Here is a 53,782-nt window from a genome sequence, read left to right as displayed (position 1 = left end):
AACGTGGAAGTGCTCCAGCAACCGGAGCACATCATCGGTTGGCTGGCTGCAGCGTTCCAGCACCGCACCAACCGCTGGCGCATCCGGTGGCAGCGCCGCCCGGATTCGCAGATTCTGAATCATCTGGAGCCTCTATTTTTGCGTCACTTGAATACGGCAACACCACGGAAGCCCTGCATGGTTGTCACTGCCGCAGCGTGAAGCGCACTTCGTGCGTCGACGCGCGGCCGCGCCGTCACAGTACCTCAAACAGCGGCGTTGTTCCAGACGGGAACAACGCGTAAACCGGTCGCCTGCAATCGATGCGAGGTACAGGCATGGCTCCCGGAGAGGTGATATGCAAAGGGGAAAAAAGAGTGCGGGCGCCGCTTCACGGCACCGCGAGCATCCGGCGTTGAAGCGCGCCGAAGGAAACTGGAGGCGGGGATACGGAATCGAACCGTCGTAAACGGCTTTGCAGGCCGTTGCATCACCACTCTGCCACCCCGCCGTGGACGAAAGGTCCGGGGACAAATTGTGTTGCGGGGCGCAGTGTAGCGGGAAATCGGAAAGTCTGCAGGCGTCGTGCGCGCGGCGCGGCTACTCGACGCCGCCCATGCCGGACTGGATGTAGTTCTGGATGCCTACCTTGCCGATCAGTTCGATCTGCGATTCGATCCAGTCGATATGCGCTTCGGTCGCTTCCAGGATGTCGACCACGACCTCGCGCGAAACGTAATCGCCCACCGATTCGAAGTACTTGATCGCATCCTTGCAGCTGGCCTGTGAAACCTGTTCCAGCTTGAGGTCGCAGGCCAGCATTTCCTCGGTGTTTTCGCCGAGCAGCAGTTTGTCGAGGTCCTGCAGATTCGGCAGGCCGTCGAGCAGCAGGATGCGCTCGATCAGCTTGTCGGCATGCTTCATTTCCTCGATCGATTCCTCGTATTCGTGCTTGCCGAGCGCATTGATGCCCCAGTGCCGGTACATGCGCGCGTGCAGGAAATACTGGTTGATCGCGGTCAGTTCATGCTTGAGCTGGGCGTTGAGGAGCTGGATGACCTTCTTGTCCGTTTTCATGGCTTATTCCCATCCCCCGGGGCTGAAAATCCTGTTTCTCCTTGTTCCATCATTCCGGCTTGGGCGCCGGCCTATTTTCATGGTAGCCATGATTGGCGCGACATCAAGCGGCACGACAAAATGCGCGGGGAATCGCCATTTGCCGCATCGATTATCGAGAATGCGTATGGTTCTGATTTTCGCCGCGATTATCAATCCGCAGAAATTACGTGAGGCACCGTAACTGCGAATCAGCCGGCCCATGCCATCGAAAAGACCGGCCGCAACGTCAGCTCTTTTCGACGAGAAGATGGCGAAGTCATGCAGCAGACAAGGCGCTTCAGGCTTCATATCAGTCGAGCTTCGCCCCCGAGTCCGCCACCAGCATCTTAAGCACGGGCCAGTCGCGCGCGAAGATCGCCTGTGCCTCGGCCGGCGTGCTGCCCAGCGGGCGCAGGCCCAGCGACACCATGCGCGACTGCATGTCCGGTGTCTGCAGGATCGCGCGCACTTCTTCCTCCAGCTTCGCGGTGATCGCCGGCGGCACGCCGACGGGTGCGGCCATGCCGATCCAGCCCACCGTCTTGAACGCACTGTCGTTCATGCCCAGTTCCGCGAAGGTAGGCAGGTCGGGCAATACGCCGCTGCGTTGCGTGCCCGTCACCGCGAGCGCATTGAGCTTGCCGCTCTGGATATAGGGCTTGGCCGTGAGGATGCTCGCGAAGCCGAACTGGACCTGGCCGCCCAACAGGTCCTGCAGCATCGGCGCCTCGCCCTTGTAGGGCACGTGCGTGGACTCGGCATGCGTAAGCTTGCTGAAGTACGCGCCGCTCAGATGCGAATAGGATCCCATGCCCCACGATGCATAGCTCACCTTGCCCGGCCGCGTGCGCGCATAGTCGCCCAGCTCGCGCGGCGTGCGCGCCGGCAAGGACGGATTCGTCACCAGCACGAGCTGCGCATCCGCCAGCACGCTGACCATCGACAGGTCCTTGCGCGGATCGTAGGGCAGCTTGGCAAACAGGAACTGGTTGGTCAGGACGGTCTGGGTGATGGTCACCAGCAGTGTGTAGCCGTCCGGCGTGGCCTTGGCCACGGCGTCCGTGCCGATGATGCCCGAGGCGCCGGCCTTGTTGTCCACCACCACCGGCTGGCCGAGCCGCTTGCCGAGCTTCTCGGCGAGCGCGCGCGCCACCGTATCGGTCCCGCCGCCCGCGACATAGGGCACCACGATGCGGATCGGCTTGGCGGGATAGTTTTGCGCATGCGCCGGGGCGGCGAAAAGGGTGATGCTGCCACTCAGGGTGAACGCCAGCAGCGTACGTCGGTTCATGCCTTGTCTCCGGTATGGATGTACTTGGTTTTCTTGGTCTGGAGACAAGCTACGCGGCTTGAGAAAATACGTCCAATGCAATATTTTTCAGATTTCCATGCATAAATACTAAATTTCATGAGCTTGCGCCAACTCCATCACTTCGTCACGCTGATCGAGCAAGGCAGCTTCGCGCGCGCGGCCGATGCACTGCACCTGTCGCAACCGGCGCTGACACGCAGCATCCAGACGCTCGAAGCCGACCTGGGCGCGCTGGTGGACCGCGGCTACGGCAAGGCCCGGCCGACAGCGGCTGGCACGATGGTGCTCGAACGCGCGCGGCGCATGCTGCGTGAAGGCCGCGAACTCAGGCGCGACCTGCAGATGCTGCAGGACGTCGAGATCGGTGAGATCCGCATCGGCTTCGGGCCATTCGCGGCCTCGTTCCTGCTGGAGCCGGTGCTCGCGGCGCTGGTCGCGCGCCACCCCACGCTGCGCATCGACCTGGAAACCGCCGACACGCGCACCATGCTGAAATCGCTGGAGGCGGAGCGGCTTGATGTCTTCGTCGGCGAGAGCCAGAGCCTGGCGCAACTGCCACACCTGCAGATCGAGCGCTTGCCTGCGCTGCAGACGGCGTTCTTCGTGCGCGGCACGCACCCGCTTGCCCGCCGCCGCGCAGTCAACCTGGCCGCGCTGACCGCATACCCGGTGGCAGGGCCGCGCCTGCCCTACGGCATCAGCGAGTTCTTCAGCCGCAGGCTCGCCGAAGACCAGCGCAATGCGCAAGGCGCGCCCGGCAGCATGCTGACCGTCACGTGCGACGACATGCATGCGCTGCGCACGCTGATGTTATCGACCGACACCGTGGTACTGGTGCCGCGCGCCATGATGGCAGGCCTGCAGGCAGACCGGCAGGCGGTCGCACTGCCGCTGCGTCCCGCCACGGATCTGCGCGCGCCCTATGGCGTGGTGTCGCTTGCCGGCCACTCGTTGTCGCCGGCCGCACGGGCCTTCGTGACGCTCGTGCACGAAGTGCTGGACGGGCACCCGGCGTTGCGCCGCGGCGCGCGCAAGTCACAAGTCGCAGACGCCGCCTGTCAGGCAATCCGCCACCCGCGCGGCGAGGTCCATGTATGATTTTTGGGATCGGATTCCTGCACGCAAGAGATCCGTCAGTCTTCCGCCCGCGTGCCAGTCCGCGCCGTTTGCGACGCGGCATCGGCAGCTGGCTGCGGCGCCGAGCAGTAGGTATTGCCGGCGTGCGCGCAGGACACGCCGGTCTGGCGCGGCCGGTCAGTGTCGGCACGCGCCATGGTGAAGGCGGACAAGGCCAGCATTGCTGCACAGGTCAATTGCATCATGCGGTAAGGCTTCATGGCGGGAACTCCGGGTCTTGTCGCTCAGTCTCAGTGCGCATCGGCCGATGGCGCCTTCGGCGGCGCGACCTTGCGCATCAGCGGCGCCATCGCCGTGGCGATCACGAAGCACGCCATGACGATCAGGAACGCGTCACTGAACGTCTGCGTCTGCGCTTCGCGCCAGGCCAGTGCCCACAATTGCCGGAGCGCCGCGCTCTGCGCGTCGGCGAAATCGTGGCCTGCCGCGAGCATCTGGTTGCCGACACCCTGCAGCAACGCCCCCATCGCCTCATTGCGGATATTCAGGTGTTCCGCCTCGCGCAGGAAATGCAGATTGCCGCGGTCATTAAGCACCGTGGCGCAGGCCGCGATGCCGATGGCCCCACCAAGATTGCGCATCAGGTTGAACAGCCCGGACGCCAGCTTGAGCCGCTCCGGCGGCAGGCTGCCCAGTGTCAGCGTGACCGTCGGTGCCACCGCGAACTGCTGCGCCATGCCGCGCAGCGCCTGCGGCAACAGCAGTTCCGCACCACCCCAGTCGTGCGTGATCGGGGCGAAGAACCACATCGACAGCGCGAACAGCCCGAGACCGAACATCATCAGCCAGCGCAGGTCGACCCGGTTGGCCAGGAACGCATAGAACGGAATCGACGCAACCTGGAACACGCCGGTCGAGAAGATGGCAAGGCCGATGTCCAGCGCGCTGAAGCCCCGCACGCGCCCCAGGAACAGCGGCGTGAGGTAGATGGTGGCAAAGATGCCGATGCCGGTGACGAACGAGAAGAAGCAGCCAAGCGCGAAATTTCGGTCGCGCAGCGCGCGCAGGTCTACCACGGGATTGGCATAGGTCAGCGATCGCCACAGGAAAGCGATCCCTGACAGGCCCGCAATCCACGCCGTGGCCAGGATCACCTCGTCGCCAAACCAGTCCCAGCGCGGCCCTTCCTCGAGCGTGTATTCCAGGCAGCCCAGGAACAGGGCCATCAGCGTCATGCCGAGATAGTCCGCACCGCGCAGCAATTTCCAGTTGGGTTGATCGACCTTGACCAGCATCGGTACCGCCACCGTGACGAAGACGCCAGGCACCAGGTTGATGAAGAACAGCCAGTGCCACGAGAAGTTGTCGGTAATCCAGCCGCCGATGGTCGGGCCGAGCGTGGGCGCCAGCGAGGCCAGCGCGCCGATGGTCGCCGCGGCGATCACGCGTTGCGGCCCGGCGAAGAACGCGAACGCGGTGGTGAACACCAGCGGGATCATCGAGCCGCCCAGGAAGCCCTGCATCGCGCGGAACGCGATCATGCTCTGGATATTCCACGCCACGCCGCACAGCAGGCTGGTCACCGTGAAGCCCGCGGCGGAGACGGCGAACAGCCAGCGCGTCGACATCACGCGCGCCAGCCATCCGGACAGCGGGATGACGATGATCTCCGCGATCAGGTAGCTGGTCTGTACCCAGACCGTCTCGTCGGCGCCCGCCGAGAGGCCGCCACCGATATCGCGCAGCGACGCGGAAACGATCTGGATGTCGAGCAGCGCGATAAACATGCCCACGCACATGGTGGCAAAGGCGAAGACCTTGGCCGATGTGGATAGCGCAGCGGGCGACGGCAGTACGGCAGCTGGCGCGGCGGCCGGCCGGTCCAGGGTGGCGGTGCTCATCATTGCACCTGCTTCGGCGCGCGCGTATCGACCTGCGCGATCACGGACAGGCCCGGGCGCAAGGTGCCGAGCCTGGCATCCTTGTCGTCGAGCTCGATGCGCACCGGCACGCGCTGGACGATCTTCGTGAAGTTGCCGGTGGCGTTCTCCGGCGGCAGGACGCTGAACTGCGCGCCGGTGGCCGGCGCCAGGCTGGTCACATGGCCGTGGAAGACGCGCCCCGGCAGCACGTCGGCCTCGATCGTGACCGGCATGCCGGCGCGCATGTGCGCGAGCTGGCCTTCCTTGAAATTCGCATCCACCCACAGTCCACTGGCCGGCACGATGGAGAGCAGCTGGCTGCCGTTGCCGGCGTAGGCGCCCACGCGCGCGCGACGGTTGCCGACCGTGCCATCCACGGGCGCACGCAACTCGGTATAGCTGAGGTTGAGCCTGGCAATGTCGCGCTCGGCAATCGCCTGCGCCAGCGCCGCCCTGGCCTGCAGCTTCTGCGTGCCGATCACCTCGAGCTGACGCTGCGCCGCCAGCAGCGCGGCCTGCGCCTTCTCGCCGTTGGCCACCGCCTGCTTGTAGTCGGCGTCGGCCTTCTGCGAACTCTGGATCGATACCGCCGCTTTCTCGACCAGGCTGGCATAGCGCACCTGGTCCTGGCGCGCGCGCACGGTATCGGCGTTGACGGCCGAGATCCCGGCCCGGGCCTGTCCGATGACGGCTTCCTGCAACCGTTGCGTGGCGTCCAGGTTTTCCAGCAGCGCCTGCTGCGCGGCTACCGCGCCCTCGGCCTTGGCCAGCGCGGCGCGATAGTCGCGGTCATCGATGCGCACCAGCACGTCGCCCGCATGCACCTGCTGGTTGTCCGTCACCGCGACCTCGGCGATATAGCCGCCGACCTTGGCGCCGATCACGGTGACGTCACCACCTACATAAGCATCGTCGGTACTTTGCACGAAGCGCGCGGACGTCCACCAGTGATAGCCGTAGCCGATGCCAGCCAGTCCCGCGACCAGCAGTGCACCGGCCGCGAGCAGCCGCTTCGGATTGGGCCGCGTCCTGACGGCGGGTACGGGCTGCTCGCCCGCGCGTTCGGTCATGGTGTTGCTTGTCATCGCACTTCCTTTCAGCACTCAGGGTCGGGGGTATTCGAATTGACCGGGGGCATGGGCCGCTCACCGGCCGCGCGGCACAGTCGCTCGCGCATGCGCTCGCTGGCGGCGGGGCCGGGCAACAGCACATGGGTGGTCTCGGTGATCGCGCGCCCGCTGGCGGCGTCGACCAGCATCGGCTCGGCGCGCGCGCCGGTCTCGCGTTCGATGAGCTGGATGCTTTCGCCTTCGGGCGCGAAATGGCGGTTGCCCCAGGCCAGCAAGGTCAGCAGCACGGGACGGAAATCGCGGCCGCGTGGCGTCAGTACGTATTCGAAACGCGGCGGCCGCTCGCAGTAGCTGCGCCGCTCCAGCAGCCCTTCTTCGACCAGGGCGCCAAGCCGGCGGGCAAGCATGTTCGGCGCGATGCCGAGGCTCTTCTCGAACTCGTCGAAGCGCGCCGTACCGTAGAACGCTTCGCGCAGGATCAGGACGCTCCACGCGTCGCCGATACGCGCCACGGTCCGGGCGATCGGGCAAGGCGCGTTGTCCAGTGGCTTCTTCCGCATGTTCGTCAGTCCCTGCAATCGGGGGTTGCTATCAACTTGAAAGTTAGTCTAGAGTTGTCACTAGCATCATGCAAGTTAATTTTGCATTGTGTCGCAAAGGTCACGAACGAGAGGTGTATGAAATGACGCAAGGGCATCCCTTCCCACCGGCACAGCGCTTCGGGCGCGGCCTCGCGGCGTTGGCCGCTGCGGCTATGGCCGCCAGCCTGGCCGCCTGCGCGGTCGGTCCCGACTACCGCACGCCGCCGGCAGACCTGCCGGCCAAGTACGCGCATGCCGTCGACTTTCAGACGCGCGACGCAGCGACGGCAGCCCCCGCGCTGGATAGCTGGTGGAAAGGATTCGACGATCCCGAACTGACCCGGATCATCGAGCGCGCGCTTGCGCAGAACCTGGACCTGGCCGCGTCGGTGGCGCGCGTCGACCAGGCGCGTGCGGCAGCTGATTTCGCTGGCGCCGCGCTGCTGCCGGAAGGATCGCTATCGGCCAGCGTCGCGCGGCAGCGCCAGTCGCTGGAAAGCCCGCTCGGCAAGCTGGCCAGCGCCCACCCCGGCTTCGAGCGCAACAACACGCTCTATAACGTGGGCGCGGGCGCGAGTTGGGAGATCGACGTCGCCGGCGGCCTGCGGCGCGGCTCGGAGGCCGCCGGCGCCGAAGCCCAGGCCGCCGAGGCCGAACACATGGGCGTGCGCGTACTGGTGGCCGCCGAAGCCGCCGACGCCTACTTCCGCGTGCGCGGCGCGCAGCAGCGCATCGCCATTGCGCAGCAGCAGGTCCAGACCAATGCGCGGCTGCTGGAGCTGGTGAAGCTGCGCCTGGCCGACGGCATCGGCGCCGAGCGCGAACGGGCACAGGCCGAAGCGCGGCTCGCGCAAACCCGGGTGACCATCCCGCCCCTGCAGATCGAGCTCGACACGCAACTCAACCGCCTCGACGTGCTGATGGGCGCGGTGCCCGGCACGTATGCCGCGGAACTGGCTGCGTTGGGTCCACGCACTGTGGTGCCGCAGATTCCGCTGGCGCAGGGCCCGGCAGCGCTGCTGGAGCGCCGCCCCGACGTCATCGCGGCCGAACGCCGGCTGGCGGCGTCGAGCGCGCGCATCGGCGTGGCCACGGCGGAGTATTACCCCAAGCTCTCGCTGTCGGCGCTGCTCGGTTTTGAAAGCCTGTCGGCGGGCAAGATGTTCACCGCGGCCACGTTCCAGCCGGCGGCCATGGCGGGCCTGCGCTGGCGCCTGTTCGATTTCGGCCGCGTCGATGCCGAAGTGGCCCAGGCGCGCGGCGCCAATGCCGAGGCGCTCGCGGTCTATCGCAAGGCGATGCTGCGTGCCACCGAGGATGTGGAAAACGCCATCGTCACGCTGACCCAGCTGGCACTGCAGAGCCAGGACCTGGCCGTGGAGGTCGATGCGCAGGCACGGTCACGCGGCGCGGCGGAAGACGCCTACAAAGGCGGCGCAGTCAGCCTGTTCGAAGTGCTTGAAGAAGACCGCCAGCTGCTGGCCGCGCGCGACCAGCAGGCACGCGTGAGCGCCGACAACGCACGCGCCGCGGTGGCCGCGTTCCGCGCGCTGGGCGGTGGCTGGTAACCGCCGGGAGCGTGACGGCCGGCCAGGTCAGCTGCCCTCCGCCTGCTCTGCGGCGGGCTGCGACGAAAGGTATGCCGCAGCATCCGCCAGGCGCCGGCGCACGCCTTCGCCGGCGGCCGGCCCCGGGGCAATGGCATGGCGCGCCAGGTCTACCGGCGCACCACTGGCGGCATCGACCAGCACGGGCTCGACCGGCTGCCCGGTCGCCTTGTCGACAAGCTGCACGCTCACGCCCTCAGGCGCGAAATGCTTGTTGCCCCAGGCAAGCATCGCCAGCATCACGGGCTGGAAATCACGCCCGCAGTCGGTCAGCACGTATTCGTAGCGCGGCGGCCGCTCGGAATACTGGCGCCGCTCAAGCAGCCCCTCCTCCACGAGCCCGTTCAGGCGGCGCGTCAGCATGTTCGGGGCGATGTCGAGGTTCTTCTGGAACGTATCGAAGCGTGTGGCGCCGTAGAACGCCTCGCGCAGGATCAGGATGCTCCACCACTCCCCGACCCGCTCGAGGCTGCGCGCGATCGGGCATTGCATGTCCCGGAAAGTCTTTCTTTGCATAAGGCTGGAATCACTGGCGGGCAGGCAGCTGCCCCGGTCCGATTGATCCTACTGCCGCCACTTTAATCATGCAAGCGACCGGCGGACGACTCGATCTATCCATACATAGTTTATGTTTTAATATAATATAGGCTACGCAACTGTAGCCATCCTATGAACCAGCCCCATCCCGATATCGACCTCAGCATCATGCAAGCCGCCGCGACCCAGGCGTGTGCCTTGCTCAAGGTGCTGGCCAATCCCGATCGCCTGCTGCTGATGTGTCGTCTGTCCCAGGGCGAACTGCCCGTTGGCGACCTGGAGGCGCAACTCGGCATCCGGCAGCCGACGCTGTCGCAACAGCTTGGCGTGCTGCGCGAGAACGGCCTGGTGGCCACGCGCCGCGACGGCAAGAACATCTACTACTCGGTGGCGAGTGCGCAGGCACTTGCCGTCATGGGTGTCCTCTATGAACAGTTCTGTGCCAATCCCGCTCCGGAGCCAACATGTTGATTGACCTTGCCAGCTTCACGCCCGGCCTGTCGCTGGCCGGCGGACTCATCATAGGGGCGGCGGCAGCCGTGCTGGCGCTATGCAACGGACGCATCGCGGGCATCAGCGGCATCCTTGGCGGCCTGCTGAACCTGCCGCGCCGCGACATGGCATGGCGCCTTGCCTTCCTTGCCGGCCTCTTCGCTGCCCCGGTACTGGCCGGTCTGCTTGGCAGGCCGGCCGTCGCGGACATTCAGGCGGGCTGGGGCGAGATCATGATCGCCGGTTTCCTCGTGGGCCTTGGCACCCGCTATGCCAGCGGCTGTACCAGCGGCCATGGCGTGTGCGGCATCTCGCGCGGCTCGGTCCGCTCGCTGGTCGCCACGCTGACCTTCATGGCGGCGGGATTCCTGACCGTCTTCGTGCAACGGCACCTGATCCGAGGCTGAGATGACAGTCGTTACCGCATTGCTGGCAGGCCTGCTCTTCGGCATTGGCCTGATGGTTTCCGGCATGGCCAATCCGGCCAAGGTGCTGGGCTTTCTGGACCTCGCGGGAAGCTGGGATCCGTCGCTGGCCTTTGTGATGGCGGGCGCAATCGTCATCGGCTCGGTCGCCTTCCTGGTGGCCAGGCGCCGCAAGCGCTCGTTGCTCGGGCTGCCCATGCAGTTGCCGGCCAGCACGGCCGTGACACTGCGCCTGGTGCTTGGCAGCGCGGCGTTTGGCGTCGGCTGGGGCCTGGCCGGCTTTTGCCCGGGTCCGGCGCTGGTGGCGCTTGGGGCCGGTTATCCGAAGGCCGTTGGCTTCGTGGCCGCGATGGTGGCCGGCATGGCTGTGTTCGAGATCGCCGAGAGGACAGCATCCAGCCTGCGGCGAGCCTGAGCGCGCCCTGACCTTGCCTGGTGATTGCGCCAGATCAAGAGCCGATGGCCGGCAAGGGACGATAGTGGTTCAACAACCTCCGCCTCACTGGCGAACGCGCGCCGGGCGGCGGAAACATCCCGCAACTCACCCACCGATCTCACATTGTCCTGGAGCCTGCCATGCAAGCAAATGTTGGAACCGTCGACCGGGTTCTCCGGATTGTCATTGGCCTGGCCTTGATTGTCCTTGCCGCAACCGGGAGCATAGGTGCCTGGGGATGGATTGGCATCCTTCCGCTCGTGACGGGCATCGCGCGCATCTGCCCGGCCTACAGCCTTCTGGGCGTGAAGACATGCCGGGCATCCCGGCCCGACGCCAGGTAGGTTCGCGCCGGCTGGCCTTCGGGAAATCCTGAAAGTCCCGGACAAAAAACAACAGGGGCCCCGCGCAAGCGGGGCCCCTGAACATTTAGCGGCAGCTTCCTGCTGCTGAAAGGACGCTGCCCCGGCTTACTCCACCGTCACCGACTTCGCCAGATTCCGGGGCTTGTCCACATCGGTGCCGCGCGCGCATGCGGTGTGGTACGCCAGCAGCTGCAGCGGCACCACGTGCAGGATCGGCGACAGGTCGCCATAGTGCTCGGGCATGCGGATCACCTGGATGCCGTCCGTCGACTGGATGTGCGTGTCGCTGTCGGCGAACACATACAGGCGCCCGCCACGCGCGCGAACTTCCTGGATGTTGGACTTGAGCTTTTCCAGCAGCGCGTCGTTCGGGGCCACGGTCACCACCGGCATCGCCTCGGTCACGAGCGCCAGCGGCCCGTGCTTGAGTTCGCCCGCGGGATAGGCCTCGGCATGGATGTACGAGATCTCCTTGAGCTTGAGCGCGCCTTCGAGCGCAATCGGGTAATGCTTGCCGCGGCCCAGGAACAGCGCGTTCTCGCGGCGCGCGAACTCCTCGGACCACGCGATGATCTGCGGCTCGAGCGCCAGCACGCCATGCAGCGCGGCGGGCAGGTGACGCAGGTTGGCCATGTCCTTGGCCTCGGCCTCTTCGGAAAGGAAGCCGCGCACCTTGGCCAGCGCCAGCGTCAGCATGTACAGCGCCGCGAGCTGCGTGGTGAAGGCCTTGGTCGAGGCCACGCCGATTTCCGTGCCGGCGCGCGTGAGGAAACGCATTTCGGTCTCGCGCACCATGGCGCTGGTCGCCACGTTGCAGATCGAGAGCGTGTGGGTATGGCCCAGCGCGCGCGCATGACGCAGCGCGGCCATGGTGTCGGCGGTCTCGCCGGACTGGGAAATCACAACCACCAGCGCGCGCGGATTCGGTACGGTCTCGCGGTAGCGGTACTCGCTGGCCACTTCGACCTGCGTCGGGATCTTGGCGATGCTTTCGAGCCAGTACTTGGCCGTGCAGCCCGAGTAGTAGCTGGTGCCGCAGGCCAGGATCAGCACGCTGTCGATGTCGGGGAAGACCTCCGCCGCCCGGTCGCCGAACAGCGCCGGCGAAATGCCATCGATCCCTTCAAGCGTGTCGCCGAGTGCGCGCGGCTGCTCGAAGATTTCCTTCTGCATGAAGTGGCGGTACGGACCAAGGTCGACCGTGGCGGCATGCGCCTCGACCACGCGCACCTCGCGCTCGACCAGGTGGTCGTGGCCATCGCGAATGGTCACGCCCTCACGCGTGACTTCGACGACATCGCCCTCTTCCAGGTAGATGATGCGGTTGGCGGTGCCGGCCACGGCCAGCGCGTCGGACGCCAGGAAGGCCTCGCCGTCCCCCAGCGCCACCACCAGCGGCGAGCCGGCGCGCGCGCCGACCACGCGCTCGGGCTGGTCCTTGGCGAACACGGCGATGGCGTAGGCGCCGTGCAGGCGCTTGGTCACGGCCCGCACCGACGCGAACAGGTCGCCGCGTGTGGCGCTGCTCGGGTAGCTGTAGGCCTGGTGGATCAGGTGGGCCACGACCTCGGTGTCGGTCTGCGACTCGAAGCCATAGCCAACCGCGCGCAGTTCCTCGCGCAGCGGCTCGTAGTTCTCGATGATGCCGTTGTGCACCAGCGCGATGGTCTCGCCGGACAGGTGCGGGTGCGCGTTGACGGTGTCGGGCTTGCCGTGCGTGGCCCAGCGCGTATGCGCCACGCCGGTGGTGCCGGCCAGGCCCGATGCCTGCGTCTGGGCATCCAGATCCGCCACGCGCGACACGGTGCGTGCGCGCTCGACAGAGGCCTCGCGCACCACGGCCACGCCGCAGGAGTCATAGCCGCGGTATTCCAGGCGGCGCAGGCCTTCGATCAGGACCGGAACGATATTGCGCGTGGAAACCGCGCCGACGATGCCACACATGCTGTACCCCCGTGGTCGGCGCCGACACCGGCGCCTGTTTTCAATCCCGGCGGCAGCCGTTGCTGCCGCGCTGGTACGGCCGCAACCGCTGCGGCCCCGTCTTGTGTTGCCCGATGGCCGCCTTGCGCGGCGGCCGCACTCACTGCTTACTGCTTCGGCTGCTTGACCGGCCGCTGCCAGGTCGCGACCGTCATCTGCTTGGCGCGCGACAGCGTCAGCTTGTCGGCCGGCGCTTCCTTGGTCAGCGTGGTGCCCGCACCGATGGTCGCGCCGCGGCGCACCGTCACGGGCGCCACCAGCTGCGTATCGGAGCCGATAAAGACATCATCCTCGATCACCGTGCGGAACTTGTTCGCACCGTCATAGTTGCAGGTGATGGTCCCGGCGCCAATATTCACGCGCGAGCCCACCGTGGCATCGCCCACATAGGCCAGATGGTTGGCCTTGCTGTGCGCCGCGACCTGCGAGTTCTTCACTTCGACGAAGTTGCCGATATGCACGTCCTCGCCGAGTTCGGTACCCGGACGCAGCCGCGCATAAGGGCCGATGCGGCCATCCGCGCCGATCTTCGCGCTGTCGATATGGCAGAACGGCTGAACCTGCGCGCCGGCACCGATGGTGGCATTGCGGATCACGCAGTTGGCGCCGATCTGCACGCCGTCGCCCAGGTGCACACGGCCTTCGAACACGCAGCCGACGTCGATCGTGACGTCGCGGCCGCAGCTGAGCTCGCCGCGCACGTCGATGCGCGCCGGGTCCGCCAGCGTCACGCCGGCTTCGAGCAGGCGCTGGGCCTGGTTGCGCTGGTGGATGCGCTCCACCTCGGCAAGCTGGACCTTGCTGTTGACACCAAGCGTCTCCCACAGCGCCGCGGGCTGTGCCGAGACGATTTCGACGCCTTCGGCCGCCGCGCGCTCGACGGTATCGGTCAGGTAGTACTCGCCCTGGGCATTGTCATTGCGCAATGTGGACAGCCAGCGGCGCAGGTGGCCGGTCGGACACACGATGATGCCGGTATTGATCTCGCGGATCGCGCGGACGGCCTCGCTGGCGTCCTTCTGCTCGATGATCCGGACGATGCTGCCCGCCGCGTCGCGCACGATGCGGCCGTATCCGGTGGGATCCGGCATCTCGACCGTCAGAACGCCGAAGCGGGAATCGCCGGCTTCATCGACCAGCGACTTGAGCGTCGCCGCCGTGGTCAGCGGCACGTCGCCGTAGAGAACCAATGTGGGCAGGCTGTCGTCCAATTGAGGAAGTGCCTGCATCACCGCATGTCCGGTCCCGAGCTGCCGGGCCTGCTCGGCAAAGGTAACGTCGTCGGCAGCCACGGCCTCGCGCACGTGGTCCGCGCCGTGACCGACCACGACAACCAGCCGCGACGGCGACAAGGTGCGTGCCGTATCGATGACATGAGCGAGCATCGGACGCCCCGCAACCGGATGCAGGACCTTGGGCAAATCGGAATGCATCCGCTTGCCCATGCCAGCGGCGAGAATGACGATATTCACAAGGAGACCCCTTGGCGCGTGTATCGGGAAATATATTCTTTAAAGCACCAGCCGTATGTTCGACAACCGGCCTTCGCGAGCCCGGCGGCGCTGGCTTTCGCCCGCTGGCTTTCGCCTTTAGCGGAGCCGCCCAAACCGTTGCCAGGACTGGGCTTGCGGGCGGTCGGGCAACCCTGGCAAGATGCGCGGCGATTTTAACATGACGATTTCTGCCCAATACGCCCCTGTTTCCGATTTTCACAATCGTTGGCTATGCCGCTTATTGGCAATATTTGCCACGGCGATCCTTTGCGCCTGCAGCGCGATGAAGACCGGGTACCAGCAGGGCGACCGGCTGGCCTATTGGTGGATCGACCACTATGTCGACGTCAGTGGCGCCCAGGAGCCGCCCATGCGCGATGCCATCGCACGCTTCTTTGCCTGGCACCGGCAGGCTCAATTGCCTGAAATTTCGGCGCTGCTGACCCAGGCCCGCGACCAGGTCCAGCAGCCGGTCAGCGCGCCGGCCATCGCGCAGCTCCGGGAATCCGGCCTGCTTCTGGCCCGTCAGTCATTCGACCAGGCCATCCCGGACGTGGCGGACCTGCTGCTCACGCTGACGCCAGCGCAAATCGACCGGATTGAAAGGAAGTTCGATGAGGCCAACACCAAATACCGCAAGAAGTTCCTGAGCGGCAACGCCGAGGACCGCGAAGCGGCGCGCTTCAACAAGGTGATGGACTACGCGAAGCTGATCTACGGAAGCTTCTCCGATGAGCAGCAAAAGGCCATCCATGCTGCCATGGGCCCGCCGATGCAAGGCGTCCAGGCGCGCTACGCGGAGCGGCTGCGGCGACAGGAGGAATGGCTGGCGCTGGCGCGCCAGGTCCAGCAGACGCGTCCGCCCAAGGCGCAGGTGGTCGAACTGCTGCGCCGCTATGGCGACCAGTGGCAACACCCGCCGGGCCAGACTCGCGCAGCGAGCTACGATGCCAACAACCAGGCCGGCGTGGCGCTGGCCATGACGATCGCCAACCTCACCACCCCCAGGCAGAAGGCGCATGCCGTGGACCGCTTCCAGAAATGGATCGACGACACCCACAGCCTGATGCGCGAGCGCCAGGGCAACACGGCTCAGGCGGCCAATCCATAGCGCGCGCCCGAAGCCCCAAGGCAAAACGCCCGCGTGAGAACGCGGGCGTTCGCTTGCCGCTGGCAGGATTACTCGGCGCTGGCCTGCGGGGCGGCCGCGGGTGCCTGCCCGGGGCGCTCGAAGCGCACGAACTCCATCCGGTTCTCGTCGCTGCTGCCTGCAAACACCAGCGGCTGCTGCGTGAAGGTGGTCTCACCGAACAGCGAAGCCTCGTCCACCTTGGCCAGGCCCGTGGCCAGCCCGGTGAACGGGAACAGGTCGGTGTCGGCCAGGTGCGACGGCACCACGTTGCGCAGGGACGCGAAGATGTTGTCGATACGGCCGGGGTTCTCGCGCTCCCAGCCTTGCAGCATCTCGCTGACCTTCTTGCGCTGCAGGTTTTCCTGCGAGCCGCACAGGTTGCACGGGATGATCGGGAATTCCATCGCGCGCGCATAGGCGGCGATGTCCTTCTCGGCGCAGTACGCCAGCGGGCGGATCACGACGTGCGCGCCATCGTCCGTGGCCAGCTTCGGCGGCATGGCTTTCATCTTGCCGCCGAAGAACATGTTCAGGAAGAAGGTGTTGACGATATCGTCGCGGTGGTGGCCCAGCGCGATCTTGTTGGCGCCGAGCTCCTTGGCCGTGCGGTAGATCACGCCGCGGCGCAGGCGCGAGCACAGCGAACAGGTGGTCTTGCCCTCGGGCACCTTCTCCTTGACGATCGAGTAGGTGTCGGCCTCGACGATCACGTATTCCACGCCCAGCTTCTTCAGGTACTCCGGCAAGACATGCTCGGGAAAACCGGGCTGCTTCTGGTCCAGGTTCATCGCGATCAGCTTGAAGCGGATCGGCGCGCGCTTTTGCAGCGCCATCAGGACCGACAGCATGGTGTACGAGTCCTTGCCGCCACTCATGCAGACCAGCACGGTGTCGCCGTCCTCGATCATGCCGAAGTCGCCGATGGCCTTGCCGGTTTGCGATTGCAGCCTCGTCTCGAGGCGGTAGAAGTTATTGGAGTGGCTCATGAGACATACCTGATCATTGCGGCCGCCCGGATGAAATGGCCGGACGGCTCGGAAGGGCCAAGATTTTACCCGGGACGGATCAGCCCTGCTTGATGTGGAAGACTTCCACGCCGACCGAATCGCAGTCCGGGTAGACATCCGGCTTCTCGGTCGACACGCGCACGGCGCGCACCTTCGGGTGCTTGAGCATGGCACGGGCCACGTCGTCGCACAGCGTTTCCTGCAGGTGCACGTGGCCCTGCGCCATGCGCTCGGCCACGGTGTTGCGCATGAAATCGTAGTCGACCACTTCCTCGAGCTTGTCGGCCTGCGGCGTGCTCGCGGCCAGCGGCACGAACAGGTCGATATTGATCAGCACGCGCTGCTCGCCCTTCTTCTCGAATTCGTGCACGCCGATATTGATCTGGACTTCGTAATTGCGCAAGAACATGCGGCGGCAGTCTTGCAGGCTGGGATGGGTAAGGGCGGCGAGCATGGTCATGGCAGGCGGGAAAGGTAATTCGGGAGGGAGGTCTGCCGCGCCAGTGCGATGGCGCGGCAGCTGGGTCACATCATTCGGTCAGGAACATCACGTCGCGCGCCAGCGGCATCAGGTGCTGGCCACCGTCGACGTACAGCGTGGTGCCGGTCACGGCGTTCGCGCGCGCGAGGTAGGCTACGGCCTGGGCAATGTCCTCGGGGGTCGACGACTTGCCCAGCGGCGTGACACGGTGGGCGCGGCGGAAGCTCTGTTCCGACTGCTCGCCCGACACCAGCGTGATGCCGGGCGCCACGCCCACCACGCGCAGGCGCGGGGCGAAGGCCTGGGCCAGCTGCACCGTGGCGGTCTGCAGCGCGGCCTTGGACAGCGTGTACGACAGGAAATCCGGGTTCAGGTTGTCCAGCTTCTGGTCGAGCAGGTTGATCACCACGCCACGCGGATCGGCGGCGGCCGCATCGGCGCTTAGTGCCTTGTACATCTCACGCGCCAGCAGCAGCGGCGCCGCCACGTTGGTGCGCATATGCGTGTCCAGCGACGCATATGAGAAGCTGGTGGCAACGTCGTACTGGAACAGCGAAGCGTTGTTGACGAGGCAGATCGGCACGCCAATCTCGGCGGTGCAGTCAGCGATCAGCTTCGCGGTGGCGGCTTCGTCGGCCAGGTCGGCCTGCAGCACTGCCGCGCGGCGGCCGATGGTGCGGATCCGGGCAGCCAGCGCTTCGGCCTCGTCGCGCGAGCGGTGGCAGTGCACGGCCACGTCCCAGCCTTGTGCGGCCAGTTCGAGCGCGATGGCACGGCCAAGCCGGCGCGCGCCGCCGGTGACGATGGCCACGCCATGCGCCGCTGCGGCTTGCGTCCGGGCCGGTGCGCCGGCAGGTTGATTCGATTCGGGCATTGCTACAATCGAGGCATGCAGAAAGCCGTTAGTTTACCCCTTCCCCCCGCCGATGCGCTGGCCGCCTCCGACTCGCTGGCCACCCTGATCGGCGAAAGCATCGATGCGGCCGGCGGCTGGATCGGCTTCGACCGCTACATGTCGCTGGCGCTGTACGCGCCCGGGCTGGGCTACTACAGCGGCGGCGCCGCCAAATTCGGGCGCGATGCGCGCGACGGCAGCGATTTCATCACCGCGCCGGAACTGACCCCGTTCTTCGCCCGCACGCTCGCGCGCCAGTTCGCGCCGCTGCTGGCCCAGGGCCTGCCGCGCATGCTCGAATTCGGCGCCGGCACCGGCCGCCTGGCGGCCGACCTGCTGCTGGCGCTGGAACAGGAAGGCCAACTGCCCGAGTCCTACGGCATCGTCGAACTGTCGGGCGAACTGCGCGCGCGCCAGCAGGACACGCTGGCCCGGCACGCGCCGCACCTGGCGCCGCGCGTGCAGTGGCTGGACACGCTGCCCGAGCGCTTCGAGGGCATCATCGTCGGCAACGAAGTGCTGGACGCGATGCCGGTGCGCCTGTTCGCGCGCACGGGCGGCCGGTGGCATGAACGCGGCGCTGCACGCTCCGTCACGGGCGATGACAGCACCGCCGCGCATGCCTTCACATTCGAAGACCGGCTGGTTCCCGCGCACGACATCCCCGATGCGCTGCACGCCATGCCGGGCGACCACGACATCGTCACCGAAACCCATGCCGAGGCCGACGGCTTCGTGCGCGCCGTGGGCGCCATGCTGGCACGCGGGGCGGCGTTCTTCATCGACTATGGCTTCCCGTCCGGCGAGTACTACCACCCGCAGCGCAGCGGCGGCACGCTGATGTGCCACTACCGCCATCACGCGCATCCGGACCCGTTCCTGTATCCGGGGCTGCAGGACATCACGGCGCACGTCAACTTCAGCGCCATCGCGCATGCCGCCGTCGATGCCGGCCTGGCCGTGGCGGGCTTCACCTCGCAGGCGCGCTTCCTGATGAACGCCGGTATCACCGACCTGCTGATGACGCTGGACCCGTCCGACACGCGCGCCTTCCTGCCGGCCGCCAACGCCGTGCAGAAGCTGCTGTCCGAAGCCGAGATGGGCGAGCTGTTCAAGGTGATCGCGCTGACCCGCGGCCTGGACGACAGCGAGCCGCTCGCCGGCTTTGCCCGCGGCGACCGCTGCCACACGCTCTGAGCCATTGCCGCCATGCTGCGCTGGACACTCACCATCTTCCTGTGCGTGGTCGTGCTGTCGGCAGCGCTGCCATGGTTGCAGAAGCTCGGCATCGGCCGGCTGCCCGGCGATGTGCGCTTCCGCCTGTTCGGGCGCGACTACATGCTGCCGTTCGCCTCGACGATCCTGCTGTCGCTGCTGGCGCTAGTGATCGGCAAGCTGATCTAGGCGCGCCGCGACGGCCTGCACGCGCGCCGCGTGCACACGTTCCCTGATCTGGCTGACGTCATCGGCCGCCGCCTTCGCGATGGCTCCGGCGTCGACGCCGGCGGCTGCTTCCAGCGCGGCCAGCAACCACCTGCGCTGCGGGTAGGTGTCGGACTCGAAGCCCTTGCGGCCACGCTTGTCAGCCTCGCACGCAAGCAGCGCATCGGCAAAGCGAGCGGGCTTGCGCAGTGCATCGCAGCGCTCGAGCAGGCGCGTCACCGCGGCAGCGCCGAATTCCAGGCAGCGGTGGATATTGCCGTGCTCGCGCGCCACCACCACCGCCAGGTCACGGCAGTCGTTAGGCACGCGCAGGCGTTTGCAGACCTCTTCGAGCAGCTCGACGCTGCGGCCCTCGTGCCCCAGATGACGCGGCAGCACGTCTTCAGGCGTCGTTCCCTTGCCCAGGTCATGGACCAGCGCGGCGAAGCGCACGGCAAGCGGCGTACCCATGGCGGCGGCGCAGTCGATCACCATCATTACATGCACACCGGTATCGACTTCGGGATGGTAGTCGGCGCGCTGCGGCACGCCCCACAGCCGGTCCAGCTCGGGCAGCAGGCGCGCGAGCGCGCCGCACTCGCGCAGCACCTCGAACATGCGCGACGGCCGCGCCTCCATCAGCCCGCGCGCGAGTTCCTGCCAGACGCGCTCGGACACCAGCGCATCGACCTCGCCGGCGTCCACCATCCTGCGCATCAACGCCACGGTCTCGGGTGCGACCGTGAACTCGTGGAAGCGTGCGGCGAAGCGCGCCACGCGCAGGATGCGCACCGGATCTTCGGCAAACGCATCGGAGACATGGCGGAACTGCCGCGCCGCCAGGTCGCGCTGCCCGCCGTGCGGATCGATGACGGGGCCGACCAGGTTGCCATCGGCATCGACCGCGCGCGCCATCGCGTTGATGGTCAGGTCGCGCCGCACCAGGTCGTCCTCGAGCGAGACATCGGGCTCGCAGTAGAACGCAAAGCCCTTGTAGCCCATGGCGGTCTTGCGCTCGGTGCGAGCCAGCGCGTACTCCTCTTTCGTGCGCGGATGCAGGAACACCGGGAAGTCCTTGCCGACCGGCTTGTAGCCGGCGGCTTCCATCGCGGCCGGGGTGGCCCCCACCACGACATAGTCGCGGTCCTGGCTGGGCTTGCCCAGCAGTTCGTCGCGGATTGCGCCGCCGACGGCGTACACCTGCATTGTCTTGGTCTCGCTATGGTGCGCCGCCGATGCGGCGCTCAGTGGTTGATGATAATCGCGTCGGCGCGCTCGGGCGCCAGCCGATATGGCTCGTCGTCAGCCAGGAAGTCGCGTTCTTCGTGCGCACCGGCGACCCATTCCTGCATGGCCGGCAGCGCCAGCATGAAGTCCGCATACGCCTTGGCCGCATCGGGCAGGTGGATGCCATACGTCGCAAACCGGCTGACCACCGGCGCGAAATACGCGTCGGCGATCGTAAAGGCGCCGAACAGGAACGGCCCGGCATCGCCATGGCGCGCGCGCAGGTCGGTCCAGATCTGCGCGATGCGGTCCACCTCGCGCTGCACCGCCACGTTCCAGCCGCGCCCGGGCAGTACCGCGGTCACGTTCATCGGCAACTGGTTGCGCAGGTTCGTGAAGCCGGCATGCATCTCGGCGCAGATCGAGCGCGCATAGGCGCGCTCGGCGCGGCCGGCGGGCCATAGCGCCTTTTCCGGAAAGTGCTCGGCCAGGTATTCGGCGATCGACAGGCTGTCCCACACCTGAATGTCGCCGTCCACCAGCACCGGCACCTTGCCAGCCAGTGAATACCGCGCGATCTCGGCGGCGAAGCTGCCGACGAACAGCCGTACCTGCACTTCTTCGAAATCAATGCCGGCATGGCGCATCAGCAGCCACGGGCGCAGCGACCAGGACGAGTAATTCTTGTTGCCGATGACAAGCTTCATCGCAGGATCCTTGGGGGGCGGGATGGGAAGAGGTTGCCGGACAGCATGGCGCCGCTTGCCCGGGAACCGGCGCGCCAGCATGCTGCGGCGCGCCGAATCAGTCATTCTGCCAGCGCAGTGATGCGCCTCAAAGCGAAAAGCGCTCGCAACCGCTGTGAATCCTGGTCACAAGCGCCAGCGCGGATCAGCGATGCACGCTTGCCCGCATGACCGTGAGCTGCGCGTCCCGGTTGCGGCCGGACAGTACGTCGGTCATCACGGCTTCCAGTCCGACAGGTTGCAGGCCAAGCTCGCCGGCCATCGGTTCGTGCAGCACATTGTCGAGCTGCATCGAATCGAGGTTGTCGCGCGAGAGCAGCGTGTCGCCGGGCATGTGCTCCATCACCGCGGCCTGCACCCGCGCCAATGCGTCGGGCAGCGCAATCACAGGGCGCGGGTGGCCCGACGCGCGCCCGGCAAAGCGCACCAGCTCTTCCAGCGTGTAGACCTGCGGTCCGCCCAGGTCATAGCCGCGGCCGATGGTCGCCGGCGTGACCATGGCATTGACGAAGGCCTGCACCACATCCTGCACGTAGATGGGCTGGAAGCGCGCGTGCGCGCAGGCCAGCGGCACCACTGGGGCCATTTCCTGCATGTGTGCGAACAGGTTGAGGAAGTGATCGTCCGGGCCGAAGACCACGGAGGGCCGCATGATCGTCCAGTCCAGGCCGCTGCTGCGCACGATGCGCTCGCCGTCCCCCTTGCTCCGTAGGTACATCGATGGACCGTTGCTGTCGGCCCCCAGCGCGCTCATATGCACCAGGCGGCGGACGCCCGTACTCAGGCACGAGGCAACCACCTGCCTCACCATCTCCACATGGGCCGCCGCGAATTCCGGGCCATACGGATCGCCGCGCTCGCCGTGCAGCACGCCGACGAGGTTGACGACGATGCCGTCCGTGCCGAGCGGGCCGATCGCATCGTCGAGCGCCGCATTGTCGGCCAGCCCCAGTTCGGCCACCTCGACACGCGGCAACAGCAGCAGGTGCTGCGCATGCTCCACGTTGCGGGTGCCGATCACGATGCGCTCGGGCGCGATGGGGGAATCCGGATTGGAGCCGGGCTCCAGCGGCGCGCCGGAGGCCGAGGCTGCGCCGGCCAGCCGGGAAGCAAGATGGCTGCCGATAAAGCCGGCGCCACCGACGATCAGGACATTGCTGGTCTGCATGGATGCCTCCGTGCAAGGAAAACGGCACGCGGCGGCAGGCCAGTCATGGCACGCGCCCCGAAGAGACGGGGCGCGCACCCGGTCAGGGCAGGCTGGTGGTAGTCACCGCCAACGGTGCAACCTGGCCCAGGCGCGCCTTCAGCGACTGGGGCCGGCCACTCATCAATGCAGCATAGTACGTAGCGTTGGAAAGCACATTCTTCACATACGTGCGCGTTTCGTTGAACGGAATGGTCTCGGCGAAGATGGCGCCTTCGACCGGGCGCGACAGCGTGCTGCGCCAGGCCTTGGGTCGTCCCGGGCCGGCGTTGTAGGCCGCCGACGCGAGCGTCCAGGAGCTGTCCAGGTCGGTCAGCACCATGCTCAGGTAGTTGGTGCCGAGCAGGATGTTGATGTTGGGGTCACCCATCATCGACGGCGAGAAGTCCGCCATGCCGATCTTGCGCGCGACGTACTTGGCCGTGGCCGGCATCACCTGCATCAGGCCATGCGCTCCGGCCGACGAACGCGCGCCCATGATGAAGCGCGATTCCTGGCGGATCAGGCCGTAGGCCCACGCCATGTCGAGGCCGACGTCGTCGGTGGCGCGCTGCATGATGTCGCGGTAGGGCATCGGGAAGCGCAGCGAGAAGTCATGCTCGGCGCGCGTGCGGTCCGCGGTATTGACAGTGCGGTCCAGCAGCTCGATCCGGCGCGCGTACTCGGCCGCTGCCAGCAGCTCGCGGTCGTTCATGCCGCGCAGTTCCCAGTTCCATTCACGCGTGCCCTCGAAACGCAGGTTCAGGTTGTAGAGCTTCTGCGCGCGCTGGAAGCCCGCGCGGCTGCGCATGGCCATGGCCTCGGCATCGCTCACCGTGGTGCGCGCCGGCAGCGTAATGCGGTTGCCCAGCTCTTCGCTGGCCAGCTGGCCGTAGAAGTTGAACTGGCCGGCGATCTGCTGGTACTGCTGCTGGGCCTCGGCGTCGCGGCCGTCAGCCTTCAGCGAGCGGCCGTACCAGTACGTCCAGGCCGGGTCCTTGGCGCGCAGCTCGGGGCGCATCATCTCGATGGCCTGCCGCACCTGCATCCAGTCGCCCTGGCGCAGCGCCGCGCGCACGCGCCATTCCTGCGATTCGTCGGACAGCCACTGGTTGCCGCCCAGGTCCATCTGGCGGCGGTAGTAGCCGGCGGCTTCCGGCAACAGCTTCTTGGCCGCATACTGGCCGATCACGCCCCAGGCCGCGCCCTGCTCGTCGCGCGACAGGGTGCCGGCGCTGGCGCTCAGGTAGGCCGCGGCCTGCGACGGGTCATTGCGCGCCATCTTGACGATGGTCGCCAGTGTGTCGCCGTCCATGCGCGCATCGGGCACCGTGGCCGCGATCCGGCCGGCCAGCGTGACCAGGTTCTGCTCCAGCGCCTGGCGCGCCTGGAAAGCGACATCGCTGCGCTGGATCTGCTGGCTCTGCACCAGGTAGCCGATCAGGTCGACACAGCCTTCGCCGTAGTAGCGCACATCATTGAGCACGTTGCGCGAGTCGGCCGCCACGTTCTGGCCCTTGAGTGCGCGCGACAGCAGCGCGTAGCACTCGACCTGCGTGTCGTCCTTGAGCACGAACTGCGGGTACTCCGCGTCGAAGCTGCCCCAGTCGCGCCGCTTGCCCAGCACCAGCAGCCAGTCGTTGCGCATGCGATCGGCAATGGCGTCGCCCTTGTAGCGCTGCAGGAAGGCGCGCACCTGGTCGTCGGGCGCGTCGATGCGCGCCAGGCCGCTGCTGTCGAACATCTGCGGCTTGATGCGGAAATACTCGACGTACGACGGGATCGGGTAATCCACCAGCGTCGCCGAGATCGCATAGGCGCGGTCCGCATCGTTCCTGCGCGCCGCTTCGCGCAGCGCGGTGAACGCGTCGTCCGGGTCGGACGGAATGACCGGCGGCTGGGGCGCGCGCGCAGCCGCCGGCTGCGCGCGCTTTTGCGCCAGCGCGGGGGTGGCAAGCAAGGCACACGCCACGGCGACCCATGCGGCCCGGCCGGCACGCCGCAGATATACTCCCTTCAGCATTCTTTGCTTCCTTGTCGTTGACGCCGGGCCGCGCCGCCCATGCCGGGGACATCGCCCCGCATCCGCGCAGCCGCCGTCAGTGTTGGTTTGTTCGCAGACATTATCCCACGCCATGTCAGCCGCTCATCCGCCTTCGCCACCACCTGGCACCGGCGCCGAAGAAGACCGCCGCGCCCTGCGCACGCGCTTGCTCACGCAGCGGGCCTCGGTGCCCGATCGCACCGGCGCCGAGGCCCGCATCGCCGCCAGCCTGCTGCCGCTGCTCGAACGGCTGGCGATCCGCTGCCTGGGTTTTTACTGGCCCATCCAGCAGGAATTCGATGCGCGCGCCGTCGTGACGCGGTGGCTGGCGGCGGACCCCGGCCGCCACGCCGCGCTGCCGGCAGTCAGCCGCCCCGGCGTGCCGCTCGACTTCCATTTGTGGACCCCGCAGACCCCGATGACCAAGGGGCACTACGGCATTCCGGTACCGGACGGCACCGACGCGGCGCAGCCCGATGCCTTGCTGATTCCCTGTGTCGGTTTCAGCCCCGAGAAGTTCCGCCTCGGCTACGGCGGCGGCTTCTACGACCGCACGCTGGCCGCGCTGCCGACGCCTCCAGTCGCCATCGGCATCGGCTTCGAGGCCTGCCGCATCGCGCTGCGAGCCCAAGAGCATGACTTGCCGATGGACTGGATCGTCAGCGAAGCCGGCGTGTTCTGACGTCAGGACTAACGGTGAAATCGCGCGAGCCTTGAGGCCCCGTTCCGCCCCATTCCGCCCCATTCCGCCTCATTCCGCGCGCACCAGCTCGTCCACGAGCGTGCGCATGCAACGCCAGTGCGAACCTTCCCAGAACACGCGCCGGCACCGATCGCAGGTGACAAAGCGCTCATGGCGCTCAAGCACGGCCGGCGGCACGCGCCCCGCCACGGCCTCGCGCGCCACACGCTGCAGCGGCACGTTGCAGTCCAGGCATAGCGAGAATGGCCGCGCGCTGCGGGCGAGGTCGAGCCGGCTGAAGATCTCGCGCACCTGGGGCGTGGACTTGATGGCGCGCACGTAGCAGCCATGGGTGATGCCACGGCGCTTGAGCAGCTCGCGGTCGCGCGTCAGCACGATGCGGTCTTCCTGCGCGGCGATGCGCTCGATCTCGCTGTCTTCGAAGTGGTTGTCGTAGAGGGTATCGAAACCCATCATGCGCAGCAGGTGTGCCAGGCCGCCCAGGTGCGCATCGGCCACGAAACGCATGACCCGCAGCGGGTAGGCGCGTACCCGCAGCAGCGGGGAGACATCAAGGCATTCGAACTTGGGATAGACCGAAACGCGGTCGCCATCGCCGAGCATGCGCTCGAAGCCGGACGATTCGCCATTGACGAGGATGAGTTCCACCTCGGTATGCGGCACGCCGAGCGCCTCGATCATGTGCTTGACCGTGGCGGCGCGCGCGCACGGGCACGACAGGTCACGCCCGCGCTGGTCCGGCGCAAGGAAGTCGTTCAGCTCCTCATAGAAGCGGAAGGTGGCGGTGACCATGGCGGTGAGTATGACACCGTTGGCACCGTGTCGGCACTCAGCGCTTCTGGTTCGCGAGCCGCAGCGCCGCTTCCACCGCCATCTGCGCCCATGGCGTCATCGCCGCCGGAGATTCCAGGCATTCCGGCGGGAGCGCCAGGTAGTGGCGCAAGGTTACCTCGCCTCTTGACGAGGCATAGCGGAATGCACGGCTGCCCTCGGCCTCGAAGCGCGCCAGGGTCTTGTCGTCGGCCTTGAGATAGCACTGCCCGTCGCTGACGAGTGCGAACATCAGCCCGTCGTAGAACAGGCCGTGCCCGCCGAACATGCGGCGCGCGGAGATCGTGCCGATGCGCGCCGCCAGCGGCCCCATCAGTTCGAGCAGGTGCTCGACGAAAGGATCGGGACGGCGCGCGGCCACGCTCAGAGCTTCAGGCGCTGCCAGATCGCCTTGGTGGCGCCGGCCGCGTTGAGCGTATAGAAATGCAGGCCCGGCACGCCGCCGGCCAGCAGGCGCTCGCACAGCGCCGTGACCACGTCCAGGCCGAACGCGCGGATCGACTCGCGGTCGTCGCCAAAGCCCTCGAGCCGCTTGGCCACCCAGCGCGGCACTTCGGCGCCGCACATCTCGGAGAAGCGCATCAGCTGCGAGTAGTTCGTGATCGGCATGATGCCCGGCACGATCGGCACGTCCACGCCCAGCGCGCGTGCGTCATCGACGAAGCGGAAGTACGCGTCGGCGTTGAAGAAGTACTGTGTGATGGCGGAGTTCGCGCCGGCCTTCACCTTGCGCACGAAGTTCTCCAGGTCGTGGCGCGGCGACTTGGCCTGCGGATGGTATTCCGGGTAGGCCGCCACTTCGATCTGGAACCAGTCGCCGGTCTCGGCGCGGATGAACTCGACCAGCTCGTTGGCGTAGCGGAATTCGCCGATCTCGCCCATGCCCGACGGCATATCGCCGCGCAGCGCGACGATATGGCGGATGCCGCCGTCGCGGTACTGCTGCAGGATCGCGCGGATGCTCTCGCGCGAGGAGCCGACACACGACAGGTGCGGCGCGGCCTCGATGCCTTCGCGCTGGATTTCCAGCACGGTATCGAGCGTGCCTTGCTGCGTGGTGCCGCCGGCGCCGAACGTCACCGAGATGTACTTCGGGTTGAGCGGAGCGAGCTGGGCGCGCGTGTTGCGCAGCTTCTCGACGCCCTCCGCCGTCTTCGGCGGGAAGAATTCAAAGCTGTAGTAGCGGTCTTGCATGATGGTGGCGCGCCGCGTTGGCGCGGCGCGCATGGTAGGACCCGTGGCAGCGGATGGCCGTCAGGCCGTGCGCTCGCCCAGCAGCAGGCTGGACAGCAGCCACGAGATCACGCTGTACAGGATGGAGCCCAGCAGGGCCGCCCCGAAGCCGCCGACCGAGAAGCCCGACAGCAGGTTGCCGACGAACAGGAACAGCAGCGCGTTGATCACGAAAATGAAGAGCCCCAGCGTCAGCACCGTTACCGGCAGCGTCAGGATCACCAGGATCGGCCGGATCAGCGTATTGACCAGGCCCAGCACCAGCGCGGCCAGCATCGCCGAGCCGAAGCTCCTGAGGTGGATCGACGGCAGGATATACGGCAGCACGAACAGCGACACGGCGTTGATGATCCAGACGATCAGCAGTCTCATGACGGCTCCTTGAACGGACTCTGTTGACGGTGTGCCTTCCCTCTTCCGCAAGCGGGAGAGGGAAGTCTCCCTGCGATCAGTAACGGTAGTGGTCGGCCTTGTACGGGCCTTCCTTCTTCACGCCGATGTAGGCGGCCTGCTGCTCGGTCAGTTCGGTCAGCTGCGCGTTCAGCTTCCTGAGCTGCAGGCGCGCGACCTTCTCGTCCAGGTGCTTGGGCAGCGTGTAGACGCCCACCGGGTACTTGCCGCTGTCGCGTTCCTGCCAGAGCTCGATCTGGGCGATGGTCTGGTTGGCGAACGAGCTGCTCATCACGTACGACGGGTGGCCCGTGGCGCAGCCCAGGTTCACCAGGCGGCCCTTGGCCAGGATGATCAGCTTCTTGCTCGGCTTGTCGCCAACTGCGGGGAACTTGACGTGGTCGACCTGCGGCTTGATCTCGTCCCACTCGTACTTCTCGATCGAGGCGATGTCGATCTCGTTGTCGAAGTGGCCGATATTGCAGACGATGGCCTGGTCCTTCATCCTGGCCATGTGCTCATGCGTGATGACGTGGTAGTTGCCGGTGCAGGTGACGAAGATATCGCCGTGCTCGGCGGCGTAGTCCATGGTCACCACGCGGTAGCCTTCCATGGCGGCCTGCAGCGCGCAGATCGGGTCGATCTCGGTCACCCACACCTGGGCCGACAGCGCGCGCAGCGCCTGGGCGCTGCCCTTGCCCACGTCGCCGTAGCCGGCGACCACGGCGATCTTGCCGGCGATCATCACGTCGGTGGCGCGCTTGATGCCGTCCACCAGCGATTCGCGGCAGCCATACAGGTTGTCGAACTTGCTCTTGGTGACCGAGTCGTTGACGTTGATGGCCGGGAACTTGAGGTCGCCCTTCTGCGCCATCTGGTACAGGCGGTGCACGCCCGTGGTGGTTTCCTCGGTCACGCCGCGGATGGCGGCCAGGTTGCGGCTGTACCAGCTCGGGTCCCTGGCCAGCTTTTCCTTGATCGCGGCGAACAGGAAGGTCTCTTCCTCGCTGCCCGGGTTGGCGATCACCGAGGCGTCCTTCTCGGCCTTGGCGCCCAGGTGCAGCAGCAGCGTGGCATCGCCGCCGTCGTCCAGGATCATGTTCGGGGTGCCGCCGTCGGCCCAGTCGAAGATGCGGTGCGTGAAGTCCCAGTATTCCTTGAGCGACTCGCCCTTGAACGCGAACACGGGCGTGCCGCCCGCGGCGATCGCGGCAGCGGCGTGGTCCTGCGTCGAGAAGATATTGCACGAGGCCCAGCGCACGTCGGCGCCGAGCGCCTGGAGCGTCTCGATCAGCACGGCGGTCTGGATCGTCATGTGCAGCGAGCCGGCGATGCGAGCGCCCTTGAGCGGCTGCGCGGCGGCGAATTCGTCGCGGATCGCCATCAGGCCGGGCATCTCGGTCTCGGCAATGGCGATTTCCTTGCGGCCCCAGCCGGCCAGATTGATGTCGGCGACGAGGTAGTCTTGCTTGAGGTCGGTCACGGCGTTCATGTATCACTCCCGGTGAAGAGTGGACGACGGTGACGGGCGGGAAATCAGGCCGCGCTCCCGATATGCAGGATGCTGCATGAAGCGGGCGGATAGGTCGACTCGCCACCGTGCGAACCACGGATCAGCGAGCGCCGTTGAAGACAGTCCGAGCCTGGCGGAGGGCATGTTACGCCACGATCCGTTGCAACGCTCCTCGGAGTGGCGGTATTGTAGCCTGCCCGGCGTCCACTCGCACAAGCGCCGCCGGCTTTTTTTCGGCCCACTTTTCGACATGACTCCGACATCACCCCGCACCCTCACCATCGCAGGTTCCGACTCGGGCGGCGGCGCCGGCATCCAGGCCGACCTCAAGACGTTCGCGGCGCTCGGCTGCTTCGGCATGAGCGCCATCACCGCCATCACCGCCCAGAACACGCTGGGCGTCACCGGCGTGCATGCGATTCCCGCCGAGATGGTGGCGGCGCAGATCGACGCGGTGGCGAGCGATCTTGGCGTCGATGCGGCCAAGACCGGCATGCTGGGCACCGCGGCCATTGTCGAGGCCGTCGCCGCCGCGGCGGATCGCCACGGCATCCGCAAGCTGGTCGTCGATCCGGTGATGATTTCCACCTCGGGTGCGACGCTGTCGGATGACGCGACCAGCCAGGCCATGGTGCGCCTGCTGTTCCCGCGCGCCGTGCTGGTAACGCCCAACCTGCCCGAGGCCTCCTACCTGCTGGGCCGGACGATCTCGCGGCGCGCCGAGATGGAACAGGCCGCCGCCGACCTGATCGCGATGGGTTGTCCCGCGGTGCTGCTCAAGGGCGGACACCTCGACGATGACGGTCCGGCGAGCGCGAACGGCGCGCTGGACGACCTGCTGATGCTCGCCGATGGCACCGTGCGCGTGTTCACGCATGCGCGCATCGACACGAAGAACCTGCATGGCACCGGCTGCACGCTGGCTGCCGCCATCGCTGCCCAACTGGCGCGCGGCGACGCGCTGCAAGACGCCGTTGGCAAGGGGCTGGACTATGTGGCGCAGGCGATTGCCGCCGGCGCCAGCCTGAAACTCGGGGCGGGCAACGGCCCGCTCAACCACGCCTTCGCACCGCGCGTGCTGGGCTGAACGGAGCCGACATGGCGCAACTGAACGACATCGACCTGCGCGAGGACCCCGCCGCCGCGCGCTACGTCAAAGAAGAAGAAGTACAGGTGGTGTTTGCCGCGGAAGCCGGCGAACTGGCGAGCCGCGAAGGACCCAATCGCTACGGCATTGGCGACGCCATCGTCACCGGCGCGACCGGCGACCGCTGGGTCGTGTCGCGTGAACGCTTCGACCCGAAGTATGTGGCGTTGCCGCCGGCCGCGCACGGCGAGAACGGCCCCTACCGCAACAAGCCGGTGCCGGTACTGGCCCGGCGCATGGAAGAGGCATTCAGCATCGCCCGCTCCGACGGCGGCGACGTGCTGCACGGCAGGCCGGGCGACTGGCTGATGCAATACGCGCCCGGCGACTACGGCATCACCGAGCAGGCGCGTTTCGCGGCGGTGTACCGCCGCCTGCCGGACTGAATCAGTTGCCGCCGCTGGACAGCGGCACCAGCTTGAACGCCGCGCGCGCGACGCACACCACCGTGCCCGAGGCGTCCTTCACTTCGCCTTCGCAGAAGGCAATGCGCGCGCCACGGCGCATGCAGCGGGCCTCGAGCGTCAGCTCGCCACGCGCCGCGGCCAGGAAATGCGTGGACATATCGATCGTGATCACGCCGGTTTCCGTGGGCGCGTGCGAGCGCGCCGCGCCGCTCAGCGTGAAGTCCAGCGTCGCCATCAGCGTACCGCCATGCACGTCGCCGCGGCTGTTCACGAGCTGCGGGTGCGCCGGCAGGCGCGTGCGGCAATAGTCCTCCTCAATCAACTCCGGCTGCAGGCCGAAATAGCGCATCAGCGGGACGTCGATGCCGAAGTAGGGCTTCTCGGGCGTGCCGGGCGCGGCGGGGATGATTTCGGGGACGGCAGGGCTGGACATGATGGAGCTGGAACGCTGGCAGTTGGCCGGGAAAGCTGCACGACATGATAGCGGCGGGGTCGGATTTGGTTCCCGCGGCTGGGCGAATGTCGCACAAATCTTGGGGCGGGTGGGGATCGCTCAGTGCGTAGACGTCGCGGCCCACCCGGCCTTTAGCCTTGCACAAATAACCGCTTCAGTTCCTCAACTGCAACCGCTACGTCATCCGCCTCAGTAATCGCCCGAACAACTGCAGCACTCCCGACGCCGACCGCCAGTACCTGGCTCAGGTTGGAGGCATTCACGCCGCCAATGCCCAGCAGAGAAGGAATCACCGGCTGCATCAACTGCACATACGCCCGGAAGCGCCCCATCCCTTGCGGAGCCGTCGGCATGACCTTGGTGGTGGTCGGAAAGATCGCCCCCAGCGCGAGGTAGCTCGGCCGTATCGCCGCCACGCGCAGCATCTCGGCATACCCGTGCGTCGACACGCCCAGGCGCAGGCCCGAGGCGCGCAATGCATCGAGATCGGCCTCATCCAGGTCTTCCTGGCCAAGGTGGATGCCGTAGATGCCACTGTCGCCGCCGCTGGCGGCGTGCAGTTCGATGGCAACCTGCCAGTGGTCATTGATGAACAGCCGCGACTGCGAGCCCTTTGCGGCCAGCGCGGCCCGCGCCACTTCAGCTCGCACAGCGGCCGGGTCATCCGACTTGAACCGCAACTGCACCGTGGGCACGCCCAGCGGCACCAGCTTTTCTATCCATTCAGCGCTGGGCACCACGGCGTAAAGGCCGAGCGCCGGTGGACACGGTGCAAAGGCCGGCACGGCGGTTTCCGGGGCCACCAGCGCGGCATGGCGCACGCGCGGGAAGCGCTCGAACTCCGTCGGCCACTCGGCCGAGCCCGGACGCCACGCGCGCGCCAGGCACAGCGCGTCATGCGCGGGGAAATGCAGCGACAGGCTGGCCAGCAGCACCGCGACGAACGCCGGCGAATGCGCATGGTCATCGTCCGCACGAACGCAAAGCACCCACGTGCCCATCGGCGAGCGTACGGTATCGATCCAGTGCCCGCCTTCGCGCTCGGTCTCGACCAGCGTAGCGCCGGCGGCGGCCGCGCGTGCGATCACATCGGCATCGGCCTCGCCATCGGACAGCAGCACATCGTGCGCGCAGGGAGCGGCGGGCGCGTCGGCGAGCCGCCATGCCTGCCACGGTTGGTCGGACACGCCAAAAGTCTCGCCGTAGTGCTCCAGCACGGCCTGGCGCAGCGGGCCGTCGCTGGCGGCATGCACCGCATGGCGGGTCATGCGCGGTGCTCCGCGCCTTCGGCGTGCCAGAACGGCATGCCGACCACCGGGGTGCTGGCCTGCGCGACCTCGCGCTCGGGCATCGGCCCCGCCAGGTAGGCGGTGCGGCCCGCTTCCACGGCCTGCGCGAAGGCGCGCGCCATGTTGACCGGATAGGCGGCCTGCGCCACGGCGGTGTTCAGCAGCACGCCGTCATAACCCCACTCCAGCACCTGCGCCGCATGCGACGGCAGGCCGAGGCCGGCGTCGACGATCAGCGGCGTGTCGGGCAGGCGCTCGCGCAGCACGCGCATCGCGTGCGGATTGATGGCGCCACGGCCGGTGCCGATCGGCGCGGCCCACGGCATCAGCGCCTGGCAGCCGACGTCGAGCAGGCGGCGGCACAGCACCAGGTCCTCGGTGCAGTACGGCAGCACCTTGAAGCCTTCCTTGATCAGCGTTTCGGCAACGGCCGGCAGGTTCAGCGTATCGGGCTGCAGCGTGTAGTCGTCGCCGATCAGCTCCAGCTTGATCCAGTCGGTCTCGAACACCTCGCGCGCCATCATGGCGGTGGTGATGACCTCCTGCGGCGCAAAGCAGCCGGCGGTATTGGGCAGCACCGGCACGCCCAGTCCCTTGAGCATCTGCCAGAAGGCCTGGCCGCCCTCGCCTTCGCCCACCGCGCCCTGGCGGCGCAGCGCCACGGTCACCATGGCCGGGCGCGAGATTTCCACGGCCGCCTGCAGCGTGGCCGGCGACGGATAGCGGGCCGTGCCCAGCAGCAGGCGCGAGCCGAAGGACTCGCCATAGAGCACGAACGGGTCGCGCAGGGTTTCTGTCGGTTCGAATGTCATGGGGTCAGCCTCCCGTCACGGGTTGGACGAGGTCGATGCGGTCGCCGGCCGCGAGGGGCGTGGCCGCGTGCGCCGCGCGCGGCACGAACTGGCCGTTGACCGCCGCGGCGAACGGCGGGGCAATCTTGGCCGCGACCACCGCATCCGCCAGCGTGGCGGTGTCGGCGATGACGAGGGGGCGGCCGTTCAGCAGGATATCCATGGGTTCAGCATCAGTGCAGCAGGCCGGTGTGGCCCACCGGGGCCTCGGCGAGCGCGGGTGTCTCCGTCACGGCCTCGATCATGCCGGGCCAGCGCAGGGCGGCTGGCACCGCATGCGCGGCCGGGTCATCATTGAGCAGCGCAGTCACCACGGCGCACGCCGCTTCCGTGACTGCAGGCGCGATCAGGAAGCCGTGCCGGTACAGGCCGTTCACGCGCACCACGCGCGCCTGCTGGTCCACGCGGATCGCAGGCAGGTGGTCGGGGCGCGTGGGCCGGCGCTGCACATTCAGTTCAAGCACGCGCGCCTCGCCGAACGCCGGGTGCAGCGAGTGCGCCGCCGACAGCAGCTCCAGCGCGGAACGCACGCTCACCGGCGAATCGTCCTCGCTTTCCAGCTCGGTGGCGCCGATCACGTACAGGTCGTTGGGCTTGGGCGCGATATAGATCGGATAGCGCGGATGCAGCATGCGCACCGGGCGGTGCAGCTTCACGTCGGGCGCATGCACGCGCACGACTTCGCCACGCAGCCCGCGCAGGCCCGGCATGGCGCCGTGTCCGTCCCTGCCCGGCTCGGCCGGCCAGGCGGCGCGCGCGCCCAGGCCGCGGCAATCGAGCACCACGCGCGCGCGGATGCCGAGCGACGGCAGGCAGGCGGCGTCGATCTCGCCCGCTTCCCAGACGCAATGCACGCCTTCGCTGACCGCGCACGACAGCAGCGCGCGCAGTGCACCGCGGTTGTCGAGCTGGCCTTCGCCGGCGAGCAACAGACCCTGCGGGAAGCGTCCCGCCAGCGCCGGCTCGACCTCGCCGACGCCCTTGCCGTCGAGCGCGCGCATGCGCTGTGCCACCAGTTCCGGCGGCGACACCGCCCGCACGCGGCTGGTGAACAGCGACACCTCGGCACGGTCGCGCGCATGCCAGACCACCAGCGTGCCGTCCTCCTGGAAGAACACCGGCTCGGGCAGCTGCGCGAGCCATGCGCGCCACAGGTCGACGCTGGCGATGCCGAGATCGACGATGCGGCGCTCGGCAATGGCCGACTCCGCCAGCGGCGCCAGCATGGCGGCGGCCACGTGCGCGGCGGAGCCGGAACCGTCCGGGCTGCCGCGCTCGACCAGCGCCACGCGCGCGCCCTGGCGCACGAGCTGCCACGCGGCCAGGCGCCCGGCCAGGCCGGCGCCAAGGATGGCGACATCAAAGGACTGCACTGCTGTCATGGGTTGCGTGCCGGCGGACGGCGCATCGGGCGCGCCGCCTCCGGCCTCCTGTTATCCGTTGCCCGCGCGCGGGGCGCTGCGCGACAGGCGAAGAAACGCGGGCATGGCTGCGAACCATGCCCGTACTGCCTTACGAGTAGATCTTGCTGCCCTTCTTGAGGAACTCGATCGACTTTTCTTCCATGCCCTTCTGCATGTCCGGCGACAGCGAGGCCGCGTAGTCGCGCACTTCCTGCGTGATCTTCATCGAGCAGAACTTCGGCCCGCACATCGAGCAGAAGTGGGCGATCTTGGCACCTTCGGCCGGCAGTGTGGCGTCGTGGTACGAACGCGCACGCTCCGGGTCCAGGCCCAGGTTGAACTGGTCTTCCCAGCGGAACTCGAAGCGCGCCTTGGACAGCGCGTTGTCGCGCAGCTGCGCGCCAGGCCAGCCCTTGGCGAGGTCAGCGGCGTGGGCGGCGATCTTGTAGGTGATGATGCCCTCGCGCACGTCTTCCTTGTCCGGCAGGCCGAGGTGCTCCTTCGGCGTGACGTAGCACAGCATGGCGGTGCCCATCCAGCCGATGTTGGCCGCGCCGATGCCGCTGGTGATGTGGTCGTAGCCCGGGGCGATGTCGGTCACGAGCGGTCCGAGCGTGTAGAACGGCGCTTCGTAGCAGTGCTTGAGCTCTTCATCCATATTGGCCTGGATGCGCTGCAGCGGCACGTGGCCCGGGCCTTCGATCATCACCTGCACGTCATGCTTCCACGCCTTCGCGGTCAGCTCGCCGAGCGTGCGCAGCTCGCCGAACTGGGCGTCGTCGTTCGAGTCGGCGATGCAGCCCGGACGCAGGCCGTCGCCGAGGCTGAACGACACGTCGTACGCCTTCATGATTTCGCAGATCTCGTCGAAGTGCGTGTACAGGAAGTTTTCCTTGTGGTGAGCCAGGCACCACTTGGCCATGATCGAGCCGCCACGCGAGACGATGCCCGTGACGCGGTCCGCCGTCAGCGGCACGTAGCGCAGCAGCACGCCAGCGTGGATCGTGAAGTAGTCCACGCCCTGCTCGGCCTGCTCGATCAGCGTGTCGCGGAACATCTCCCAGGTCAGGTCCTCGGCGATGCCGCCGGTCTTGTCGAGCGCCTGGTAGATCGGTACCGTGCCGATGGGCACCGGCGAGTTGCGCAGGATCCATTCACGCGTTTCGTGGATGTGCTTGCCGGTCGACAGGTCCATGATGGTGTCGGCGCCCCAGCGGATCGACCACACCATCTTCTCCACTTCCTCGGCCAGCGACGAGGTCACCGCCGAGTTGCCCAGGTTGCCGTTGATCTTGACGCGGAAATTGCGCCCGATCGCCATCGGCTCCAGTTCGGTATGGTTGATGTTGGCGGGAATGATGGCGCGGCCCGAGGCAATTTCCTGGCGCACGAATTCCGGCGTGATGTCTTCCGGACGCAGCGGCAGGCCCGCGCCCAGCGCGTTGCCCGGATGCTGGCGCAGCAGCGCCTTGTATTCGGGCTTGTCGTACAGCGCCTGCAGGTTCAGCGATTCGCGCAGCGCCACATATTCCATTTCCGGCGTGATGATGCCCTTGCGCGCATAGTGCATCTGCGACACGTTGGCGCCGGCCTTGGCGCGGCGCGGGTTGGTCAGCTGGGCAAAGCGCAGGTGCGCGGTGGCCGGGTCGTTGGCACGGTCGCGGCCGTATTCCGACGACAGGCCGGGCAGCACTTCGGTATCGCCGCGCTCGTCGATCCACTTTGCGCGCAGTGCCGGCAGGCCGGCCTTCAGGTCGATGTGCACGTCCGGGTCGCTGTACGGGCCCGAGGTGTCGTACACCGGGATCGGCGGGTTGGGCATCTCGCCCTTCTCGGTGCGCGTGGAGGTCTGCAGGATCGTTCGCAGCGGTACGCGGATATCCGGACGGCTGCCGGTCAGGTAGGTCTTGCTGGAAGCCGGGTAGGCAAATTTCTGGTCGAGGTCGCTCTCGAGCGATTCGAAGGAAGCTGCGGGGGCAGTACGGGCCATGGGTGTCGTCCTCTCTCTTGCGGGGTGGACGAAACCAGGAGCCCTGTGAGCGCCGCCGGGGCCTGGGGCCTGGGGCGAGTCCCGGAGGGACAAGAGACTTGGTCTTGCTAGAAACTTCCCACGCCGGTACTAACCGGATCGGGTTCGAAGGGACTCTCTCAGCTCGCACGGCCCATCCGTACGGCACCCCTGTTTCATCCAACGGGGTGAATTTAAGCACAAGCCCCCGGCCGGCGCCAGTGCCAGATCCCGGTCATTGGTGGTGCCACAGCTGTGCGCAGGAGTATCGAATCTCCCATGCTGCACTGCAAGAATCGTCGACAGGGGCACGACGGCGCACTCTGCGGGCCCGCTGCGTGCTCTACCATGCAATCAAAGGCAAGCCGAACCAGGAGACATCATGACCGACGCCGCCACGCACCGCGTCTTCAACCAGGTGCCGGACCTCGCGCACTACAACCTCTTTGGCTGCGATCCGATCGTCGGTGACGCGCTGGAGCGACGAGGCGGCGGCTGGCACGCCGCCGCGCTGAGCGGCTATGGCGCGCGCCTGGGCGAGCCCGAAGTGCTGGCCTGGGGCGCCGATGCCAACCGGTATGCGCCCGAACTGCACGCATACAGCCGCACCGGCGAGCGCATCGACCAGGTCACGTTTCACCCGAGCTGGCACGCGCTGCTGTCGCTGCTGCGCAGCCAGCAGTTGCAGGCGCTGCCGTTCGCCGAGCCGCGCGCGGGCGCGTGGATGGCGCGTACCGCGGGCTACTTTCTGCAGGCGCAGGTCGAGTCGGGATCACTGTGCCCGACCACCATGACCTTCGCGAGCATTCCCGTGCTGCGCAAGGAAACCGCCCTGTTCGCCGAACTGGAGCCGCGCCTGTATGCGAAGGAACATGATGCGCGCGACCTGCCCTGGCGCGACAAGACCGCGATCATGATCGGCATGGGCATGACCGAGAAGCAAGGCGGCTCCGATGTGCGCGCCAATACCACGGTGGCCCGCCCCGTGGGCGCAGAGGGCCGTGGCGCCGAATACCTGCTGACCGGCCACAAATGGTTCTTCTCCGCGCCGATGTGCGACGCGCACCTCGTGGTCGCGCGCATGGGCGCCGCGGATGGACCGCTGTCGTGCTTCTTCGTGCCGCGCTTTCGCGACGATGGCAGCAAGAACCCGATCCTGATCCAGCGCCTGAAGGACAAGCTCGGCAACCGCTCCAACAGCAGCAGCGAAGTCGAGTTCCGCGAGGCCAGCGGCATCCTGATCGGCGAGGAAGGCCGCGGCATCCCGACCATCATCGAGATGGCGACGAGCACGCGGCTCGACTGCGTGATCGGCAGCGCCGCGATCCTGCGTGCCGCCTATGTGCAGGCCCTGCACCATACGCGCCACCGCAGCGCCTTTGGCCGCCTGCTTGCCGACCAGCCGTTGATGCGCAACGTACTGGCCGACCTGGCGCTCGAAAGCGAAGCCGCCACGCTGCTGATGATGGAACTGGCCCATGCCTTCGAACACGCGGACGACGACCCGCTCGCCGCGGCATGGAAACGCGTGGTGACGCCAGCTGCCAAGTTCTGGATCTGCAAGCGGGCGATTGAAGCCACCGGCGAGGCCATGGAAGTCTGGGGCGGCAACGGCTATGTCGAGGACGGCCCGATGGCACGCCTCTATCGCGAGGCACCGGTCAACTCGATCTGGGAAGGCTCGGGCAACATCATGTGCCTGGACGTGCTGCGCGCGATCCAGCGCACGCCCGATGACGCGGCGCTGCTGCTGCAGGACCTGTCGCGCCGCGCCACGGCACATCCCGCCGTACGCGCGGAACTGGCGTCGCTGCAGGCCATGCTGCGCGAGCCAGCGGAACAGCTCGAAGCCAGCGCGCGGCGCTTCGCGCAGGGACTGGTGCTGACCGCGCAGGCCGCGCTGATGCTGGCGCATGCCGACGCGGAGAACGCCGAGGCCTTCGTCGCGAGCCGGCTGGGCCGCCAGCACGGGCGCGTGTTCGGCACGCTCGACCTGGAAGCCGAGGCCCTCAAGCGGGTATTCGAACGCGGCTGGAGCGCCTGAGGGCGGTGCCGCGCCTCAGGCCTCCATGGTCTCCCGGATCCGCAGCAGCACGCGCGGCGCGTAGCGGATCAGGTCGTGCGCGCGCTCGCCGATCATGATGGCCGGCGCATTGGTATTGCCGCCGATCAGCGTCGGCATGATCGAGGCATCGACCACGCGCAGGCCCTCGACCCCGCGCACGCGCAGTTGCGGATCGACCACCGCGAGCGCATCCATGCCCATGCGGCACGTGCCCACCGGGTGGTAGATGGTGTCCGCGCGCTCGCGGATCATCTCGCGCACGGCCGCGTCGTCGCTGCCGTCGGCATGCAGGTGCGCGGAATACAGCTCGCGGCCGCCGAAGCAGGCAAGCTGCGGCTGGGCGAAGATGCCGCGCACGATCTTCACGCCGGCCACCATGTCGTCCAGGTCCCGTGGATCCGACAGATAGCCGGGGTCGATGCGCGGCGGGCGCCGCATATCGGGCGAGTCGAGCCGCACTTCGCCACGGCTGCGCGGGCGCAGCACGCATACATGGCACGAATAGCCATGGCCGAAGCGAAGCGTGCGCATATGGTCATCCGCCATGGCCACCACGAAATGGAGCTGCAGGTCGGGCTCGGCCAGCCCCGGGCGGCTGCGGATAAACGCGCCCGCCTCGGCAAAGTTCGAACTCATCATGCCCGCGCGCTCGCGCCGGTAGCGCAGCATCTCCGACAACAAGCGCATGGCGCCGCCCAGCGAAAGGCCGAACAACTCGGGCGCAGCCAGGCGCTTCTGCAGGATGATGTCGAGGTGGTCCTGCAGGTTGCCGCCCACGCCCGGCAAATCATGCACGACCGGTATGCCAAGCTCGCGCAGGTGCGCCGCCGGCCCGATGCCCGAAGCCATCAGCAGTTGTGGCGAGCCGAAGGTGCCGGCCGACAGGATCACGTCGCGGCGCGCGCGCAGCAGGTGCTGGCGGCCGTTGCGCACAGCCAGTACGCCTGCCGCATGCCTGCCTTCGAACACAATGCGCAGCACCTGCATGCCGGTCAGCACGTGCAGGCCGGCACGTCCGCCGTTACAGGCCTTGTCGCGTGCATTGCCGCCATGCAGGTAGGCACGCGCGGCGTTCCAGCGCTCGCCTTCGTGCTGCGTGACCTGGTACCAGCCGACACCTTCCTGCTCCTCGCCGTTGAAGTCGTCGTTGCGCGCATAGCCGGCCTGCTGCGCGGCGTCGATGAAATGCTGGCCAAATGGGTTGGGCGTGCGCAGGTCCGCCACATGGAGCGGGCCCGTGCCGCCATGCAACGGATCGTCGTCGCTGCCGGCCACGCGAGCATTGCACTCGGCACGGCGGAAGTACGGCAGCACATCATCCCAGGACCAGCCGTCGCAGCCCGCGGTGGCCCACGCGTCGTAGTCCGCCGGCCGGCCGCGCGTGTAGATCATGGCATTGATCGACGAGCTGCCGCCGAGCCCGCGCCCCCTCGGCTGGAAGCCGCGCCTGCCATTCAGGCCAGGCTGCGGCACGGTCTCGTAGGCGTAGTTGCGCGCGCCGACATGCGGCAGCATCAGCGCGGCACCCGCGGGTGTGCGCACCAGCACATGGTGGTCGTGATGGCCTGCCTCGATCAGCGCGATACTGTCGCTGCCGCTATCGGCCAGGCGCCCGGCCAGCGCACATCCGGCCGAACCCGCGCCGACAACGACATAGTCATACGTGGTTTCCATCTGTCTCCCCGCGACTCCGGAGACCGCGGCGGGGCGTGCGCCCTCTGCCCGCTCCCGGAGGATGGCAAGCCTGAAGACCAGTGTAGGCGCTGGCCCGGCGGGAAGTGAAGCCCGGCGGCCGCCGATGCGGCTGCGCGGAACGTCCGGACGGTCAGGAGACCAGCATCGGCCGGCCCAGCATGCGTGACAGCACTGCTTCCGGCGAATGGGTATGGTCGGAGATGGCCTTCGGGTCCAGGTAGATGGTCTGCTCCATCATCGAGCGGCCACGCATGGCCGCGTGCAACAGCTGGTCACTGAAGACAATCCACGTCGATCCCGGCGGAAACTGGAATTCCTGCTGCGGCACGTTGGCCTGATAGTCCAGGTCGGCCTTGGCAAGGTCGTGCAGCTGCAGCATGCGGTGGTCGTATTCCGAGCGCTTGCGCTTGGTGATGTGGAGCTGCTTCATCAGCCACGCCTGTCCCGGCCACATGCCATGGGTCTTCGGCACGAAACGCTGCGCAAAATCGGCGAACGGCTCGCCAACGCGCCAGACGCGCGGCGCGGCAGGGTCGATGTTGTGGAACACGCGCAACAGGCGCTGGCCCAGCAGCGGGTTCGACGGGAAGGAATCGACATGCAGGCGGGTGTCGTCCTTGCGCCAGCTCACCGGGCGGCCGGCAATCTCGCTCGGGCGCAGCGACGTGCCGGCGCGCGTCATGTACGGGCCGTATTCCGGGAACAGCGACAGCACCAGCTTTTCGCTGAATTCGGCATAGCGGCGGATCAGCCGGTACAGGTCGGCAAGATCCTGCGCAGTGCCCTGCGCGCCGCGCACGGCGGTGTCAGTGGCGCGCAGGTTGATGTTCTTGGACTTGCCATCCGAATAACGGTTGTCGAGGAAACGCTCCTCGCCCGGCTCGAAGCGGAAATGCAGGTCGGGGAAATAGAGCACCGCGCCTTGTTCGAGCTGGCGGCGCAGGTCCGCCCGCGTCGCGGCATCCACCGTGGGCGACCAGTCGGTGTATGGCTGCGGGCGGATCAGGTCGAGCTGGGCTGACGAAGTGGAAGCGGATGGCATGGGCGTTCTCGGTTTGCCGAATGCACGCATTTTACGCGCTGCTGGGGTGACGGCCGCCGCACAGGATAGGATGGCCCCGGGATTTGTTCTTGATGGATATCAAGGCACGCGCATCGCGGAGCGGAAGTAACACCCGCAAAAAACCCCGCGGGCCAGCGGCCGGCGGGGCTTCGTGCCGGAGCGGCAGCGACTTACAGGCCGGCGGCTGCGCGCAGGGCGGCGGCCTTGTCGGTCGCTTCCCACGAGAATTCCGGCTCTTCGCGGCCGAAGTGGCCGTAAGCCGCGGTCTTCTCGTAGATCGGGCGCAGCAAGTCCAGCATCTGCACAATGCCCTTCGGACGCAGGTCGAAGTGCTCCTGCACCAGCTCGGCGATCTTCGCGTCAGGAATCTTGCCGGTGCCTTCCGTGTAGACGGTCACGTTGATCGGGCGCGCCACGCCGATGGCGTAGCTCACCTGCACCTGGCACTGGCGCGCCAGGCCGGCGGCGACCACGTTCTTGGCCACGTAGCGGGCGGCGTAGGCGGCCGAGCGGTCGACCTTCGACGGATCCTTGCCCGAGAATGCGCCACCGCCGTGCGGCGAGGCGCCGCCGTAGGTATCGACGATGATCTTCCGGCCGGTCAGGCCGCAATCGCCCTGCGGGCCGCCGATCACGAAGCGGCCGGTCGGGTTGACCAGGTACTTGGTGTCCTTGAGCATCTCCGGCGGCAGCACCGGCTTGATGATTTCCTCGATCACGGCTTCGCGGATCTGGGCCTGGGTGATGTCGGGGGCATGCTGAGTCGACAGGACCACGGTGTCCACGCTGTGCGGACGGCCGTCGACATAGCGCACCGTGACCTGCGATTTGGCGTCCGGACGCAGCCAGGGCAGGCGGCCGTCGCGGCGCAGTTGCGACTGGCGCTCGACCAGGCGGTGCGAGTAATAGATCGGGAACGGCATCAGTTCCGGAGTCTCGTCGCAGGCGTAGCCGAACATGAGGCCCTGGTCGCCGGCACCCTGGTTCAGGTAATCGTCGGAGGCACGGTCCACGCCCTGGGCAATGTCGGGCGATTGCTTGTCATACGCGACCAGCACCGCGCAGCCCTTGTAGTCGATGCCGTAGTCGGTGTTGTCGTAACCGATGCGCTTGATGGTGTCGCGCGCGACCTGGATATAGTCGACGTTGGCCGTGGTGGTGATTTCCCCGGCCAGCACGACCAGCCCGGTGTTGCAGAGCGTCTCGGCAGCCACGCGCGCGTACTTGTCCTGCGCCAGGATGGCGTCGAGGACCGCGTCGGAAATCTGGTCTGCGACCTTGTCGGGATGGCCTTCGGATACAGATTCCGAAGTGAAAAGGAAGTCGTTTGCCACGAACTTGTTCTCCAGGTTGGCTATTGCGTGCCAGCCTGTCGGGTCATGGCGGCGACGCTTTAGCGGTATTTTGAGGCCGCTCGGTTAGAGCGGTATCGCCCCGCAAGTTGTCAGTTAACTCGGCGATACACGCTATTATACGCGCCTGCCGGCACAATGCAGCCGGTGGCCCCAAGGCCACCGTGCACCGGCGCACGCCGGTCCGATACAGGGTTACGGCAGAAACCGCCCGGATCCTGAGCCCTGCATACGAATACCTCAGGCCGCTTCACCAACGCCACAACCGATGACTTTCCTGTTCTGGCTGCTCTCCCGCTTGCCGCTGCGCGTGCTCCAGGCCATGGGCGGCGCGCTCGGCCTGCTGGCGGCCCGCCTGCCGGGCCGTTACGGGCGCCGCCTGCGGGAGAACTTCCTGCTGGCTTTTCCCGACGCCACCGAGTCAATGATTGCCGAAGCGGCCCGCTCGGGCGGCCGCATGATCCTGGAAATGCCGTACTTCTGGAGCCGCAAGCAAATCGGTGCCCGGCTGTATGGTTTCGATGACTACCTGTGGCCGGAACTGGAAAAGCTGCAGTCGCGCGGCCACGGCATCATCATCCTGACACCGCATCTCGGCTGTTTCGAAGTGCTGCCGCAATCGCACGCGCTGCTGCGCCCGGTCACGGCCCTGTTCAAGCCACCACACCAGCCCTGGCTGCGCGACTGGATCGAGCGCATGCGCACGCGTCCCAATATGGCCATGGCACCGGCTACGCCGCGCGGCGTGCGCATGCTGGTCAAGGCGCTCAAGCGCGGGCAGGCCGTCGGCATCCTGCCCGACCAGGTACCTAGCGGCGGCGAAGGCAACTGGGCGCCCTTCTTCGGCCAACCGGCCTATACGATGGCGCTGGTTCACCGGCTGCAGCAACTCACGAACGCCCCGGTGGTCGCCATCTTCGGCGAACGCCTGCCGCGCGGCGCCGGCTATCGCGGCCATCTGCGCGTCATCAACGATGGCGGCATGTTGCCGGAAGATCCCGCCGAAGCTGCCGCTGTCATCAACCGTACCGTGGAGGAACTGGTCGCCATCGCGCCGACGCAATACCTCTGGGGCTACAACCGCTACAAGACCCCGTCCGGCGTGCAGCATCCGACGCGGGACACGCTGGCGGCTACCGAAACCTCCCACTCATGAGCCGTATCTTTACGTGGCTCGGCATCGGCCTGCTGACCGTGCTGGGCAAGCTGCCTTATCCACTCGTTGCCCGTTTCGGCGAAGGGCTGGGCGGCCTGCTTTATCTGGTACCCAGCAGCCGGCGCCGGATCGTGCAGGCCAACCTGCGCGCCTGCTTCCCCGACAAGAGCGAAGCCGAGATCGACGCCCTGTCGCGCCAGTCGTTCCGCACCGTGTTCCGCAGCTTTGCCGAGCGCGGCATTTTCTGGACCGGCAGCGAAGCGCAGATGCGCCGCTGGGTGCAGATCGACGACCAGGCGGACCTGGTCGCCATGGACGGCACCCCGCATATCCTGGTCACGCTGCACCTGTCCGGCGTGGAAGCCGGCGCCATCCGCCTGACCATCCACCTGCGCGAACACGTGGGCCGTTCCGGTGCCTCGCTGTACACCGCGCAGAAGAACAAGCTGTTCGACGGCTTCCTCAAGCATGCACGCGGCCGCTTCGGCGCGAAGATGATCTCGCGTAACGACAGCGCGCGCGACATCCTGCGCTGCCTGAAGAAGGGCGAGGCGCTGCAGCTGATTGCCGACATGGATTTCGGCGAGCGCGATTCAGAATACGCGCCCTTCTTCGGCGTGCAGGCGCTGACACTGACTTCAGTCTCGCGCCTGGCGCGCATGACCGGGGCCAGGGTGGTGCCGATCTACACGGAGATGCTGCCCGACTACCAGGGCTATGTGCTGCGCATCCTGCCGGCCTGGGAAAACTACCCCGGCGACAGCGTGGCCGAGGATACGCGCCGCATGAACGCCTTCTTCGAGGACTGCATCCGTCCGCGCGTGGCCGAGTACTACTGGGTGCACAAGCGCTTCAAGAATCGCCCGCCCGGCGAACCACCGATCTACTGAACGCAGCCGGCAGGCCCGGCCTCGCGCGGCTACAATTCGCACCATGAAACTCCAGTTCACCAAGATGCACGGTGCCGGCAACGACTTCGTCGTGCTCGACGGCATCCACCAGAAGCTCGACCTGACCACCGAGCAGTGGCGCGCGCTCGCCAGCCGGCATTTCGGCGTGGGCGCCGACCAGATGCTGATCGTGGAAAAGCCCACGCGCGACGATGTGGATTTCCGCTATCGCATCTTCAATGCCGACGGCAGCGAGGTGGAGCACTGCGGCAACGGCGCACGCTGCTTCGTGCGCTTCGTCACCGACAAGGGCATGACCGACAAGCGTTCGGTGCGCGTCGAAGTCATGAACGGCGTGATCACGCTGACGCTGCAGGATGACGGCCAGGTCACCGTGGACATGGGCGCGCCCGAACTGGAACCGTCCCGCGTGCCATTCCGCCCCGAGGGCCTGCCGACTCGCACGCAAGCCGACGACACCCTCTACGGGCTTGAGGTCAACGGCCGCACTGCGTGGATTTCCCCCGTGTCGATGGGCAACCCGCACGCCGTGCAGGTGGTGGACGACGTCGAGAACTTCCCCGTGCTGCAGGACGGCCCGCTGATCGAACATCACGCGACCTTCCCGAACCGCGTCAACGCCGGGTTCCTGCAGGTGGTCGACCGTCATACCGCCCGCCTGCGCGTGTACGAGCGCGGCGCAGGCGAAACCCTTGCATGCGGCACTGGTGCCTGCGCGGCTGTCGTGGCCGGCATCCGCCGGGGCCTGCTCGATTCCCCGGTGAAGGTCCACACGCACGGCGGCGACCTGAGCATCGCCTGGGATGGTGGCGCGGCCCCCGTGCGCATGACCGGCCCGGCCACAACGGTGTTCGAAGGCACCATTGACCTGGCCGCCCTGCCGGCGTGACCATAGGGGCCTGTGCGCCCCGCTTCGCTTTATCGCTGCATCCATGCGGCGGGGCTCCCCAACAAACTGCCGGGCCCTGCCGCCGGCCAAACGATGGAGCACCCATGCCGCTGCACGACTTCCGCATCACTTCGGGCAAGCGCTTCAGCCTTGCCGGCTTCGACCCGGGCAGCAAGCCCTTCACGCAGGGCGACAAGGAAGTCGATCAGGCCCGCATCGCGCAGCTGAGCACGGAACTGGATCTCGAACAGGACATCTTCTACGCCGAACACCGGCGCAAGATCCTGGTGGTGCTGCAGGGCATGGACACCAGCGGCAAGGACGGCACCGTGCGTTCGGTGTTCCGCAGCTTTGATCCGCTTGGCATCCGCGTGGCCAGCTTCAAGGCCCCGACCCCGGAAGAACTCGCGCGCGACTACCTGTGGCGCGTGCACCTGCAGGTGCCCAGGGCAGGCGAGATCGTGCTGTTCAACCGCAGCCACTACGAAGACGTGCTGATCACGCGCGTGCATGGCTGGATCGATGACGACGAATGCGAGCGGCGTTACCGGCAGATCCGCGCGTTCGAGACGCTGCTGACCGAGACCGGCACCACCATCGTGAAATGCTTCCTGCACATCTCGAAAGACGAGCAGAAGGCGCGACTGGAAGCGCGCCTGGCCGATCCGCAGAAGCAGTGGAAATTCGATACGATCGACCTGGCCGAGCGCAAGCACTGGAAGGCCTACATGGACGCCTACGAGGCGGCCATCGCGGCCACCAGCACGCCGGAATGCCCGTGGTATATCGTGCCGGCGGACTCCAAGACCCACCGCAACCTGATGGTGGCCGAAATCCTGTCCGAGGTGTTCCGCCAGCTAAGGCCGGCCTATCCGCCACCGCAGGCCGACCTGGCCAAGGTCAGGATCGAGTAGCGCGATCGCGGCAGCGCTGCCGCCGCGTCATCACTCGCGGTCGCCGTTGCCGCGGTGCACGTCGTGGGTGGCGAACGGGTGTTCGCGGCTCGGCATTGCCAGCCAGTGCGGATGGCGCAGCGTTTCGCGGATATCGTCGAGTCCGCTGGACCAGTGCTCGTGCATGGCGAGCGAGCCGAACTGGTAGTCCTTGGCGCTGTTCTCGAACGACTTGTCGCGATAGATCAGCTGGATCACATTGCGGCGCGCATCGCATGCATGCTCGGCCGCGCGCCGGTACCAGGCGTCGTCACGCTTCGAAGGCGGCACCAGCGCCATCACTTCACTGAGCATGCGCCGGAAGTTCTGCTGCTCGCGCATATAGTCGGTGATCGTGCGCGTGCGGCTGGAGTACTGGATATCCTTCTGGCGCTCGGCCACGTCGCTGAGATCGTGCGGCAGCTTGCCGCGTGCGCTCCAGAGATCCACCTGGAAGATCAGCGCGTCGCGGCGCGGCTGGGCCGTCAGCACCTCGGCCAGCGGCGTGTTGGAGACCAGGCCGCCGTCCCAGTAGTACTCGCCGTTGATCTCCACCGCCGGGAAGCCCGGCGGCAGCGCGCCGGACGCCATGAAGTGCTCGGGGCGCAGGGTGTCGCGCGTATTGTCGAAATAGGCGAAGTTGCCGGTGCGGACATTGACGGCGCCCACCGACACCCGCATCTCCTTGGGCCGGTTGATCAGGTCGAAATCGGCAAAGCGCTCGAGCGTGGCCTTGAGCGGCGTGGTGTCGTAGTAGCTCGCGCGCGTCGGGTCGGAGTAGCGCGTGACCAGCTCCAGCCAGTTGCGCGGGAGGAAGAATCCGCGCTGGCCTTCAAACATTGCGCGCGCGGCGTGCAGGCCGTCAAACCAGACGCGCAGCGGCTCGGGCCAGGACTCCGCGTTTTCGAACATTGCCGAATGCGAAAGGCTTGGCAGCCAGGGCTGTGCGCAGATGTACTCCCAGAACGCGCGCAGTTGCTCCACGCGCCGCTCCGGCGGATTGCCGGCAATGATCGCCGCATTCAATGCACCGATGGAGATGCCCGCGACCCAGTTCGGGTAAATGCCGCCTTCCGCAAGCCCCTGGTAGACGCCCGCCTGATAGGCACCGAGCGCCCCGCCGCCCTGCAGCACCAGCGCGCGCACGGCGTAGGCCTCATGGGGCGGACGGCCCGGTTCGGGGCCTTTGGGCAGGTCTTCCTCAGGCCCGCACTGTTGTACCGGCGTCGCCTTGCGCGTCCGCGCGGGTGTTGCTCGCCGTTTCACGGCTTCCTGGGTTTCCTGCCGTTCCTTGCCCGCCACGCCATGCTCCTTGCCGAGTGAAGAGTCCTGCCGCGGCGCCCGGCGCCGCGATTTCCGTCAGACGCCGTAGCGCTGCCGGTAGGCAGCCACCGCCTCGCGCGAGGCCGACAGCGACGGATTGTTCGATGCGTCGAGGTAGGCCAGCAAGTCCTTCAGGCTGGCAATGGCGATCACGGGCACGCCGTATTCGCGCTGCACGTCCTGCACCGCCGAGTGCGTGCCGATCTGCTCGGCTGTCCCGCTCTTTTCCATGCGGTCCAGCGCAATCAGCACGGCGGCGGGTTCGGCACCCGCGGCGCGGATCAGCTGCATCGATTCGCGTACCGAGGTGCCCGCGGAGATCACGTCATCGATGATGACGACCTTGCCCTGGAGCTTCGCGCCGACCAGGGTGCCGCCCTCGCCATGGTCCTTGGCTTCCTTGCGGTTGTAGGCGAAGCCGACATCGCGGCCCAGGCCGGCCAGCGCCACCGCGGTGGCCGAGGCCAGCGTGATGCCCTTGTAGGCCGGCCCGAACAGCACGTCGAATTGCACGCCCGAGGCCAGCAGGGTTTTCGCATAGAATTGCGCCACCTGGCCCAGCATGGCGCCCTGGTTGAACAAGCCGGCATTGAAGAAGTACGGCGACTTGCGGCCCGCCTTGGTGACGAACTCGCCAAAGGACAGCACGCCGGCGTCCAGCGCGAAGCGGATGAAGGTCTGGCTGAGGTCCGGCTGGCCCGCTTGCTGCGTAGTCGAAGGCGTGGTCTGCTGCGTCATCTTTTCTCTCTGAATTCAAAAATTTCCCGCATGTTACGGATTATCAGCGCCAACCTCAACGGCATCCGCTCCGCGTCCAAGAAGGGCTTTTTCGAGTGGATGGGCAAGCAGGACGCGGACATGGTCTGTGTACAGGAACTCAAGGCACAGGCCGCCGACATGACTGAAGCGTTCCTGGCGCCACATGGTTACCACGGATATTTCCACTACGCCGAGAAGAAGGGCTACAGCGGTGTCGGCCTCTACACACGACACAAGCCCGAGCGCGTGGTCACCGGCTTCGGCAACCCTGAGTTCGACGGCGAGGGCCGCTACGTCGAAGTGCAGTACCCGCACCTTGCCGTAATCTCTGTCTATGTGCCATCCGGCTCGAGTTCTGAGGAGCGCCAGCAAGCGAAGTTCCGCTTCATGGAGGCTTTTCTGCCGCACTTGCTGCAGCTGAAGGCCAGCGGGCGCGAAATCGTGCTGTGCGGCGACGTGAACATCGCGCACAAGGAAATCGACATCAAGAACTGGAAGGGCAACCTGAAGAACTCGGGCTTCCTGCCGGAAGAACGGGCGTGGATCGGTGCGCTATTCGATACGCACGGCTATGTCGACGTATTCCGCCAGCTCGACCCGCGCCCCGAGCAATACACCTGGTGGAGCAACCGCGGGCAGGCCTATGCCAAGAACGTCGGGTGGCGTATCGATTACCACCTGGCGACCCCGAAAATTGCCACCACAGCGCATGTGTGCTCGATCTATAAAGATGAGAAGTTCAGCGATCACGCGCCGCTGTCTATTGATTACAACTATCCGCTCTGACAGCGGGCTTCAGGCCGCCCGGACTTCCGCCAGGAGTTCGGGGTGGCGGTCACCTGTTAGGTTAAATTTCACAAGTCGCGAAACACGCCAGATCGCAATAATCCAATCGGTACAAACCCCTGCGACTGGCCCCCAAGCCCGCTACAATGCAGGTTCGCGTGCGACACGCACTCTCGTGTCCGGGTAGCTCCAACGTAAGGAGCATCGACCTTGTTGGGACACGGAAAGGCTTCGGCCAGACCGTCCAATCCCAACCAATTTCTTGCTTAGACGAACCCAGCCGAACAGCCAGGGGAGTCCGATGTACTGTGGGAGCCGGATTATTGGCACTCCACGGCTTGCTTTCTGCTGGATCAACATCCAGCCATTGCCCAAGGGCGGGGACGCTCGCCTTTGGGCGAGTTCTCTGTAAACGCCTCTCTCCGGAGGACGCGGGCAGATGCGCAGCGGCTTTTTGTTGCGCAAACGCCACATAGCATTTAAACCGATCCGGATGGATTGGCGCTACGGTCTTGGGACGGAGGTCTGCACTCGCGAGGGAGCACCACCGTCAAGCGCCCGCCTACATGGGGGCACGGAAGTAAGAAGTGAGGTCCCGGAGCGTAAAGCTCTGCGCATTATGGTTCGACCGGAAACGCCCGAAAGGACGTTCTGGCAGGGAACCCGCTATGCGACTAGCGGTAGCCTAGGGAGACATGCGTCACTGGCAACGGTGGGGTGTGAAGCTCTCCTGACAATGTATCCCCCGCAAGGGTGCCTATGGACCGTGAGGACTATAGGTAGCAAACCGAAGCAGCATCGGTTGAGGAGCTAGGCTGGCTGGTATGGGTAACAGATGTGAACTGCTGATAAACACCGTGAGCATTGCAGTGCCAAAGCTGATGACAGGCACTAACCAAAAGGTGTGTGGTCGGATATCCCGTTGCGAACTCGGGATACGTCGTCATGAGACCACCGGTGAAGAGGTAGGCTCTAACCCAGTCGTGTAATGCGCAGGGAACGTGGTAAGCCCGTATGGCTGCCGGCGCGCAGTTTGGCTCCGGCAGGCGAACCGCAAGGAACGCTGTTGGCTGTGCGGGTATGGGAGGTTGGAGAAAGCGAATGCCGGGTTGTAATGATCCGGATAGGGGTTGAGACATCATCTCACGCGAAAGCGGGCAGACTTCCAACTGGTCAATCGTCGCAAGACGGCTGACTGATCTCGCTTGTTTAATTTTTCTTCCCTTGAGGGGCAACACGTCCCTCAAGGGGCGTGCTGCCTCTTGATGTTGGGGAAGATCCTCAAGATAGGAGAGCAGCATGGAAGCATTGATCCGCAAGGATGAATCTGCGCTCTCCGGCATGCCGCAGACCTGGGGCGCCATTGATTGGCGCCGCGTGGAGCGGAACGTCCGAGAGATGCAGATTCGAATTGCGAAGGCAACACAGGAAGGGGATTGGCGCAGGGTGAAAGCCTTGCAACGGTCCCTGACCCGCTCGTGGTCCGCCAAGGCATCGGCGGTGCGACGAGTGGCGATGAACCAAGGTGCGCGGACGGCAGGTGTAGATCGCGTAACGTGGGACTCTCCTGAAGCCCGGTGGGAAGCCATCGGGAGGTTGAAGCGTCGGGGGTACAGGCCACTGCCATTACGGAGGGTTTATATCCCGAAAGCCAATGGGAAGAAGCGCCCTCTGGGCATTCCGACCATGTTGGACCGAGCCATGCAAGCGCTGTATCTGCTGGCGGTGGAACCGGTGTCCGAAGGGACGAGCGATCCGAACTCCTATGGGTTCCGGATCAATCGCTCCACTGCGGATGCCATGTCCCAGTTGTTTGTCTCCCTATCTCAAAAGGCTTCGGCCCAATGGGTACTGGAGGCAGACATCAAAGGATGCTTTGACCATATCAGCCACGACTGGCTGGAGCGCAATGTCCCAACGGACAAAGCAATCCTTCGGAAGTGGCTGAAAGCTGGCGTGGTATTTCAGGGCCAGTTTCAGGCGACCGATGCTGGAACACCACAGGGAGGCATCATCTCCCCAACTCTGGCAAACGTGGCGCTGAATGGATTGGAACGGCAACTGATGGAGTTCCTACGAACGACATTAGGCGTCGCGAAGACGAAGAGGCACAAAATCAATGTTGTACGGTACGCGGACGACTTCGTGATCACCGGCGGTACGCCGGAGGTTCTAGAAAGCGAGGTGAAGCCGTGGATAGAACGGTTCCTAGCTATACGAGGACTGTCACTATCTGCGGAGAAAACGCGAATCACGCACATTGCCAAGGGCTTCGACTTCCTTGGGTGGAATTTCCGGAAGTACTCGGGAAAGCTGCTCATCAAGCCAAGCAAGAAGAACGTGCAGACGTTCTACCGCGCGGTGAAGGAGGTTATCAGCGTCAACAAAGGGGCAAGGCAGGACGATCTGATCGGCTTGCTGAACCCGATGCTAAGAGGCTGGGCGCAGTATCACAGCCCGGTGGTAGCAAAGGCGACGTTCACCAAATTGGAGCGACAGGTTTTTCAAGCTCTATGGCGGTGGGCAAAAAGGCGACATCGAGGAAAGAACGCCGAGTGGGTGCGAAAGAGGTACTTCGCCACCATCGGAGAACGGAACTGGGTGTTTGGAACCACGGCAGTGGACAAGAAGGGCGACTCTTTCTGGCTGGAACTGTATTCCGTCTCGGGTACACCAATCAGGAGGCATACGAAGGTCCGAGGGGGCTATCACCCCTTTGACCCAGCGCAGGAGTTGTACGGCGAGCGATTGCGACAGGAGCGTATGTTGGAAAACATGGCGCACCGGAAGCAGTGGAGCACGTTGTACGCATCCCAGCGGGGCTTGTGTGCGGTGTGTCAGTGCAAGATCACCAGAGAAACGGAGTGGGATGATCACCACATAGTGCCGCGCGTTCTTGGCGGCTCCAATGCTCTAGGGAATCGAGTGCTAGTCCACCCAGGTTGTCATGACCAAGTCCATCACCACGGCAAAACCGTTGTGAAGCCGGTATTTGATTAGTCACATACTTCGAAAGGCTTGAGCCGTATGCGAGGAAACTCGCACGTACGGTTCTTAGGGGGGAGCTAACCAGCAATGGTATGCTCCTACCCTACCCCTGCGCCCGGCAGGAGACGTTTCGCATTCCCGCATTTCAAAGAGCGAGTCCGCCATGGTTTTCAAAGTGTTCGTCGATGGTCAGGAAGGCACTACCGGTCTCCGGTTGCTTGACTATCTTTCCGGTCGTTCCGACGTGGACCTGCTGCGCATTGCTGATGACAAGCGCAAGGATCCGGCCGAGCGAGCACGCTTCCTGAATGCCGCCGACGTCGCCTTCCTGTGCCTGCCGGACGTGGCCTCGCGCGAGGCCGTGTCGCTGGTGACCAACCCGAATACCTGTGTGATCGACGCCAGCACGGCGTTCCGCACCACCGACAGCTGGGCCTACGGCCTGCCGGAACTGGTGCGAGGCCAGCGCGAGAAGATCCGCGCGAGCAAGCGCATCGCGGTGCCGGGCTGCCACGCCAGCGCCTTCGTGCTGGCGGTGCGCCCGCTGGTGGATGCCGGCGTGCTGCCGCGCGACTATCCGGTCTCGGCGTTCTCGCTGACCGGCTACAGCGGCGGCGGCAAGAAAATGATTGCCGACTTCGAGGCCGGCGGTAACCCGAAGCTGAACAGCCCGCGCCCGTACGCGCTCGGCCTGCAGCACAAGCACCTGCCCGAGATGCGCGTGCAGGGCGGCCTGGCAACCGAACCGATCTTCAACCCGATCGTCGGCAACTTCTTCAAGGGCCTCGCCGTGACGGTGCCGGTCTATGCCGACCGCCTGGCGCGCAAGGTCAGCCCCGAGCAGATCGTCGACATCTATCGCCAACACTATGAAGGCGAGCAGTTCGTGCGCGTGCTGCCGTACAACGGCGCCGACAACCTCGACGACGGTTTCCTCGACGTGCAGGCCAACAACGACACCAACCGTGTCGACCTGTTCGTGTTCGGCACGCCCGAGCGCCTGAACCTGGTCGCGCGCCTGGACAACCTGGGCAAGGGCGCGGCCGGCGCGGCGGTGCAATGCATGAACGTGCATGTGGGCGCCGACGAGGCGACCGGTCTGCAGGCCTGACCGCTC

The 53,782-nt window shown here is 66.4% G+C and carries 54 protein-coding genes, 1 tRNA gene and 2 riboswitches (1 of these 57 cut by a window edge); of the genes, 20 read left to right on the top strand and 35 right to left on the bottom strand.

The window, feature by feature from the left end; all coding sequences use genetic code 11:
• From CupriaWKF_RS01310 to CupriaWKF_RS01290, 5 genes are all read right to left on the bottom strand, one after another.
• On the bottom strand, positions 1–123 hold the beginning of the coding sequence (locus tag CupriaWKF_RS01310) for a GNAT family N-acetyltransferase (protein WP_276099255.1). It extends 321 nt beyond the left edge of the window; only the first 123 of its 444 coding nucleotides appear in the window; its start codon is at positions 121–123; its stop codon lies off the left edge, out of view.
• Between the two features lie 292 nt (positions 124–415).
• Positions 416–490: transfer RNA gene (locus CupriaWKF_RS01305), tRNA-Cys, on the bottom strand.
• 89 nt (positions 491–579) lie between these two features.
• On the bottom strand, positions 580–1,056 hold the full coding sequence (gene bfr, locus CupriaWKF_RS01300; protein ID WP_276099254.1) for a bacterioferritin: 477 nt from the start codon (positions 1,054–1,056) through the stop codon (positions 580–582).
• 3 nt (positions 1,057–1,059) lie between these two features.
• Positions 1,060–1,386, bottom strand: coding sequence for a hypothetical protein (locus CupriaWKF_RS01295; RefSeq protein ID WP_276099253.1), 327 nt, complete (start codon positions 1,384–1,386; stop codon positions 1,060–1,062).
• A 1-nt stretch (position 1,387) separates the two neighbouring features.
• Positions 1,388–2,368 carry a tripartite tricarboxylate transporter substrate binding protein gene (locus CupriaWKF_RS01290; protein WP_276099252.1) on the bottom strand — a complete coding sequence of 327 codons (981 nt, stop codon included), beginning with the start codon at positions 2,366–2,368 and terminating at the stop codon, positions 1,388–1,390.
• 117 nt (positions 2,369–2,485) lie between these two features.
• Here CupriaWKF_RS01290 and CupriaWKF_RS01285 point away from each other — a divergent pair, with 117 nt between their 5' ends.
• The gene (locus CupriaWKF_RS01285) at positions 2,486–3,487 is read left to right on the top strand and encodes a LysR family transcriptional regulator (protein WP_276099251.1); all 1,002 of its coding nucleotides are present in this window, start codon (positions 2,486–2,488) and stop codon (positions 3,485–3,487) included.
• 35 nt (positions 3,488–3,522) lie between these two features.
• On the opposite strand, the gene CupriaWKF_RS01280 is transcribed toward CupriaWKF_RS01285, so the two are convergent.
• From CupriaWKF_RS01280 to CupriaWKF_RS01265, 4 genes are read right to left on the bottom strand one after another with little or no spacing between them, the layout of a single operon-like run.
• The gene (locus CupriaWKF_RS01280) at positions 3,523–3,726 is read right to left on the bottom strand and encodes a hypothetical protein (protein WP_276099250.1); all 204 of its coding nucleotides are present in this window, start codon (positions 3,724–3,726) and stop codon (positions 3,523–3,525) included.
• A gap of 30 nt (positions 3,727–3,756) precedes the next feature.
• Positions 3,757–5,367: a DHA2 family efflux MFS transporter permease subunit gene (locus CupriaWKF_RS01275; protein WP_276100622.1), complete on the bottom strand. Its 1,611-nt coding sequence runs from the start codon at positions 5,365–5,367 to the stop codon at positions 3,757–3,759.
• Entirely contained in the window at positions 5,367–6,473 is a 1,107-nt protein-coding gene (locus CupriaWKF_RS01270) for an HlyD family secretion protein (protein WP_276099249.1), read from the bottom strand. Before CupriaWKF_RS01270 ends, CupriaWKF_RS01275 begins: the two co-directional genes overlap by 1 nt.
• A gap of 11 nt (positions 6,474–6,484) precedes the next feature.
• Positions 6,485–7,018 carry a helix-turn-helix domain-containing protein gene (locus tag CupriaWKF_RS01265; protein WP_276099248.1) on the bottom strand — a complete coding sequence of 178 codons (534 nt, stop codon included), beginning with the start codon at positions 7,016–7,018 and terminating at the stop codon, positions 6,485–6,487.
• 122 nt (positions 7,019–7,140) lie between these two features.
• On the opposite strand from CupriaWKF_RS01265, the gene CupriaWKF_RS01260 reads away from it, so the two are divergent.
• Complete coding sequence (locus CupriaWKF_RS01260; protein WP_276099247.1) at positions 7,141–8,607, top strand: efflux transporter outer membrane subunit; 1,467 nt, start codon at positions 7,141–7,143, stop codon at positions 8,605–8,607.
• A gap of 27 nt (positions 8,608–8,634) precedes the next feature.
• On the opposite strand, the gene CupriaWKF_RS01255 is transcribed toward CupriaWKF_RS01260, so the two are convergent.
• Positions 8,635–9,138 carry a helix-turn-helix domain-containing protein gene (locus CupriaWKF_RS01255; RefSeq protein WP_346348599.1) on the bottom strand — a complete coding sequence of 168 codons (504 nt, stop codon included), beginning with the start codon at positions 9,136–9,138 and terminating at the stop codon, positions 8,635–8,637.
• A gap of 177 nt (positions 9,139–9,315) precedes the next feature.
• Between CupriaWKF_RS01255 and CupriaWKF_RS01250 the strand changes: the two genes are divergently transcribed.
• The 4 genes from CupriaWKF_RS01250 to CupriaWKF_RS01235 all read left to right on the top strand — a co-directional run bounded on the left by CupriaWKF_RS01250 (position 9,316) and on the right by CupriaWKF_RS01235 (position 10,880).
• Positions 9,316–9,654 carry a metalloregulator ArsR/SmtB family transcription factor gene (locus tag CupriaWKF_RS01250; RefSeq protein WP_276099245.1) on the top strand — a complete coding sequence of 113 codons (339 nt, stop codon included), beginning with the start codon at positions 9,316–9,318 and terminating at the stop codon, positions 9,652–9,654.
• Complete coding sequence (locus tag CupriaWKF_RS01245) at positions 9,648–10,082, top strand: YeeE/YedE family protein (protein ID WP_276099244.1); 435 nt, start codon at positions 9,648–9,650, stop codon at positions 10,080–10,082. Before CupriaWKF_RS01250 ends, CupriaWKF_RS01245 begins: the two co-directional genes overlap by 7 nt.
• A gap of 1 nt (position 10,083) precedes the next feature.
• Positions 10,084–10,515 (top strand): YeeE/YedE family protein, encoded by a 432-nt coding sequence (locus CupriaWKF_RS01240; RefSeq protein ID WP_276099243.1) that lies wholly within the window; start codon positions 10,084–10,086, stop codon positions 10,513–10,515.
• A gap of 161 nt (positions 10,516–10,676) precedes the next feature.
• Positions 10,677–10,880, top strand: coding sequence for a DUF2892 domain-containing protein (locus CupriaWKF_RS01235; RefSeq protein WP_276099242.1), 204 nt, complete (start codon positions 10,677–10,679; stop codon positions 10,878–10,880).
• Positions 10,881–11,006: 126 nt separating this feature from the next.
• Here CupriaWKF_RS01235 and glmS read toward each other — a convergent pair whose 3' ends face one another.
• Positions 11,007–12,845 (bottom strand): glutamine--fructose-6-phosphate transaminase (isomerizing), encoded by a 1,839-nt coding sequence (gene glmS, locus CupriaWKF_RS01230; protein ID WP_276099241.1) that lies wholly within the window; start codon positions 12,843–12,845, stop codon positions 11,007–11,009.
• A 146-nt stretch (positions 12,846–12,991) separates the two neighbouring features.
• Positions 12,992–14,356: a bifunctional UDP-N-acetylglucosamine diphosphorylase/glucosamine-1-phosphate N-acetyltransferase GlmU gene (gene glmU / locus CupriaWKF_RS01225; RefSeq protein WP_276099240.1), complete on the bottom strand. Its 1,365-nt coding sequence runs from the start codon at positions 14,354–14,356 to the stop codon at positions 12,992–12,994.
• 304 nt (positions 14,357–14,660) lie between these two features.
• Here glmU and CupriaWKF_RS01220 point away from each other — a divergent pair, with 304 nt between their 5' ends.
• On the top strand, positions 14,661–15,488 hold the full coding sequence (locus CupriaWKF_RS01220) for a DUF6279 family lipoprotein (protein WP_276099239.1): 828 nt from the start codon (positions 14,661–14,663) through the stop codon (positions 15,486–15,488).
• A gap of 68 nt (positions 15,489–15,556) precedes the next feature.
• Here CupriaWKF_RS01220 and ttcA read toward each other — a convergent pair whose 3' ends face one another.
• The 3 genes from ttcA to CupriaWKF_RS01205 form a co-directional block, all read right to left on the bottom strand.
• Positions 15,557–16,495 (bottom strand): tRNA 2-thiocytidine(32) synthetase TtcA, encoded by a 939-nt coding sequence (gene ttcA, locus CupriaWKF_RS01215; protein ID WP_276099238.1) that lies wholly within the window; start codon positions 16,493–16,495, stop codon positions 15,557–15,559.
• Positions 16,496–16,574: 79 nt separating this feature from the next.
• The gene (locus CupriaWKF_RS01210; protein WP_276099237.1) at positions 16,575–16,976 is read right to left on the bottom strand and encodes a dihydroneopterin aldolase; all 402 of its coding nucleotides are present in this window, start codon (positions 16,974–16,976) and stop codon (positions 16,575–16,577) included.
• A 70-nt stretch (positions 16,977–17,046) separates the two neighbouring features.
• A complete protein-coding gene (locus CupriaWKF_RS01205) occupies positions 17,047–17,871 on the bottom strand; it encodes an SDR family oxidoreductase (protein ID WP_276099236.1) in 825 nt (274 codons plus the stop codon).
• A 15-nt stretch (positions 17,872–17,886) separates the two neighbouring features.
• On the opposite strand from CupriaWKF_RS01205, the gene CupriaWKF_RS01200 reads away from it, so the two are divergent.
• Together CupriaWKF_RS01200 and CupriaWKF_RS01195 are read left to right on the top strand one after the other, a co-directional pair.
• On the top strand, positions 17,887–19,089 hold the full coding sequence (locus tag CupriaWKF_RS01200; protein WP_276099235.1) for an SAM-dependent methyltransferase: 1,203 nt from the start codon (positions 17,887–17,889) through the stop codon (positions 19,087–19,089).
• Positions 19,090–19,101: 12 nt separating this feature from the next.
• The gene (locus CupriaWKF_RS01195; protein ID WP_276099234.1) at positions 19,102–19,296 is read left to right on the top strand and encodes a DUF2905 domain-containing protein; all 195 of its coding nucleotides are present in this window, start codon (positions 19,102–19,104) and stop codon (positions 19,294–19,296) included.
• Here the strand turns inward: CupriaWKF_RS01195 and CupriaWKF_RS01190 are convergent.
• From CupriaWKF_RS01190 to CupriaWKF_RS01175, 4 genes are all read right to left on the bottom strand, one after another.
• On the bottom strand, positions 19,273–20,520 hold the full coding sequence (locus tag CupriaWKF_RS01190; RefSeq protein ID WP_276099233.1) for a multifunctional CCA addition/repair protein: 1,248 nt from the start codon (positions 20,518–20,520) through the stop codon (positions 19,273–19,275). The genes CupriaWKF_RS01195 and CupriaWKF_RS01190 overlap by 24 nt on opposite strands.
• A gap of 38 nt (positions 20,521–20,558) precedes the next feature.
• Entirely contained in the window at positions 20,559–21,248 is a 690-nt protein-coding gene (locus tag CupriaWKF_RS01185; protein ID WP_276099232.1) for a glutathione S-transferase family protein, read from the bottom strand.
• Between the two features lie 184 nt (positions 21,249–21,432).
• Positions 21,433–22,455, bottom strand: coding sequence for a complex I NDUFA9 subunit family protein (locus tag CupriaWKF_RS01180; RefSeq protein WP_276099231.1), 1,023 nt, complete (start codon positions 22,453–22,455; stop codon positions 21,433–21,435).
• An 82-nt stretch (positions 22,456–22,537) separates the two neighbouring features.
• On the bottom strand, positions 22,538–24,496 hold the full coding sequence (locus CupriaWKF_RS01175; RefSeq protein WP_276099230.1) for a lytic transglycosylase domain-containing protein: 1,959 nt from the start codon (positions 24,494–24,496) through the stop codon (positions 22,538–22,540).
• 112 nt (positions 24,497–24,608) lie between these two features.
• Between CupriaWKF_RS01175 and CupriaWKF_RS01170 the strand changes: the two genes are divergently transcribed.
• Positions 24,609–25,199: a 5-formyltetrahydrofolate cyclo-ligase gene (locus CupriaWKF_RS01170; protein WP_276099229.1), complete on the top strand. Its 591-nt coding sequence runs from the start codon at positions 24,609–24,611 to the stop codon at positions 25,197–25,199.
• A gap of 69 nt (positions 25,200–25,268) precedes the next feature.
• On the opposite strand, the gene CupriaWKF_RS01165 is transcribed toward CupriaWKF_RS01170, so the two are convergent.
• The 5 genes from CupriaWKF_RS01165 to ahcY all read right to left on the bottom strand — a co-directional run bounded on the left by CupriaWKF_RS01165 (position 25,269) and on the right by ahcY (position 29,166).
• The gene (locus CupriaWKF_RS01165) at positions 25,269–26,012 is read right to left on the bottom strand and encodes a Mut7-C RNAse domain-containing protein (RefSeq protein WP_276099228.1); all 744 of its coding nucleotides are present in this window, start codon (positions 26,010–26,012) and stop codon (positions 25,269–25,271) included.
• Between the two features lie 37 nt (positions 26,013–26,049).
• A complete protein-coding gene (locus tag CupriaWKF_RS01160) occupies positions 26,050–26,412 on the bottom strand; it encodes a TfoX/Sxy family protein (RefSeq protein WP_276099227.1) in 363 nt (120 codons plus the stop codon).
• A gap of 2 nt (positions 26,413–26,414) precedes the next feature.
• Positions 26,415–27,245, bottom strand: a complete 831-nt coding sequence (gene metF, locus CupriaWKF_RS01155) for a methylenetetrahydrofolate reductase [NAD(P)H] (protein WP_276100621.1) — start codon at positions 27,243–27,245, stop codon at positions 26,415–26,417.
• Positions 27,246–27,305: 60 nt separating this feature from the next.
• The gene (locus CupriaWKF_RS01150; RefSeq protein ID WP_276099226.1) at positions 27,306–27,656 is read right to left on the bottom strand and encodes a phage holin family protein; all 351 of its coding nucleotides are present in this window, start codon (positions 27,654–27,656) and stop codon (positions 27,306–27,308) included.
• A gap of 76 nt (positions 27,657–27,732) precedes the next feature.
• Positions 27,733–29,166, bottom strand: coding sequence for an adenosylhomocysteinase (gene ahcY / locus CupriaWKF_RS01145; protein ID WP_276099225.1), 1,434 nt, complete (start codon positions 29,164–29,166; stop codon positions 27,733–27,735).
• Between the two features lie 119 nt (positions 29,167–29,285).
• A riboswitch (S-adenosyl-L-homocysteine riboswitch) is annotated at positions 29,286–29,367 on the bottom strand.
• A 70-nt stretch (positions 29,368–29,437) separates the two neighbouring features.
• On the opposite strand from ahcY, the gene thiD reads away from it, so the two are divergent.
• On the top strand, positions 29,438–30,274 hold the full coding sequence (gene thiD, locus CupriaWKF_RS01140) for a bifunctional hydroxymethylpyrimidine kinase/phosphomethylpyrimidine kinase (protein WP_276099224.1): 837 nt from the start codon (positions 29,438–29,440) through the stop codon (positions 30,272–30,274).
• An 11-nt stretch (positions 30,275–30,285) separates the two neighbouring features.
• A complete protein-coding gene (locus CupriaWKF_RS01135) occupies positions 30,286–30,720 on the top strand; it encodes a PGDYG domain-containing protein (RefSeq protein WP_276099223.1) in 435 nt (144 codons plus the stop codon).
• 1 nt (position 30,721) lies between these two features.
• On the opposite strand, the gene CupriaWKF_RS01130 is transcribed toward CupriaWKF_RS01135, so the two are convergent.
• The 6 genes from CupriaWKF_RS01130 to thiC all read right to left on the bottom strand — a co-directional run bounded on the left by CupriaWKF_RS01130 (position 30,722) and on the right by thiC (position 36,728).
• Positions 30,722–31,174 (bottom strand): PaaI family thioesterase, encoded by a 453-nt coding sequence (locus CupriaWKF_RS01130; RefSeq protein WP_276099222.1) that lies wholly within the window; start codon positions 31,172–31,174, stop codon positions 30,722–30,724.
• Positions 31,175–31,326: 152 nt separating this feature from the next.
• Positions 31,327–32,463, bottom strand: coding sequence for a thiamine phosphate synthase (locus CupriaWKF_RS01125; protein ID WP_276099221.1), 1,137 nt, complete (start codon positions 32,461–32,463; stop codon positions 31,327–31,329).
• Positions 32,460–33,296, bottom strand: a complete 837-nt coding sequence (locus CupriaWKF_RS01120) for a thiazole synthase (protein WP_276099220.1) — start codon at positions 33,294–33,296, stop codon at positions 32,460–32,462. Before CupriaWKF_RS01120 ends, CupriaWKF_RS01125 begins: the two co-directional genes overlap by 4 nt.
• A gap of 4 nt (positions 33,297–33,300) precedes the next feature.
• Complete coding sequence (gene thiS, locus CupriaWKF_RS01115; RefSeq protein ID WP_276099219.1) at positions 33,301–33,498, bottom strand: sulfur carrier protein ThiS; 198 nt, start codon at positions 33,496–33,498, stop codon at positions 33,301–33,303.
• Between the two features lie 10 nt (positions 33,499–33,508).
• Positions 33,509–34,717: an FAD-dependent oxidoreductase gene (locus CupriaWKF_RS01110; RefSeq protein WP_276099218.1), complete on the bottom strand. Its 1,209-nt coding sequence runs from the start codon at positions 34,715–34,717 to the stop codon at positions 33,509–33,511.
• Between the two features lie 130 nt (positions 34,718–34,847).
• Positions 34,848–36,728: a phosphomethylpyrimidine synthase ThiC gene (gene thiC, locus CupriaWKF_RS01105; RefSeq protein WP_276099217.1), complete on the bottom strand. Its 1,881-nt coding sequence runs from the start codon at positions 36,726–36,728 to the stop codon at positions 34,848–34,850.
• Between the two features lie 98 nt (positions 36,729–36,826).
• Positions 36,827–36,929: riboswitch (TPP riboswitch) on the bottom strand.
• 199 nt (positions 36,930–37,128) lie between these two features.
• Between thiC and CupriaWKF_RS01100 the strand changes: the two genes are divergently transcribed.
• Positions 37,129–38,790, top strand: coding sequence for an acyl-CoA dehydrogenase family protein (locus tag CupriaWKF_RS01100; RefSeq protein WP_276099216.1), 1,662 nt, complete (start codon positions 37,129–37,131; stop codon positions 38,788–38,790).
• Between the two features lie 15 nt (positions 38,791–38,805).
• Here CupriaWKF_RS01100 and CupriaWKF_RS01095 read toward each other — a convergent pair whose 3' ends face one another.
• The 3 genes from CupriaWKF_RS01095 to metK form a co-directional block, all read right to left on the bottom strand.
• On the bottom strand, positions 38,806–40,485 hold the full coding sequence (locus tag CupriaWKF_RS01095; RefSeq protein WP_276099215.1) for a GMC family oxidoreductase N-terminal domain-containing protein: 1,680 nt from the start codon (positions 40,483–40,485) through the stop codon (positions 38,806–38,808).
• Between the two features lie 151 nt (positions 40,486–40,636).
• On the bottom strand, positions 40,637–41,548 hold the full coding sequence (locus CupriaWKF_RS01090; protein ID WP_276099214.1) for a Kdo hydroxylase family protein: 912 nt from the start codon (positions 41,546–41,548) through the stop codon (positions 40,637–40,639).
• 191 nt (positions 41,549–41,739) lie between these two features.
• Positions 41,740–42,903: a methionine adenosyltransferase gene (gene metK / locus CupriaWKF_RS01085; RefSeq protein WP_276099213.1), complete on the bottom strand. Its 1,164-nt coding sequence runs from the start codon at positions 42,901–42,903 to the stop codon at positions 41,740–41,742.
• Between the two features lie 286 nt (positions 42,904–43,189).
• Here metK and CupriaWKF_RS01080 point away from each other — a divergent pair, with 286 nt between their 5' ends.
• The 4 genes from CupriaWKF_RS01080 to CupriaWKF_RS01065 all read left to right on the top strand — a co-directional run bounded on the left by CupriaWKF_RS01080 (position 43,190) and on the right by CupriaWKF_RS01065 (position 46,791).
• Positions 43,190–44,077 (top strand): lysophospholipid acyltransferase family protein, encoded by an 888-nt coding sequence (locus tag CupriaWKF_RS01080; protein ID WP_276099212.1) that lies wholly within the window; start codon positions 43,190–43,192, stop codon positions 44,075–44,077.
• On the top strand, positions 44,074–44,967 hold the full coding sequence (locus CupriaWKF_RS01075) for a lipid A biosynthesis lauroyl acyltransferase (protein WP_276099211.1): 894 nt from the start codon (positions 44,074–44,076) through the stop codon (positions 44,965–44,967). The genes CupriaWKF_RS01080 and CupriaWKF_RS01075 overlap by 4 nt, the downstream gene beginning before the upstream one ends.
• 43 nt (positions 44,968–45,010) lie before the next feature.
• Entirely contained in the window at positions 45,011–45,877 is an 867-nt protein-coding gene (gene dapF / locus CupriaWKF_RS01070) for a diaminopimelate epimerase (protein ID WP_276099210.1), read from the top strand.
• A gap of 104 nt (positions 45,878–45,981) precedes the next feature.
• Positions 45,982–46,791 (top strand): polyphosphate kinase 2 family protein, encoded by an 810-nt coding sequence (locus CupriaWKF_RS01065; protein ID WP_276099209.1) that lies wholly within the window; start codon positions 45,982–45,984, stop codon positions 46,789–46,791.
• Positions 46,792–46,821: 30 nt separating this feature from the next.
• Here CupriaWKF_RS01065 and CupriaWKF_RS01060 read toward each other — a convergent pair whose 3' ends face one another.
• The gene (locus CupriaWKF_RS01060; protein WP_276099208.1) at positions 46,822–48,111 is read right to left on the bottom strand and encodes a patatin-like phospholipase family protein; all 1,290 of its coding nucleotides are present in this window, start codon (positions 48,109–48,111) and stop codon (positions 46,822–46,824) included.
• 57 nt (positions 48,112–48,168) lie between these two features.
• On the bottom strand, positions 48,169–48,870 hold the full coding sequence (pyrE, locus tag CupriaWKF_RS01055) for an orotate phosphoribosyltransferase (protein WP_276099207.1): 702 nt from the start codon (positions 48,868–48,870) through the stop codon (positions 48,169–48,171).
• A gap of 30 nt (positions 48,871–48,900) precedes the next feature.
• On the opposite strand from pyrE, the gene CupriaWKF_RS01050 reads away from it, so the two are divergent.
• The 3 genes from CupriaWKF_RS01050 (at position 48,901) to argC (ending at position 53,776) form a co-directional block, all read left to right on the top strand.
• Positions 48,901–49,677: an exodeoxyribonuclease III gene (locus tag CupriaWKF_RS01050; RefSeq protein WP_276099206.1), complete on the top strand. Its 777-nt coding sequence runs from the start codon at positions 48,901–48,903 to the stop codon at positions 49,675–49,677.
• 1,299 nt (positions 49,678–50,976) lie between these two features.
• Positions 50,977–52,677 (top strand): group II intron reverse transcriptase/maturase, encoded by a 1,701-nt coding sequence (ltrA, locus tag CupriaWKF_RS01045; RefSeq protein ID WP_276099205.1) that lies wholly within the window; start codon positions 50,977–50,979, stop codon positions 52,675–52,677.
• A 151-nt stretch (positions 52,678–52,828) separates the two neighbouring features.
• Positions 52,829–53,776 carry an N-acetyl-gamma-glutamyl-phosphate reductase gene (gene argC / locus CupriaWKF_RS01040; protein ID WP_276099204.1) on the top strand — a complete coding sequence of 316 codons (948 nt, stop codon included), beginning with the start codon at positions 52,829–52,831 and terminating at the stop codon, positions 53,774–53,776.
• Positions 53,777–53,782: the final 6 nt, after the last annotated feature.

Source organism: Cupriavidus sp. WKF15 (assembly GCF_029278605.1).
Taxonomy (GTDB): Bacteria; Pseudomonadota; Gammaproteobacteria; order Burkholderiales; family Burkholderiaceae; genus Cupriavidus.
The sequence above is the reverse complement of the archived record's forward strand: the minus strand, read 5'-3'. Positions and strand labels throughout refer to the sequence as shown.

What these genes read in the sequence shown, in the direction of transcription:
- ttcA (WP_276099238.1), bottom strand. Translation starts at nt 16,495, where the DNA reads ATGAGCCACTCCAATAACTTCTACCGCCTCGAGACGAGGCTGCAATCG.
- dapF (WP_276099210.1), top strand. Translation starts at nt 45,011, where the DNA reads ATGAAACTCCAGTTCACCAAGATGCACGGTGCCGGCAACGACTTCGTC.
- CupriaWKF_RS01080 (WP_276099212.1), top strand. Translation starts at nt 43,190, where the DNA reads ATGACTTTCCTGTTCTGGCTGCTCTCCCGCTTGCCGCTGCGCGTGCTC.
- CupriaWKF_RS01255 (WP_346348599.1), bottom strand. Translation starts at nt 9,138, where the DNA reads ATGCAATGCCCGATCGCGCGCAGCCTCGAGCGGGTCGGGGAGTGGTGG.
- CupriaWKF_RS01090 (WP_276099214.1), bottom strand. Translation starts at nt 41,548, where the DNA reads ATGCCATCCGCTTCCACTTCGTCAGCCCAGCTCGACCTGATCCGCCCG.
- CupriaWKF_RS01280 (WP_276099250.1), bottom strand. Translation starts at nt 3,726, where the DNA reads ATGAAGCCTTACCGCATGATGCAATTGACCTGTGCAGCAATGCTGGCC.
- glmS (WP_276099241.1), bottom strand. Translation starts at nt 12,845, where the DNA reads ATGTGTGGCATCGTCGGCGCGGTTTCCACGCGCAATATCGTTCCGGTC.
- CupriaWKF_RS01195 (WP_276099234.1), top strand. Translation starts at nt 19,102, where the DNA reads ATGCTGCGCTGGACACTCACCATCTTCCTGTGCGTGGTCGTGCTGTCG.
- argC (WP_276099204.1), top strand. Translation starts at nt 52,829, where the DNA reads ATGGTTTTCAAAGTGTTCGTCGATGGTCAGGAAGGCACTACCGGTCTC.
- metF (WP_276100621.1), bottom strand. Translation starts at nt 27,245, where the DNA reads ATGCAAGACCGCTACTACAGCTTTGAATTCTTCCCGCCGAAGACGGCG.
- CupriaWKF_RS01250 (WP_276099245.1), top strand. Translation starts at nt 9,316, where the DNA reads ATGAACCAGCCCCATCCCGATATCGACCTCAGCATCATGCAAGCCGCC.
- CupriaWKF_RS01265 (WP_276099248.1), bottom strand. Translation starts at nt 7,018, where the DNA reads ATGCGGAAGAAGCCACTGGACAACGCGCCTTGCCCGATCGCCCGGACC.
- CupriaWKF_RS01285 (WP_276099251.1), top strand. Translation starts at nt 2,486, where the DNA reads ATGAGCTTGCGCCAACTCCATCACTTCGTCACGCTGATCGAGCAAGGC.
- CupriaWKF_RS01170 (WP_276099229.1), top strand. Translation starts at nt 24,609, where the DNA reads ATGTCAGCCGCTCATCCGCCTTCGCCACCACCTGGCACCGGCGCCGAA.
- CupriaWKF_RS01240 (WP_276099243.1), top strand. Translation starts at nt 10,084, where the DNA reads ATGACAGTCGTTACCGCATTGCTGGCAGGCCTGCTCTTCGGCATTGGC.
- CupriaWKF_RS01185 (WP_276099232.1), bottom strand. Translation starts at nt 21,248, where the DNA reads ATGAAGCTTGTCATCGGCAACAAGAATTACTCGTCCTGGTCGCTGCGC.
- CupriaWKF_RS01235 (WP_276099242.1), top strand. Translation starts at nt 10,677, where the DNA reads ATGCAAGCAAATGTTGGAACCGTCGACCGGGTTCTCCGGATTGTCATT.
- CupriaWKF_RS01125 (WP_276099221.1), bottom strand. Translation starts at nt 32,463, where the DNA reads ATGACCCGCCATGCGGTGCATGCCGCCAGCGACGGCCCGCTGCGCCAG.
- ltrA (WP_276099205.1), top strand. Translation starts at nt 50,977, where the DNA reads ATGGAAGCATTGATCCGCAAGGATGAATCTGCGCTCTCCGGCATGCCG.
- CupriaWKF_RS01275 (WP_276100622.1), bottom strand. Translation starts at nt 5,367, where the DNA reads ATGAGCACCGCCACCCTGGACCGGCCGGCCGCCGCGCCAGCTGCCGTA.
- CupriaWKF_RS01175 (WP_276099230.1), bottom strand. Translation starts at nt 24,496, where the DNA reads ATGCTGAAGGGAGTATATCTGCGGCGTGCCGGCCGGGCCGCATGGGTC.
- CupriaWKF_RS01130 (WP_276099222.1), bottom strand. Translation starts at nt 31,174, where the DNA reads ATGTCCAGCCCTGCCGTCCCCGAAATCATCCCCGCCGCGCCCGGCACG.
- thiC (WP_276099217.1), bottom strand. Translation starts at nt 36,728, where the DNA reads ATGGCCCGTACTGCCCCCGCAGCTTCCTTCGAATCGCTCGAGAGCGAC.
- CupriaWKF_RS01165 (WP_276099228.1), bottom strand. Translation starts at nt 26,012, where the DNA reads ATGGTCACCGCCACCTTCCGCTTCTATGAGGAGCTGAACGACTTCCTT.
- CupriaWKF_RS01190 (WP_276099233.1), bottom strand. Translation starts at nt 20,520, where the DNA reads ATGCAGGTGTACGCCGTCGGCGGCGCAATCCGCGACGAACTGCTGGGC.
- CupriaWKF_RS01200 (WP_276099235.1), top strand. Translation starts at nt 17,887, where the DNA reads ATGCAGAAAGCCGTTAGTTTACCCCTTCCCCCCGCCGATGCGCTGGCC.
- CupriaWKF_RS01205 (WP_276099236.1), bottom strand. Translation starts at nt 17,871, where the DNA reads ATGCCCGAATCGAATCAACCTGCCGGCGCACCGGCCCGGACGCAAGCC.
- CupriaWKF_RS01295 (WP_276099253.1), bottom strand. Translation starts at nt 1,386, where the DNA reads ATGAAGCCTGAAGCGCCTTGTCTGCTGCATGACTTCGCCATCTTCTCG.
- CupriaWKF_RS01075 (WP_276099211.1), top strand. Translation starts at nt 44,074, where the DNA reads ATGAGCCGTATCTTTACGTGGCTCGGCATCGGCCTGCTGACCGTGCTG.
- CupriaWKF_RS01290 (WP_276099252.1), bottom strand. Translation starts at nt 2,368, where the DNA reads ATGAACCGACGTACGCTGCTGGCGTTCACCCTGAGTGGCAGCATCACC.
- CupriaWKF_RS01100 (WP_276099216.1), top strand. Translation starts at nt 37,129, where the DNA reads ATGACCGACGCCGCCACGCACCGCGTCTTCAACCAGGTGCCGGACCTC.
- CupriaWKF_RS01050 (WP_276099206.1), top strand. Translation starts at nt 48,901, where the DNA reads ATGTTACGGATTATCAGCGCCAACCTCAACGGCATCCGCTCCGCGTCC.
- CupriaWKF_RS01245 (WP_276099244.1), top strand. Translation starts at nt 9,648, where the DNA reads ATGTTGATTGACCTTGCCAGCTTCACGCCCGGCCTGTCGCTGGCCGGC.
- CupriaWKF_RS01270 (WP_276099249.1), bottom strand. Translation starts at nt 6,473, where the DNA reads ATGACAAGCAACACCATGACCGAACGCGCGGGCGAGCAGCCCGTACCC.
- thiS (WP_276099219.1), bottom strand. Translation starts at nt 33,498, where the DNA reads ATGGATATCCTGCTGAACGGCCGCCCCCTCGTCATCGCCGACACCGCC.
- CupriaWKF_RS01095 (WP_276099215.1), bottom strand. Translation starts at nt 40,485, where the DNA reads ATGGAAACCACGTATGACTATGTCGTTGTCGGCGCGGGTTCGGCCGGA.
- pyrE (WP_276099207.1), bottom strand. Translation starts at nt 48,870, where the DNA reads ATGACGCAGCAGACCACGCCTTCGACTACGCAGCAAGCGGGCCAGCCG.
- CupriaWKF_RS01120 (WP_276099220.1), bottom strand. Translation starts at nt 33,296, where the DNA reads ATGACATTCGAACCGACAGAAACCCTGCGCGACCCGTTCGTGCTCTAT.
- bfr (WP_276099254.1), bottom strand. Translation starts at nt 1,056, where the DNA reads ATGAAAACGGACAAGAAGGTCATCCAGCTCCTCAACGCCCAGCTCAAG.
- CupriaWKF_RS01065 (WP_276099209.1), top strand. Translation starts at nt 45,982, where the DNA reads ATGCCGCTGCACGACTTCCGCATCACTTCGGGCAAGCGCTTCAGCCTT.
- CupriaWKF_RS01180 (WP_276099231.1), bottom strand. Translation starts at nt 22,455, where the DNA reads ATGCAGACCAGCAATGTCCTGATCGTCGGTGGCGCCGGCTTTATCGGC.
- CupriaWKF_RS01220 (WP_276099239.1), top strand. Translation starts at nt 14,661, where the DNA reads ATGAAGACCGGGTACCAGCAGGGCGACCGGCTGGCCTATTGGTGGATC.
- ahcY (WP_276099225.1), bottom strand. Translation starts at nt 29,166, where the DNA reads ATGAACGCCGTGACCGACCTCAAGCAAGACTACCTCGTCGCCGACATC.
- CupriaWKF_RS01210 (WP_276099237.1), bottom strand. Translation starts at nt 16,976, where the DNA reads ATGACCATGCTCGCCGCCCTTACCCATCCCAGCCTGCAAGACTGCCGC.
- CupriaWKF_RS01135 (WP_276099223.1), top strand. Translation starts at nt 30,286, where the DNA reads ATGGCGCAACTGAACGACATCGACCTGCGCGAGGACCCCGCCGCCGCG.
- CupriaWKF_RS01150 (WP_276099226.1), bottom strand. Translation starts at nt 27,656, where the DNA reads ATGAGACTGCTGATCGTCTGGATCATCAACGCCGTGTCGCTGTTCGTG.
- thiD (WP_276099224.1), top strand. Translation starts at nt 29,438, where the DNA reads ATGACTCCGACATCACCCCGCACCCTCACCATCGCAGGTTCCGACTCG.
- CupriaWKF_RS01260 (WP_276099247.1), top strand. Translation starts at nt 7,141, where the DNA reads ATGACGCAAGGGCATCCCTTCCCACCGGCACAGCGCTTCGGGCGCGGC.
- CupriaWKF_RS01110 (WP_276099218.1), bottom strand. Translation starts at nt 34,717, where the DNA reads ATGACAGCAGTGCAGTCCTTTGATGTCGCCATCCTTGGCGCCGGCCTG.